This is a genomic window from Agromyces sp. GXS1127 (genome assembly GCF_050565425.1).
Taxonomy (GTDB): Bacteria; Actinomycetota; Actinomycetes; order Actinomycetales; family Microbacteriaceae; genus Agromyces.
On the sequence record NZ_JBOCIG010000002.1, the window covers coordinates 112404 to 170074 of the forward strand.

Genomic DNA, 57671 nt, shown 5'->3' on the forward strand with positions numbered 1-57671 from the left:
CGTCGCCGAGCAGCTCCGGCCGCACGCGTCGGGTGCGCTCGACCTGCTGCTCGTGCCGCCACTCGGCGACCCGGCCGTGGTGGCCGGAGAGCAGCACCGGCGGGACCTCGAGCCCGCGCCAGACGGCGGGCTTCGTGTAGCTCGGGTACTCGAGCAGCCCGTCCTCGTGCGATTCCTCGACGAGGCTCTCGGGGTTGCCGACCACGCCGGGCACGAGGCGCCCCGCGGCTTCGATCATCGCCATGACCGCGACCTCGCCGCCGTTCAGCACGTAGTCGCCGAGGCTGGTCAGTCGGACCCGCATGCGCGTCGCGTAGTGGTCGACGACGCGCTGGTCGATCCCCTCGTAGCGACCGCACGCGAAGACCAGGTGCTGCTCGGTCGCGAGCTCACGGGCGGTCGCCTGCGTGAACGGCTCCCCCGCCGGCGACGGCACGACGAGCAGCGCATCGGACTCGCCCTCGCCGACGATCGAGTCGAGCGCCTCGCCCCACGGCTCGGGCTTCATGACCATGCCGGCGCCGCCGCCGTAGGGCGTGTCGTCGACGGTGCGGTGCCGGTCGTGGGTGAAGTCGCGGAGGTCGTGGGTCGCGACCTCGATGAGGCCCGTCTGCCGCGCCTTGCCGAGCAGCGACAGGTCGAGCACGTCGAAGAACGACGGGAAGATCGTGACGATGTCGATGCGCATCGTCGGGGCCTATCCGGCGGGGGTCTCGTCGGATGCGGCGGCGGGGTCATCGCCGGCGGCCGCATCGGCGGCGGATGCCTCGGCCTCGCCGCGCTCGGCGGGGACCTCCGGCTCCTCCGGCAGTTCCTCGAACAGTCCCGGCGGCGGCGTGACGGTGAGCGTGCCGGCCTCGACGTCGACCTCGGGCACGAACGCCGCGACGAAGGGCACCATGACATCGCCGCGCTTCGTCGTGACGACGAGGAGGTCCTGCGCGGGGAGGTGGTCGACGTGCGCGACCTCGCCGATGCGCTCGCCGTCGCGGAGGACCGCGAGGCCGATGAGCTGGTGGTCGTACCAGGCGTCGGGCTCGGGTTCCTCGTCGACGGGCTGGTCGACCCAGAGGATCGCCTTCACGAGCCCCTCGGCGGCGGTCCGGTCGTCGATGCCCTCGAAGAAACCGACAGGCTGGCCGTTGTACCAGCGGAGCTCGCGGAAGACCAGTGTGCGGCCGTGCCAGGGCGAATCGGCTGGCACCTGCAGCGAGAACTCCGCGCCGGGCACGAAGCGCCGCTCGGGGTCGTCGGTGTACAGCTCGAGCTTCAGGGCGCCCTTCAGCCCGTGCGCCTTCGTCAGCCGGCCGACGCGGAGCTGCTGGGGGCGGGTCGCCGCGGCCACGTCAGTCGTCGGTGTCGACGACGTCGACCCGGACCCGGCGGCCGTCGGCGAGGGCGGCGACGATCGTGCGCAGCGCCTTCGCCGTGCGACCGGCCCGCCCGATGACGCGGCCGAGGTCCTCGGGGTGCACGTGCACCTCGAGGACCTCGCCGCGTGCGCTCGACGCGGAGACGACCTTCACCTCGTCGGGGTGATCGACGATCCCCTTGACGAGGTGCTCGAGCGCGGAGGTGAGCAAGGCCTACGCCTCGTCCGACGCGGTCTCGTCGGCGGCCTCGGCGGGCTCCTCGGCCTTGGCCGGCTTCTCGGCCTTGGGCTTCACGACCGACTTCTTGGTCGCGTCGACCTCGTACTCGGCCTTCGGCGCAGCGGTCTGGACGGTGTTCTTGGCGTTCTTGTCGCCCTTGAACGTGCCCCAGTCGCCGGTCAGCTTGAGGATGGCGAGGACCTGCTCGGTCGGCTGCGCGCCGACGCCGAGCCAGTACTGCGCGCGGTCCGAGTTCACCTCGATGAACGAGGGGTTCTCGGTCGGGTGGTACTTGCCGATCTCCTCGATCACGCGACCGTCGCGCTTGGTGCGCGAGTCGGCGACGACGATGCGGTAGTACGGGGCACGGATCTTGCCGAGCCGCTTGAGGCGGATCTTGACAGCCACGATTCTCCTGGATGTGTTGTGAGGTAGGCGAACTGACAGCCGTGAGCGTGGGGTGCACACTCGGCGGAAGCTCAATGGGTGCTCTGCGCGCCGGATAGAGGGTCGGGCGGTACAGAACTCGACTGACCATTCTTGCAGATTCCGCGCCGAAACGAGAATCCTCGCGGTCGTGCGGCGCGCTTCGCCGATCCGGCCGGCACGGCACGCCGCAACCGAGCGCGGGACGCCGGGGCCGGAGGGCTCGACCGTAGCATGGCGACATGGCCGGCATCCTCGATTCCCTCCAGCTCGTCGACGGGCCGACGATCCGGTCCCGCGTCCCGATCCGCGCCGCGATCGAGGCCGTGCAGCGGGTGCTCCGGTCCGGCCACGACCCCGACGCGGATCCGCCGCGCGGCGTCGTCGACGTGAGCCGCGGACAGCTCCTCCTCATGCCGTCCGAGCTCGGCGGATGGATCGGGCAGAAGCTCGCGACCGTCGCTCCGGCGAACCCCGCGCGCGGACTCGAGCGGATCCAGGCGATCTACGTCCTCGTCGACGCCAAGACGCTCACTCCGGTCGCGGTGCTCGACGGCACCGAGCTCACGAGCCTCCGTACCCCCGCCGTCTCGGCGGCCGCGCTCGACGTCGTCGCCGCAGCCGGCGCCGCATCGCTCGTCGTGTTCGGCACGGGCCCGCAGGGCGTGCGTCACGTGGAGGCGGTGCGCGCCATCCGCCCGATCGATCGGGTCCGGTTCGTCGGCCGCGATCCGGAGCGGGCCCGACGTGCGGTCGCGAGCGTCGCCCGGCCCGGGCTCGATGTCGCTGTGGGCAGCGCAGCGGATCTCGCCGACGCCGACGTCGTCGTCTGCGCGACGACCGCGCGCGAACCGCTCTTCGACGGTGCGCTCGTGCCCGATCACGCCGCCGTCGTCGCGGTCGGTTCGCACGAGCCCGCCGCCCGCGAGCTGCCGGGCGACCTCCTCGGCCGCGCGCACGTGATCGTCGAGTCGACGCGCGTCGCGCTCCGCGAAGCGGGCGACGTGATCCTCGCGATCGGCGTGGGCCACCTTTCGGCCGATGAGCTGATCCCGATGTCGAAGCTGTTCGACGGCTCCCCCGCGCCATCCGGTCGCCCCGTCGTCGTGAAGACCTGCGGCATGGGCTGGCAGGACCTGGCGGTGGCCCCCCTCGCCCTCACGGAAGGAGCATTCGGATGACTCGCTGGCGGACCGAGGACTGGCACACGGCGGGCGAGCCGTTCCGGATCGTGCTCGACGCGCCGACCGAGGGCGCGACCGTCGCCGAGCGTCGCGTCGAGGCGATGACGGGGCGCGCCGACGCGCTGCGCCGGTTCCTCTGCCTCGAGCCGCGCGGGCACGACGACATGTACGGCGGCTTCGTCACGCCGCCCGACGACGACGCCGCAGACTTCGGCGTGCTGTTCTGGCACAAGGACGGCTTCTCGACCGCGTGCGGGCACGGCACCATGGCGCTCGGCGCGTGGGCGGTGCGCACGGGGCGCGTGGCCGCGCCCGACGACGGGGAGGCGGTCGTGACGATCGACGTGCCGAGCGGTCGCGTGCAGGCGCGCGTGCAGCGGAGCGCCGGGCGCACCACCGGGGTCGTCTTCCGGAACGTCCCGTCGCGCATACTCGCGACCGGGCTTCCGCTCGAGACCAGTCGGGGCAGCGTCGAGGTCGACCTCGTCTTCGGCGGCGCGGTGTACGCGACGCTGCCCGCTGCCGCGCTCGGGCTCGAGGTGACGTCGGCGCACACGACCGATCTCATCCGCCTCGGTCGCGAGATCAAGTGGGCGCTGAACGACCACCCCGAGGCGCAGCTCGCCGACGACCGGCTGTCCGGCGTCTACGGGACCATCCTCGTCGACGACCTCGGGCGCACCGATGCGGGCCCCTGGCAGCGGAACGTGACCGTCTTCGCCGACGGCGAGGTCGATCGGAGCCCGTGCGGCTCGGGCACCGCGGCACGGGTCGCGCTGCTCGCGCACTCGGGCGAGCTCGCCGACGACGAGGTGCTCACCCACGACTCGATCATCGGCACGCGGTTCCGCGCTCGCGTCGCGGAGCGCACCGCCGACGGCGTCGTCCCGGAGATCACCGGTGAGGCGTACCGCGTCGGCGCGTGCGAGTTCGAGCTCGACCCCGACGATCCGCTGGCCGAGGGGTTCAGCCTGCGCTGACCGAGGTCGTCCTCGGCAGCCCGGCCGGCCGCGCCATCCGCCCACGCCGGGCACGGATCAGAAGACGAATCCCTCGGGGAACGGGTCGTCGGGATCGAGCACGTACTGGCCGAACCCCGTCACCCAGGCGCGCCCGCTGATGGTCGGCACGACCGCCGGCACGCCGCCGACGGCGGTCACGCGCAGGAGCCGCCCCGTGAACTCGCTGCCGATGAACGACTCGTTCACGAAGTCGGCCCCGAGGTCGAGTTCGCCGCGCGCGTGCAGCTCCGCCATGCGGGCGCAGGTCCCCGTGCCGCACGGCGACCGGTCGAACCAGCCCGGATGGATCGCCATCGCGTGCCGCGACCGCACGGCGTCGGAGCCCGGCGCGATGAACTCGACGTGGTGCACGTGGTCCGCACCCTCGAGTTCGGGGTGGCGCGGCGGCGCCTGCGTGTTGATCGCGTCCATGATCGCGAGTCCGGCGGCGAGGATCTCGTCCTGGCGAGCTCGATCGAACGGCAGGCCGAGCGCGTCGAGCTCGACGAGCGCGTAGAAATTGCCGCCGAACGCGATCGAGTACGGCACGGTCCCGTGGCCGGGCACCTCGATCGTGGCATCCAGCCGCTCGACGAAGCTCGGCACGTTCTCGAGCGTGACGCGCTTCGCGCGCCCGCCCTCGACCTCGACGCGGGCGACCACGAGCCCGGCCGGCACGTCGAGCCGGATCTCGGTCACGGGCTCGGTCACCTCGACCATGCCCGTCTCGACGAGGACCGTCGCGACGCCGATCGTGCCGTGCCCGCACATGGGCAGGAACCCGCTCGCCTCGATGAAGACGACGCCCCAGTCCGCGTCGTCGCGTGCGGGCGGCTGCAGCAGCGCGCCCGACATCGCAGCGTGCCCGCGCGGCTCGTTCATGAGGAAGCGGCGGAGCCCGTCGAGGTGCTCGATGGCGTGCAGGCGCCGGTCGTTCATGGTCGCCCCGGGGATCCGGCCGACCCCGCCCGTGACGACGCGGGTCGGCATGCCCTCGGTGTGGGAGTCGACCGCCGTGATCACCCGGCGCGCCCGCATCAGCGGGCCGCCAGGGCGGCGAGCGCGCGCTCGGTGTCGGCGGTGACCTGCGCGTGCTGCTCCGCGGAGAGCGGCCCGCGCGGCGGTCTCGTCGGTCCGCCGTAGGAGTTGCCGCAGAGGTCCATGGAGAGCTTGATCGCCTGCACGAACTCGGTGCGCGAATCCCAGCGGAACACGGCGACGAGCTGCTCGTACAGCGCCTTCGCCTCATGCCAGTCGCCTCGTGCGCACAGCTCGTAGAGCTCCACCGACTCCTTCGGGAAGGCGTTCGGGTAGCCCGCGAACCATCCGACCGCACCGTTGACCATGAGCTCGAACAGCACGTCGTCGGCGCCCGCGATGACGTCGATGTCGCAGCGCTCCCGGATCTCGTACACGCGCCGGACGTCGCCCGAGAACTCCTTGATCGCGACGACCTCGGGGATCTCGGCGAGCTTCGCGACGAGCGAGGGCACGAGGTCGACCTTGGTGTCGAAGGGGTTGTTGTAGGCCATGATCGGCAGGCCCGCCTTCGCGACCTCCTCGTAGTGCGCGATCACCTCGCCCTCGTTCGCGCGGTAGAGCGTCGGCGGCAGCAGCAGCACGCCGTCGGCGCCGTCCTCGCGGGCGAGCTCGGCCCACTTCCGCGCCTGGTGGCTGCCCACGCCGTGGGCGCCGGCGACGACGATCCCGCGGCCGTCGACGGCTTCGACGGCGACCTGGATGACCCGCCGCCGCTCCTCGTCGGTGAGCGACGAGTACTCGCCGAGCGATCCGTTCGGCCCGACGCCGCGGCATCCGTTGCGCATCAGGAAGTCGACGTGCTCGGCGAACCGGTCGTAGTCGACGGCGAGCCCGGCGGGCGCCGACTCGTCCTCGCGGAAGGCGAGCGTCGTCGCGACGATCACGCCGCCGAGGTCCATGGTGCCGGTCATGCGTCGTCCATCCTCTGGGGTTCGGTGCGAGTAATATGTCACATATTAGGAATACCGCTCAGCGTCGGCAAGCGTCGCCAGCTCGCCGATCCGCACCGGCGCGAGCACCGGCCGGCGGTCGAACCCGGCGGATGCCGCGGGCCCGCCCGCCTCGGCGACGATCGCCTCGACGGCCCGACCGCACGTGCGCCCCTGGCAGGGGCCTAGCCCGGCGCGCGTCGCGAGCCGCATCGCCCGAGACGGCACGTCGGCCCGCTCCACGATCGCCCGCCGGGTGACGGCCTCGCAGCGGCACACGATCGTGGCGTCGTCGAGCCACGCCGTCCACCCGGGCCGGATGCCGTGCGCCCGGTCCAGGCGCAGTGCGAACGCCCGCATGCGCCGCCTCGCGGCCAGCGGTCCGCCGAGCCGCGGGTCGTCGAGCGCGCCGCCCGCGGCCGCGAAGCCCGCGACGGCGCCCTCGGCGAGCGCGGCGTCGGCGCCGCCGATACCCGTGATCTCGCCCGCGGCGAACACGCCGGCGACGCTCGTGCGCTGCGCGTCGTCCACCGCGACGAACCGCCCGCCATGATCTCGGTCGATCGCGCATCCGAGCGCGAGCGCGGCCTCGAGCCGGGGCGTGAAGCCGTGACCGAGGGCGACGGCGTCGCATGCGACCTCGTGCTCGGTTCCCGGGATCGGGCGCCACTCGGCGTCGAGCCCGGCGATCACGACGCCCTCCACGCGCTCCTCGCCCAGCACGCGCACGACGGCGCTCCCGGTCCGGTACGGGATCCGGTGGCGGGCGAGCGCGCCGAGGTACCCGGCGAACTCCCCCGCCTTGCCCGCGAGCTCCCACGGCCGGGGCAGCCAGCCTCGCGCGAGCGCGGGCGTCCGGGATGCCTCGTGCACGCCGACCACGCGCGATCCGACGAGCGCGAGCGAGTGCGCGACCGGGAGCAGGAACGGCCCGGCGCCGCTCACGACCGTCCGCCGCCCGACTGCGACCCCGTCGCGCTTGGCGAGCGCCTGCGCGGCGCCGGCGGTCGTGACGCCCGGCAGCGTCCAGCCGGGGACCGGCAGTGCGAGGTCGTGCGCGCCGGTGGCGAGGACGACCGCGTCCGCGTGCACGTCGATCGGGGTCCGCCCGTCGCCGTCCGCCTCACCGACCACGACGCGCAGGTGAACCCCGTCGGCGGATGCCTCGGCCGACCACGCGCTCGCCCGGACGTGCACCTCGGCGTCGCCGTCGGCGAGCGCCCGACGCAGTCGCTCGAACCGGTGCCATCCGTGCTGGAGGCGGCGGTCGGTGAGCCGCTCGTGGTGCCGCCAGAACTGGCCGCCGAGCCGGTCGCCCTCGTCGAGCAGACTCACTCGGGCACCCGCCGCGAGGGCGCCCTGCGCGGCCGCGAGTCCCGCCGGACCGCCGCCGAGGATCGCGACGTGCGTCACGGGCGCAGCTCGCGCTCGACCCGGTCGCCGTCGGCGGCCTCGCGCCGGCAGGCGCGGACCCCCTCGACGCCGTTGACCGTGACGAGGCAGTCGTGGCAGACCCCGATGCCGCAGAACACGCCGCGGCCGCCGGTCTGCGCCGTGCGCCAGGCGATCCGGCCGGCGCCGATGAGCACGCCCGCGATGGTCTGGCCGTGCCGGCCCTCGACGGTGTCGCCGTCGACGGTGATGCGGATCATGCGGTCTCCCTGAGGCCCGCCCTGCCGGGGAGGAACGGGGTCGGATCGAGGTCGGTCGGTGCGCCGAGCACGGCGTGCGCGACGAGTTCCGCGGTCGCCGGCGCGAGGCCGATGCCCGCGCCCTCGTGGCCGGTCGCGTGCGCGAGCCCCGCGACCTCCGGATCGGGCCCGATCACGGGCAGGTGGTCGGGCGCGTAGGGACGGAACCCGACATAGCTGCGGAGGAGGAGGGTGTGCTCGAGGAAGGGGAACAGGCGGACGGCCTTGGCCGCGATCGCCGCCGCGGGTGCGACGCCGGGCCGCTCGTCGAATCCGACGCGCTCGCGGCTCGACCCGATGAGCACGGTCCCCCCGGGCGTCGACTCGACGACCGTCGAGGTCTGCAGGGCGGCGTCGCCCGAGCCCACCGCGCCGACGTAGTCGCTGTCGTACACCTTGTGGAACACGCGCTGCGGCATCGGAGCGGTGACGAGGATCACGCCGCGCCGCGGACGGATGTCGAGGCGGGCACCGAGCCGCGCAGCGACCTCGCCCGACCACGGACCGGCGCAGTTCACCACGATGTCGGCCTCGATCGCGCCCGCGGTCGTGCACACACCGCCGATGCGCCCGCCCGGTCGGCCGACCGCGCCCGTGACCTCGGCGACGACCAGTCGCGCACCATGGCGGATCGCCGTCGCGAGCAGCGCCTGCGTCGCGTTCGACGGCTGCACCTGCGCATCATCGGGATAGTGGATCGCGTGGGCGACCTCGCGGGACAGGAACGGTTCGGCGATCGCGAGTGCAGCGGCATCCATCGACTCGGCCCGGATGCCCGTGGCCCGCTGCGCGCCGGCGAATCGGTCGAGCGCGGCCTCGCCACCTCCGAAGGCGACGACGATCCCGCCCTTCGCCTCGAACTCGGTCGCGGGCTGCCCGTCGCGCCGGTCGGCGTCGAGTCGAGCGGCCAGGTCGCGCCATCTCGCATTGGACGCCATCGCGAGGTCGGCCTCGGGGCCGGGCGCCTTGTCGCTCACGAGGAGGTTGCCCTCGCAGCGGCTCGACGTCTCACCGGCGACGCCGACCCGATCGACGACGACCGCCTCGGCGCCCCGCTCGACGAGGGCGAGCGCGCACGCGGCGCCCACGATCCCCGCTCCGATGACCACCACCCGCACGCTGCGCCTCAGTCCTCGCGCTCGCCGCTCCAGATGCCGCCCACGTGACCGATGTGGCGGGACATCAGGTCGGCGGCCGCATCGCCGCGGCCGTCCACGAGCAGCCCGACGAGCTCGGCGTGCTCGAGCGCCGACTCGGTGAGCGCGCCCGATTCGGCGAGTTCGACGAGGCCGGTCAGACGCGTCTGCCGCCGCAGCTCTCCCACGACGTCGACGAGGAACCGGTTGCCCGCGATCTCGAGCAGGGTCAGGTGGAAGCGCGTGTCGGCTTCGAGGTAGTCCTGGAACCGGCCCTCCTCGCCCGCCCGCACGATCTCCGCGGCGAGGTCGAGCAGCTCGGTCGCCGCCGCCTCCGGGATCCGACCGGCGAGCTCCCGCATCGGCGGCACCTCGAGCAGTCGCCGCACCTCGCGGAGCTGGCGGAGCTCGTCGAGCGAGACCTCCGTGACCCGGAACCCACGGTTCCGCATCGGCTCGAGGAACCCGCGCCGCGCCAGGTCGAGCATCGCCTCGCGCACGGGCGTCGCGCTGACCCCGAACTCGGCCGCCGCCGTGGGGACCGTCAGCACCTCCCCGGGCTCCACCTCGCCGGCGACGATGCGCGAGGAGAGGGCGCGTTCGACCTGTTCGCGGAGACTCGCGACCTCGAGCAGCCGGCGTGCCTCAACCATGGCGAAGCCGGTGATATGTCATGCATCACACTCTAGCCGCCGGGGCCGGCGAACGGCAGGGGCGGATCGCGTGCGACGCGGTGCCGGGCCCGATCCCACCCGCCGTGAAAGGATGGCCCTGCGCCCTCGGGCGCGGGACGGGGGGTGCCGCATGGCGATCGAGTTCGCGCGATCCGAGCGATCGACGCTGGGAATCGAGTGGGAGCTCGCGATCGTCGACCGATCGACGGGCGAGCTGGCCTCGGTCGGCGACCGCGTGCTCGCCGAGCTCGACGGAACCGACGGCACGCCGCATCCGTTCATCACCTCCGAACTCCTGACCAACACGGTCGAGCTCGTCAGCGGCGTCCACACCGACGTCGCCGGTGCCGTCGCCGACCTCACCGGCCAGGTCGCCGAGGTGCGCGCGGTGCTCGACCGGCTCGGCGAGTACGAGCTCATGTGCAGCGGCTCGCACCCCTTCAGCCGGTGGTACGACCAGCGGCTCACCGACAAGCCCCGGTACCGCAAGCTCATCGAGCGCACGCGCTGGTGGGGCCGCAACATGATGATCTGGGGCATCCACGTGCACGTCGGCATCGAGGAGCGCGACAAGGCGCTCCCGATCCTCGACGGCCTGCTCGCGTTCGTCCCGCACCTGCAGGCACTGTCGGCGTCGAGCCCGTTCTGGGCGGGCGTCGAGACCGGCTACGCGTCGAACCGCGCGCTGATGTTCCAGCAGCTGCCGACGGCCGGGCTGCCGTACCAGCTGCCGGACTGGGGCGCCTACGAGCGATACGTCGACGACCTCGTCCGCACGGGCGTCATCGAGGACCACACCGAGGTGCGCTGGGACATCCGCCCCTCGCCGCGCTGGGGAACGGTCGAGGTGCGCGTCTGCGACGGCGTGTCGTCGGCCGACGAGATCGGCGCGATCGCCGCGCTCATCCAGTGCCTCGTCGAGTGGATGTCGACCCGGCTCGACGACGGCGAGACGCTGCCGGTCATGCAGCCCTGGTACGTGCGCGAGAACAAGTGGCGCGCTGCGCGCTACGGCATGCACGCCGAGATCATCACGGATGCCGCGGGCACCGAGCGTCCCGTCGCCGACGCGCTCCGCGACCTCCTGATCACCCTCGCCCCGGTCGCCGACCGCCTCGGCTGCGCCGTCGAGCTGCAGCGCATCCGTCGGACGATCGACGAGGGTGCCGGCTACCAGCGCCAGCTGAGGGTCGCCGAGGCGCACGGGGGCGACCTCACCGCGGTCGTCGCGCATCTCGCCCGGGAACTGCGCGAGGGCACCGTCCCGACGGTGGTCGAGTAGCGGCTCGGCCGCGTGCCGAGACCCGGCTACGCGGGGATGCGCCGGGTGCGGATGAGCTCGGCGAACCAGCGGGCGCTCGCCTTCGGCAGCCGCTCGAGCGTGTCGTAGTCGACGCGCACGATGCCGAAGCGCTTGGAGTAGCCGTAGCCCCACTCGAAGTTGTCCATGAGCGACCACACCTGGTAGCCGCGCAGGTCGACGCCGCGGGCCATCGCGCGATGCGCGGCCGTGAAGTGCCGCCGCAGGTAGTCGATGCGGTCGAGATCGCGCACCTCGGGGCCGTCGGGCCCCTCGGTCACGACGTCGTCGAAGGCCGCGCCGTTCTCGGTGATCATGAGCGGCACCTCGGGGTACGCGCCGTGCAGCGCGACGAGCAGGTCCTCGAGCCCGGACGGGTCGATGTTCCAGCCCATCGCGGTGTACGGCCCCGGCTGCTCGAGGAACTCGACGTGCTGCGACCCGGGCCAGGGCGTGCCGCCCATGTCCTTGTGCCCGTCGGCGTTGACGCGCGGCGAGACGCCGTCCCACATCCGGACGGTCACGGTCGAGTAGTAGTTCACGCCGAGCAGGTCGATCGGCTGGGCGATGAGCTCGGTGTCGCCGGGCTTCACGAACGACCAGTCCGTGACCTCCGCGGTGTCCTCGATGACGTCGGCGGGGTACCCGTCGCCGAAGAGCGGTCCGAGGAAGACCCGGTTGGCGAGCCCGTCGATGCGACGGGCCGCCTCGTGCCCGGTCTCGCCCGACGGCCGGATGACGTGCAGGTTGAGCGTGATCGAGAAGCCGGGGTCGTTGGTCACGACCTCTCGCAGGGCGGCGACGGCGAGGCCGTGCGCGAGGTTCAGGTGGTGCACGGCGGCGAGCGCCTTGGCGCCGTCCATGAGCCCGGGCGCGTGCGCCCCGGAGCCGTAGCCGAGGTACGCCGAGCACCACGGCTCGTTGAGCGTCGTCCAGACGGCGACACGGTCGCCGAGCCGCTCTCCCAGGATCCGCGCGTAGTCGGCGAACGCCTCGGCCGTGGCGCGATTCGCCCAGCCGCCCTCGTCCTCCAGCGCCTGCGGCAGGTCCCAGTGGTAGAGCGTCGCGATGGGGCGGATGCCTCGGGCGATGAGCCCGTCGACGAGGCGCTCGTAGAACGCCAGCCCGGCCTCGTACGCCGGCCCGCGTCCGGTCGGCTGGATCCGCGGCCACGCGATCGAGAACCGGTACGCCTCGAGCCCGAGCTCGGCCATGAGGTCGAGGTCGGCCTCCCACCGGTGGTAGTGGTCGCAGGCGACGTCGCCGGTGTCGCCGTTCCAGACCTTGCCCGGGGTGTGGCTGAACGTGTCCCAGATGGACGGCCCACGGCCGTCCTCGGTCGCCGCCCCCTCGATCTGGTACGACGCAGTGGCCGAGCCGAGCAGGAAGTCGGGTGCGAACTCGAGGTCCGAGTCGCGGTAGTCGGGGTCGCCGGTCGTCATCGTCGCTCCGTCCTCGTCCGCGGCCCGAGCCGCGCGTCCAACACTACGCCGGGGCTTCCCCGGCGTCAGGTCGATGCGGTCGTGTCAGCGACCGAGCATCTTCTGGAGCGCGGCCATCTCCTCCTCGGAGGGCGCGCCCTTGGCGCCCGCAGCGCCGCCGAGGCCGAAGCCCGAGCCCGCGGGCGCGTTCGAGGCCGCACCGGGCACCTGGCCCGAGGCGATCGCCGCGTTCTCCGCGGCGCGCTTGGCCGGGTTGCCCGAGCGCGAGCCGCCGCCCGACTTCTTCTTGCCCTTCGCGGCCTGTCGCTTTCCGCCGCCGTGCCCGCCCATGCCCGGGATCGGGCCCATGCCGGGGATCTGCGGCGTGCCGCCGCGCGCGACGGTCTTCATCATCTTCGCGGCCTGCTCGAAGCGCTGCACGAGCTGGTTCACGTCGGTGACCGTCATGCCCGAGCCCTTCGCGATGCGCAGGCGCCGCGAGCCGTTCAGGAGCTTGGTGTTCTTGCGCTCGGCCGGCGTCATCGACTGGATGATCGCCTCCGTGCGCACGATCTCGCGCTCGTCGAAGTTCTCGAGCTGCTGCTTCATGCCGCCCGCGCCCGGCAGCATGCCGAGCATCTTCTTGATCGAGCCCGCACCGCGGAGCTGCTGCATCTGCGCGAGGAAGTCCTCGAGCGTGAACTGCTCCGACGCGATCTTCTCGGCGACCTTCAGCGCCTCCTCCTCGTCGAAGGCCTGCTGGGCCTGCTCGATGAGGGTGAGGATGTCGCCGAGGTCGAGGATCCGGCTCGCCATGCGGTCGGGGTGGAACGGCTCGAAGTCGTCGAGCGTCTCGCCCGTCGAGGCGAAGATGATGGGCCGGCCCGTGACGGATGCCACGGAGAGGGCGGCGCCGCCGCGCGCGTCGCCGTCGAGCTTGGAGAGCACGACGCCCGTGAAGTCGACGCCCTCCTGGAAGGCCTTCGCGGTGGCGACCGCGTCCTGGCCGATCATGGCGTCGATGACGAAGAGCACCTCGTCGGGGTTGGTCGCCTTCCGGATGTTCGCGGCCTGCTTCATCATCTCGGCGTCGACGCCGAGCCGGCCGGCCGTGTCGATGATGACCACGTCGTGCTGGGCACGCTGCGCCTGCGCGAGCGCGTCCTTCGCGACGCGCACCGGGTCGCCGACCCCGTTGCCGGGCTCTGGAGCGAAGACCGTCACGCCGGCCTGCTCGCCGACGACCTGGAGCTGGTTCACGGCGTTCGGGCGCTGGAGGTCGGCCGCCACGAGCATGGGCGTGTGTCCGTCCTTCTTCAGCCACTTCGCGAGCTTGCCGGCGAGCGTCGTCTTGCCCGCACCCTGGAGGCCCGCGAGCATGATGACCGTCGGCGGGGTCTTGGCGAACTGCAGCCGGCGCTGCTGGCCGCCGAGGATGCCGACGAGCTCCTCGTTGACGATCTGCACGACCTGCTGCGCGGGGTTCAGCGCACGGTTGACCTCGTCGCCGAGCGCGCGCTCGCGCACCGTCGACGTGAACGTCTTGACGACGTCGAGCGAGACGTCGGCGTCGAGCAGGGCGCGCCGGATCTCGCGGACGGTGCCGTCGACGTCCGATGCGGAGAGCTTGCCCTTGGTGCGGAGGTTCTTGAACGTCTCGGTGAGACGGTCGGAGAGGGTGCCGAACGTAGCCATGATGCCCTCAAGTGTAGAGGGCGACGCCGCGGCATCCGCTCGGGGGCCGGCTCGAGGCCGGCGGGCTCAGCCCTCGAAGCGCACGTCGACGATCTCGCGCTCGAGGTCGATCGACGCGACGAGCCGCTCGTCGGTGTCCTCGGCCGCGAGGCCGTACTCGAACTCCGCGAACGCGTCGCCCGGCTCGTCGGCGTCGGGGCGGAGATCCACGCGGATGAGCGACATCGAGCGCAGCGCGTCGATCTGGCGGTCGCCGGAGTCGCGCCCGATCGCGGCCTCGACCTCCTCCGCCTGCTCGAGGTCGGGGTCGAGCACGGTCGCCAGGAACCGCATCACGGGCGACGCGCTCGAGTCGAGCTGCGTCACGAACGCCGACCTGAGCTCGTCGTCGACGAGCTCGAGCTCGCCGACGAGGGTCGCAGCGACGTCCAGCGCCGCGAGCGAGACCGCGTCGGCGTCGGCGTCGAGGACCACCTCGACGCGCTGGTCGCCGTACTCGACGTCCTCCGACCAGTAGTCGCCGACGAGTCCGAAGTAGTCGTGCTCCATGGACATGCGCACCCTCCCCTTCTCAGCCGACGAGCTGCTGCGCGAACACGTGCGGGGTGAAGCCCGTGAGGTCGCCGATGCCCTCGCCCTGCCCGATGAGCTTGATCGGCAGGCCGGTCTTCTCCTGCACCGCGATGACGAAGCCGCCCTTGGCGGATCCGTCGAGCTTGGTCAGCACGAGTCCGGTCACCCCGCCGTGCTGGATGAAGGCCTCGGCCTGCGCGAGCCCGTTCTGGCCGGTCGTCGCGTCGAGCACGAGCAGCACCTCGCTGATCGGCGCCTGCTTCTCGACGACGCGCCGGATCTTGCCGAGCTCGTCCATGAGCCCGCCCTTGGTGTGCAGTCGGCCGGCGGTGTCGATGATCACCATCTCGACGCCGGTGCGCTTGGCGTAGTCGACGGTCTGGAAGGCGACGGACGCCGGGTCCTGGCCCTCGCGTTCCGGTCGCACGACCTCCGCGCCCGCCCGCTGGGCCCACGTCGCGAGCTGGTCGACCGCGGCGGCTCGGAAGGTGTCGGCCGCGCCCACGACGACGCTCCTCCCGTAGTTGCGGAGGAACTTCGCGAACTTGCCGATCGTCGTCGTCTTGCCGACGCCGTTCACCCCGACGACGAGCACGACCGCGGGGCGCTCGGTGAGCTTCAGCGTGGGGTCGTATTTCGCGAGCCGCTCCTCGACGGTCTCGCGCAGCATCCGCTGCACGTCACGGGGGTCGGTCGTGCGGTACCGCTCGACCTGGGCCTTGATCGACTCGACGATCTCCTCGGTGACCGTCGGCCCGAAGTCGGCGCGGATGAGGGCCGACTCGAGGTCGTCCCACGTGTCCTCGTCGATCGTCCGCGCGCCGAACACGTTGCGGAGGGCCGACCCGAGCGACCACGATGCGCGTTCCACCATGCCTCCCAGCCTACGGGTGGCGGATGGCCCGGCTCGCCCCGTCCGCCCCACCGATGCGCGACGATCACCGTGCACGAGGATCCGGCCGATGCACGCCCTCCGAGGCCCATCGCCCGGATCATCATGCACGGGGACCCGGGCGCGGGATAGCGGGCGACCCCGGGGGTCGCAAGGCCTTGCCGCTCCGAGGTCGCCGCGAAAGCATCGCCTCGGACGGAAGGAGATCCCCATGCCCCTCGTCGGATTCCACGCATCGCACGAGCAGATCCCGCCGAGCGCCCTCCTGGGCGACGTCGTGCAGGCCGAGCAGGCCGGCTTCGAGGCCGCGATGTGCAGCGACCACTGGGCGCCCTGGAGCGTCCGCCAGGGGCAGTCGGGGTACGCGTGGTCGTGGCTCGCGGCCGCACTGCAGTCGACCTCGTTCTCGCTCGGCGTCGTGACCGCGCCCGGCCAGCGCTACCATCCCGCCGTCGCGGCGCAGAAGATCGCGACCCTCGGCGAGATGTACCCCGGCCGGTTCTGGGCGGCGATCGGCAGCGGCGAGGCGATCAACGAGCACATCACGGGCGAACCGTGGCCCGACAAGGACACGCGCGACCGTCGGCTCGCCGAGACCATCGACGTCATGCGCCGGCTGCTCGCCGGCGAGACCGTCACGCACGAGGGCACGATCAGCGTGCACGAGGCCCGGCTCTGGACGCGGCCCGATGAGGCGCCGCCGCTCATCGCGGCCGCGGTGAGCACGGAGACCGCCGCCGAGACCGCCGAGTGGGCGGACGGCGTGATCACCGTCGACCAGGACCGGAGCGCGCTCCGGGACTTCATGGACGCCTACCGCGGCGCCGGCGGGCGCGGTCCGATCTGCGTGCAGGTGCACCTCAGCTGGGCGCCGACCGACGACGAGGCCGTCGCGATCGCGCACGACCAGTGGCGGCAGAGCCTCGTGCCGGCGCACCTCGCCTGGGAGCTCGAGAGCCCGGAGGCGTTCGACGAGCGCACGGCCGACGCCGCGCGGTCGGAGGTGGCCGGGACGCTGCTCGCGTCGTCGGACACCTCGCGCCACCTCGATGCGCTGCTCGAGCTCGCCGAGCTCGGCGTCGACCGCATCTACCTGCACCACGTCGGGCAGGAGCAGCGCGGATTCATCGACGCATTCGGCGAGCACGTGCTCCCGGAGCTGTCGGCGGCGGGCGTCCCCGCGGGGGCGGGGAGCTGATCGGATGCGTGCGACCGCCCGCGGCGACCTGTGGTGGAAGACCGCCGTCGTCTACTGCCTCGACGTCGAGACCTACATGGACTGGAACGACGACGGGTCCGGCGACTTCGAGGGACTCGCGAACCGCCTCGACCACCTCGCCGAACTCGGGGTGACGTGCATCTGGCTCATGCCCTTCCAGCCCTCGCCCGACCAGGACGACGGCTACGACATCGTCGACTTCTTCGGCGTGGACCCGCGCCTGGGGTCGCTGGGCGACGTCGTCGCGTTCACGCGTGCGGCGCGGGATCGCGGCATCCGGGTCATCATGGACCTGGTGATGAACCACACCTCGGATCGGCACCCGTGGTTCCAGTCGGCCAAGCGCGGGCGCAACGCGCCGTTCCGTGACTTCTACGTCTGGCGCGACGAGATCCCGCCGAACCCGCCCGCCAGCGTCTTCCCAGGCGAGGAGGACGGCGTGTGGGAGTGGCACGAGCCGACCGGGCAGTACTACCTGCACACGTTCTACCGTCACCAGCCCGACCTCAACATCGCCAACCCCGAGGTGCGCGACGAGATCGCGAAGACCATCGGGTTCTGGCTGCAGCTCGGGTTCTCGGGCTTCCGCGTCGACGCCGTGCCGTTCCTCATCGAGCCGCCCGACGGCGAGGAGATCGGCGACCCGCACGAGCTCATGCGGGACCTCCGCCGCTACCTCCAGCGGCGCTCGAGCGAGGCCATCCTGCTCGGCGAGGTGAACCTCCCGTACGACCAGCAGCTCGAGTACTTCGGTCGCGTGGGCGACCCGGCCGAGCTCACCCTCCAGTTCGACTTCGAGGCGATGCAGCGGCTCTACCTGTCGCTCGCGCGGCAGGATGCCACGCCGCTGCGCGACACGCTCGCCCGGCGCCCGCAGCTCGAGCCCGAGAAGCAGTGGGCGAACTTCGTGCGGAACCACGACGAGCTGACGCTCGACAAGCTCTCCGACGCCGAGCGCGAGGAGGTCTTCGACGCGTTCGCGCCCGAGGACTGGATGCGCGTGTACGGACGCGGCATCGTGCGCCGGCTGCCGCCGATGATGGAGGGCGATCCGCGCCGCGTGCGCATGGCGTACAGCCTGCTGTTCTCGCTGCCCGGCACGCCCGTGCTGTTCTACGGCGAGGAGATCGGCATGGGCGAGAACGGCGAGCAGGAGAAGCGCCAGGCGGTGCGCACGCCCATGCAGTGGTCGGCCGAGAAGAACGGCGGGTTCTCGCGGGCCGCGGCGAGCCGGCTCTGCGCCTCGCCCCCCTCCGACGGCTACGCGCCGGAGCACGTCAACGTCGAGGCGCAGATGCACGACCCCGACTCGCTGCTCGCCACGATCCGAGGGCTCGTCGCGCGCTACCGGAGCTCGCCCGAGATCGGCTGGGGCCGGTTCGAGCTGCTCGACGTCGGCGAGCCGGCGGTGCTCGCGCACCGGATCACCGAGGACCACCTGCGGTTCGTCGCGCTGCACAACTTCGCACCGCGACCGGTGCGCGTGACGCTCGAACTCGGCGACGTCCCGGACGGCGCGGTGCTCTCGGACCTGTTCGCCGTCGACGCCGACGAGATCGACGAGCGCGGCCGCGTCGACGTCGAGCTCGACGCCTACGGGTACCGCTGGTTCCGCGTGCTCGCGCCGGGCGACCGACGACTGACCTGAGCGGATGGCGCGGGCGCGCCATCCGCTCAGGTCAGCTCGCCCGGGCCTCGAGCTCCTCGCGCACCCGCTGGCCGACGACCGCCGAGACGCCGTCCTGGCGCATGGACACGCCGTAGAGCGCGTCGGCGATCTCCATCGTGCGCTTCTGGTGCGTGATGACGATGAGCTGGCTCGCCTCGCGCAGGTCCTCGAACGTCGTGAGGAGCCGCCCGAGGTTCGCATCGTCCAACGCGGCCTCGACCTCGTCCATGATGTAGAACGGGCTCGGGCGCGCCTTGAAGATCGCCATGAGCAGCGCGACCGCCGCGAGCGAGCGCTCGCCGCCGGAGAGCAGTGAGAGCCGTTCGATCTTCTTGCCCGCGGGCTTGACGCTCACCTCGATGCCCGTCGTGAGCAGGTCGTCGGGGTTCGTCAGCGCGATGCGCCCCTCACCGCCCGGGAACAGCACCGGGAACACCTCGGCGAAGGCCGCCCGGGTGTCCTCGAACGCCGAGCGGAAGATCGACTCCATGCGACCGTCGATCTCCTCGATGATCGTGAGGAGGTCCTTGCGCGTGTTGGCGAGGTCGGTGAGCTGCTCGGTGAGGAACTGGTGGCGCTGCTCGAGCGCCGCGAACTCCTCGAGCGCGAGCGGGTTGACGCGTCCGAGCTGCGCGAGCTTGCGCTCGGCGCCCTGAAGCCGCTTCTGCTGCTCGGCGCGTACGAACGGCCGCGGTTCGGCGTCGGGGTCGGTCTCGTCGGGGATCGGCTGGTCGGGCCCGTACTCGGCGACGAGGACGTCCTCGCCGAGACCGAGCTCGCTCTCTGCACGTTCGACGAGCGAGCCGACGTGCAGCTTCTTCTCGTAGATGCGCAGCTCGAGCCCGTGCACGTCCTCGGTGACCGCCTGCAGGCGTTCGCGAACGGATGCCTCGGCGCGCCGGGCGGCCTGGACCTCCTCATTGCGGCTCGCGCGCTCGGCCTCGGCCGCGGCGAGGGCGACTCGCGCCTCGGCGACCGAGCGGCCGACGGCCGCGAGGACCGGGGGCAGGGCGTCGGCGACCCGGGATGCCGCCTCGAGCTGCGCACGGCGGATGACGGCGCGGCGCGCGGCCTCGTCGGCGGCACGGCGTTCGGCTTCGTGCTGGCGCTCCATCGCGGCGATGCGCGCCTCCTCCGCGCGGACGCGTTCGCGCGCGGTCTCGAGCCGGAGCCTCGCCTCGACCTCGCCCTCGCGTGCGCGTTCGAGGGCGGCGAGTGCGCCGTCGCGCCGGTCGCCCTCGAGCACCGGGCGGGGTTCGGCGCGCGCGGCCTCGAGCTCGCCCTTCGCCTGGGCCGCCGCCTGCTCGGCCTCGGCGATGCGCTCCTCCGCGGTGCGGAGCGCATCGGCCAGTCGATCGGTCTCGGCCGCGGCGGCCTCGGCCTGCACGCGCGCGCGGTTCAGGGCTTCGGTGCGCTGGGCGAGCTGGGCGTCGAACTCGCGGAGCGCCGTGAGCGCGAGCTTCGACTGCTCCTTCGCGTGCTCGGCGTTGCCGCGCTGCTCGTCGAGGTCGAAGCGGGCGCGCTCGATCGCGGAGCGGACCTCCTCGAGGCGGGCCTCGGCGCGGTCGCGCTCGGCGATGAGCTCGATCCGGCTCTGGGTGCGCCCCGAGCCGCCGTGGACGACATAGCGACCGACGACCGTGCCGTCGCGCGTGATCACGGTCGCGGGGCGGTCGAGCGCGGCGATCGCCGGTCCGGCGGCGCGAACCGCATCGAGGTCCTCGGCGACGAGCACCTCGCCGAGCAGGGCCAGGATGCCGGGCGGGGCGGCGACCACGTCGGCGGCGGGCGTCAGTCCGTCGACGGCGAGGGCCGGCGCGGCGCCGGTGCCGCCGACGCCCGGCTCGGCGATCGTGAGCGCGACGCGGCCGAGGTCGTCGTCGGTCGCGACCCCGACGGCCCTGAGCGCCGCATCGCGGTCGTCCACGAGCACCGACTCGGCGAGCGGTCCGAGCGCCGCGGCGATCGCGGCCTCGTAGCCGGGCTCGACGCGCAGGTGCTCGGCGAGCAGGCCTCGCACGCCGGAGGTGCCGGACGCGGCGAGCGCGGCCGAGCCGTCCTTCTGGTCGAGCGCCATGGACAGCGCGGCGACCCGGGCGCCGAGCGCGTCGCGCTCGCGTTCGCGTTCGTGCAGCGCCTCGCGGAGCTGCTCGATCTCACCCTCGGCCTCGAACACGGCCGCCTGGGCGAGCTCGTACGCCTCGTCGAGGTCGGTCGCCGAGGCGGGGTCGGCGTCGGATTCGGCCTCCACGCGCGCGAGCTCGGCCGCAGCGGTCTCCCGTCGGAGCTGGGCCGCGTCGAGGGCGTCCCGGTGCCGGAGCACCTCGCCGCGCACTGCCGCGAGCTTCGACGCCGCGGCATCCGCCCGGCCCGTCAGCTGCGAGGCCCGCAGGTCGTATTCGCTGACGCGCGACGCCTGCGCGGCGATCTCCTCGTCGACGGCGTCGAGCGCGGTCCGCGCGTCGCGGGTGGTGGCGTTCGCCGCGTCGAGGGCGGATGCCGCCTCGCCGACGCCTGCGCGGATACCGTCGAGCTCGCCCCGCGCGGCCTCGATGTCGGCGAGCGTGACGGTCGGCGCGGCATCCGTGCCCTCGTCGGCGGCGGAGAGCAGCGCGATGCGCTGCCGGGCGAGCGAATCGAGCGACCGCAGCCGCGCCTCGGACTGCTCGAGCGCGAAGCTCACGGCGCGGGCCCGGTCGACGTCGTCGCCGCCCTGGGCCTGCTCGAGCCGGTCGATGTGCGCCTGGTGACGTTCGAGCTCCTGCTGGAGCACGAGTCGCTCGGCGTGCCGCTCGTGCTCGGTCCGCCCTGCGGTCTCGAGCGCGCGCCGGAGCTCGACGACCTCGTCGGCCACGAGCCGGGCCTTCGCGTCGCGGACGACCGCGGCGATGCCGGCCGCTTCGCGCGCGACCTCGGCCTGCCGGCCGAGCGGCTTGAGCTGCCGCCGGAGCTCGGCGGCGAGGTCGGTGAGCCGCGTGAGGTTGGCCTGCATGGCGTCGAGCTTGCGGAGCGTCTTCTCCTTCCGGCGGCGGTGCTTGAGGATGCCCGCGGCCTCCTCGATGAACCCGCGGCGGTCCTCGGGGCTCGCGTGCAGCACCTGGTCGAGCTGGCCCTGGCCGACGATGACGTGCATCTCGCGGCCGAGGCCGGAGTCGCTGAGCAGCTCCTGCACGTCGAGCAGTCGGCACTGCTCGCCGTTGATGGCGTACTCGCTGCCGCCGTTCCGGAAGAGCGTGCGCGAGATGGTGACCTCGGTGTACTCGATCGGCAGCGCGCCGTCCGAGTTGTCGATCGTGAGGCTCACCTCGGCGCGCCCGAGCGGCCCGCGGGTCGAGGTGCCCGCGAAGATGACGTCCTCCATCTTGCCGCCCCGCAGGGTCTTCGCGCCCTGCTCCCCCATCACCCAGGCGAGCGCGTCGACGACGTTCGACTTGCCGGAGCCGTTGGGGCCGACGATGCACGTGACCCCGGGCTCGAAGGCGAAGGTGGTCGGCTGCGCGAAGGACTTGAAGCCCTTCATGGTGAGGCTCTTGAGGTGCATGTCCCCCCGGATTCCGCGGCGTGATGGTGCTGGTGCCTCGCACGAGCGTACCCGAGCGGATGCCGCGGGCCCGTGCGCACCCGCCGTGATCAGGCATCCCTCCTACCGGAGGCCGCCCGGCACGGCTAGGCTGGCGTGCTCCGCAGGCGCTCGCCGCGGGGCGGAGGGAGCACCGCCGTGGCCGTGGAGATCCGCCCGATCCGACTGCCCGCGACCGTCGAGGACGCCGATGCGGGCGAACTCGTCGACTACGCCGCGCTGATGGATCGGATCGAACTCGAACGGCTCGGCACCGCCGAGCTCGCTCGGACGCCGCGCGAGCTGCTCGTCGACCTCGCTCCCGATCGGCACCGTCGAAGCCTCGCGCTGGGTGCGTTCGACGGCGACGCGCTCGTGGGCGCCGCCGAACTCGAGTGGGAGCTCGACGACGAGGCGCGGACCGCCTACCTGCCGATGCTCGGCGTCGACCGCGGACGCCGGCGCGAGGCGATCGGCTCGAGCCTGCTCGCCGAGGCCGAACGCACCGCCGCGGCGGCCGGGCACCCGAGGCTCGTCGTCTCGGGCGAGCACGTGCTGGGCTCCGACGACGGCACCGGGCCGCGCCTCGCGGCACCCCAGGGCGATGCCACCATCCCCGCCGCGGATGCCGTTGCGCAGTTCGGCGCCGCGCACGGGTACGCGCTCGGGCAACTCGACCGGGTGAGCAGGCTCGACGTCGTGGGCCGCGCCGAGGAGTTGCGATCGCGGCTGGCCGCGCTCGGAGCATCTGCGCCCTACCGGATCGCCGCCTGGGTCGACCACGCACCCGACGGACTCGTCGACTCGTTCGCGTTCGCGCGCGAGCGGATGTCGGTGGATGCGCCGGCCGGGGCGATCTCCTTCGAGCTCGAGCACTGGGACGCCGACAGGATCCGGGACGACGAGCGTCGCTCCATCGAGCGCGGGCGGACGACGCTGATCGCCGCGGCCATCGCGCCCGATGAGACGGTGGCGGGCTTCACCGCGCTCTCGCTGCCCGACGGATCCCCCGCGGTCGAGCAGTGGGACACGATCGTGCTCGGCGCGCACCGGGGACACGGGCTCGGGATGCGCCTGAAGCTCGTCAACCTCGTTCGCCTCGCCGAGACCGCCCCGGAGCGCGAGCGCGTCTACACCTGGAACGCCGACGAGAATGAGCACATGCTCCGCATCAACATCGCCCTCGGGTTCCGCCCGTTCGCACTCGAGTCGGTCTGGCAGCGGTCGTGAGCGACTCCGCATCCGCGCGCGATCCCGCGTCGGCGGGCGATGCCGCGTCGGCGGGCGATTCCGCGTCGACGGGCGATGCCGGCGCACTGCGCCGGATCCTCTCGCCCGACCGCATCGGCATCCCCGAGTCGGCGGATCTCGAGGCCTACGCGGAATTCGCCCGCCGGATCCAGCTCGAGACGACCGGCACCGACGAGTTCAGCTACTCGGCGGCCGAGCTCGCGGTGCTCGGCGGCAACCCGTACCTCGAGCGACGACGCTTCGGGATCTTCGACGACGGCCGCCTGGTCGCCGCGGTCGCCGCCTGGTGGGAGCGCGAGGACGACGGGGGCGCGCCCATGATCACGATGCTCGGCGTCGACCCGGCGCACCGTCGCCGCGGCCTCGGCGGGCGCGTGCTCGATGCCATCGAGGCATCCGCACGCGATGCCGGGCGCCGGACGACGCTGCTCATCTCCGAGCACCGCACCGACGACGGCGTCGGCGAGCGCCTCCGCGCCGCGCGGAGGCGCCCGCCGATGCGCCGTCGGTGCGGTTCGCGCGCTCACGCGGGTACGAGCTCGGCCAGCTCCTCGTCGCGAGCAGCCTGCCCGTCGCGGACCGGGCTCCGCGCTTCCGCGAGCTCGCCGACCGGGCCGCGCGGCACGACGGCTACCGGCTCGAGCACTGGCGCGACCACACGCCCGCGGAACACCTGGAGGCGTTCGCCGCGGCCCGCTCGCAGATGGTGGCCGAAGCGCCGAGCGGCGCGGTCGACTTCCCCGACGAGCACTGGGACGCCGCGCGCATCCTCGACGAGGAGGCCCGCGCCGTCGAGGCCGGGCGCACGCACCTGACGGTCGCCGCGATCGCGCCGGACGGCGAGGTCGCGGGCTTCACGATCCTCACGCTCGCACCGGGCAAGCGCGGTGCCTACCAGGACGACACCCTCGTGCTCCGCCCCCACCGCGGCCATGGCCTGGGCATGCGCATGAAGCTCGCGAACCTCGTCGCGCTGGCCGAAGCCGCACCGCAGCGCACGGACGTGTACACGTGGAACGCCGACGAGAACGGCCCCATGCTCGCGATCAACCGTGAACTGGGCTTCCGTCCGCATTCGATCCAGGCAACGTGGCAGCGGGGGTGACTGCGGCCGGCGCATGCTGAGCCGCCGCGCCCGGCACCGCGGCTCGCCGGGATCCGACGCGCAGCCGCTGGCAGCGCGGGCAGCGGTGCGACGAGCGGTTCATGAACGCTTCGCGCACGATCGGCGTCCCGCATCGCGGACACGGGCGGCCGGTGCGTCCGTACGCGTTCAGCGAGTGCGCGAAGTACCCCGACGCGCCGTTGACGTTCACGTACTGCGCGTCGAAGCTCGTGCCTCCCTCGGCGAGCGCCTTCTGCAGCACCTCGCGCACGGCCGCGAGCAGCTCGCGGACGCGCCGGGGGCTGAGGCTCGACGCGGGCTGCTCGCCGTGCATTCGCACCGCCCACAGCGCCTCGTCGGCGTAGATGTTGCCGATCCCGGAGACCACGCCCTGGTCGAGCAGCACGCGCTTGACGCCCGCCGACCGTCGCCCCAGCGCCCCGACGAACGCGGCGTCGTCGAACGCGGGATCGAGCGGGTCGCGGGCGATGTGCGCGACCTGCGACGGGATGGAGCGCGCCCACGGCCCGGTGACGCCCGCCGAGTACCCGGCGGGCTCGCCGTCGGCCGTGGGCACCATGCGATCGATCGCCATCGATCCGAAGATACGCTGGTCGACGAAGTCGACGCGGAGCTCGCGGTGCACGGGGTGCTCGAGGTGCAGTCGGACCCGCGCGTGGCGGTCGTCGCCGGGATGGTCGGGCGTGCGGAGCAGCAACTGGCCGCTCATGCCGAGGTGGCCGACGAGGGCGGCACCGCCGGCGAGCGGCATCCACAGGAACTTGCCGCGCCGCACCGCCGCCTCGATGCGTTCGCCGGTGAGCAGCGTCTCGAAGTCGCCGGATCCGGCCTCGTGCCGCTTCAGCGACCGGGTGTCGAGCACCTCGACCGCGACGACGCGCGCGCCGGTGACGGCGGGCGCCAGTCCGGCGCGGACGACCTCGACCTCGGGCAGTTCGGGCACGTCAGCGTGGGTTCAGCGTGGTCCACGCTTCGAGCGCGGCGGCCATCTCGGCCTGCTTCTTGCTCGAGCCCTCGCCCGACGCGGACACGAGCCCGCCGACCGTGACGGTCGCCACGAAGTGCTTGTTGTGGTCGGGACCGCTCTCGCTCACCGAGTACGCCGGCGCGGGGGCGCCGCGCCGCGCGGCGATCTCCTGCAGGCTCGTCTTCGGGTCCATCGCGGCGCCGAAGCGCGCCGGGTCGCGCATGAGCGGCGTGATGAGCCGCAGCACGAGGTCGGTGGCGACCTCGCCGCCCCGTGAGAGGTAGGCCGCGCCGATGACGGCCTCGACGGTGTCGGCCAGGATCGACGGCTTGTCGGCGCCGCCCGTCATCGTCTCGCCGCGGCCGAGCCGGATGTACGGGCCGAGCCCGATGCTCCGGGCGACCTCGGCGAGGGCGACGCTCGACACGAGGCTCGCGCGGCGCTTGGCCAGCTCGCCCTCGTCGAGCTCGGGGTGGTCGGTGAAGAGCTTGACGGTCACCGCCTGCCCGAGGATCGAGTCGCCGAGGAACTCCAGGCGCTCGTTGGTCGGGATGCCGCCGTTCTCGTACGCGAACGACCGGTGCGTGAGGGCGAGGAGCAGGAGATCGGGGTCGAGCTCGACCCGCAGCGTGCGCTGCAGCCGGACGAGCTCATCCGCCCCGGTGTCCGTGCGCTCGACGCGCCTCACGACCGGTCGTTCGTCGTTCACGGCCGACTTAGACGTCGGCGACCTTGCGGCCCTTGTACTCGAGGAAGAGCGGCGTGCCCGCCGAGTCCTCGACCACGCGTGCGCGGTGCGGGAGGCTGTAGGTGACCTTGCCGTTCTCGACGGTCTTGACGAGCGTGGGGGCCTCGGCCTTCCACTGCGAACGGCGCGCGTGGGTGTTGGCGCGTGACTTCTTCCGCTTGGGAACAGCCATGACTCTCTCTCAATCTCTCTGCTGGTCGGCGTCGGATGCGTGATCCGCGCCCTCGTCTTCGGAAGCCGTGAACCCCGCGAGCGCGGCCCAACGCGGGTCGTGCTCGACGGGGGTGACGAGTTCCGGATGTTCGGCCAGACGCTGTCCGGTCTCGGGGTCGAGACCCGGGCAGTCAGGCCGGCACACCGGCTGGAAGGGCAGTGCCAGCACTACCGCATCTCGGATGAGCGGTTCAAGATCCACGTGGTCGTCTTGAACCTCATACTCGAAAGCTTCTCCGGAATGATACGCGAAAAGCTCCTGGAACTCGACTCGGACGGGCAGCGCGATGTCGATGAGGCATCGGCCGCACTCGCCCTCGGCGGTCGTGTCGACCTCCGCGGTCGCGAGGATGCCCTCGTGCACCGACTCGAGCCGCACGTCCACCGCGAGCTCCGAACCCTGCCGGATGGAGACGAGTCCCTCGCCGAACTGCTCGGGCGCGGGGACGTCGAGTTCCTGCTCGCGCATCTCGCCGGGACGGTTGACGAGGTCGCGCACGTTGATGCTGAAGGGGGAATGCTGGACGGCCACGAAGGACGATCCTACTCGCCGGGAGGTGCGGGTCGGCCGAGCGCGACCCGCGCCGAGGGCCGCAGCGACGCCGGCAGCAGCACGGCGCCGACACGACGAGCGGATGTCGCGTCCGCGCGCAGCGTCTCCGACACCGTCGCGAGGTCCGCGAGGAGCGCGTCCCGGCGATCCGGTCCGACGCCGGCGGCGTGCGCGTCGGCCGGCCCGGCCCCCCGCACGCGACCGTAGCGTTCGCGCTCGACGGCGTCCCGCAGCCGCTCGAGCGCCGCGAGCGGCGCGGTGCGCTCGCCCGGCCGCTCCGGGTCGGCCGCGAACGCCGGGCGGGCCGCGAGCTCGGCGGCGATCCCGCGGACCGTCCGCCGCGGATCGACGGCGAGGCCGAGGTCGACCGCGGTCGCGAGCAGCTCGCGCCACGCGGCATCCGCCGGCCGGTCGCCCGACCGCACCCGCCCGCGTCGCACGGTGCGCGCGCCCGCACGGAACATGGCGGGCAGGAGCAGGACGATCGCCACGGCGAGCCCGATGACGGCGAGCTGCGCGGCCTGGGCGCCCGCCGTCTGCACGCCGGCACCGCCGCCCAGCGCCCGGTCCGGATCGCCCTCGGGCCGCCCGGACGCACCCGGCGTGGCCGCCGGTCCCGTCGGGACGACGCCCGGGGTGTCCTGTCCGGCGTTCGGCCGCGAGTAGTCGGGGACGCTCCCCCGGCCCGGCGTCGGCTCGAAGGGCACCCAGCCGACGCCCTCGAAGTAGAGCTCGGGCCACGCGTGCAGGTCGTGCGAGTCCACCTCGATGACGACGTCGCCGTCCACCCGCCCGTCGCCCGGCGTGCCGGCGGTGTAGCCGATGGAGATGCGCGACGGGATGCCGACCTCTCGCGCCAGCACGGCCATGGTCGAGGCGAAGTGCACGCAGTAGCCCGCGCGCTGCTCGAGGAAGGCGGCGATCGCATCGAAGCCGGCGCCGTCGTAGCCCTCCGCGACCGGGGCGCTCTCGGAGTACTCGAAGTCCGACCCCCGGAGGTATGCCTGGATCGCCACGGCCGCGTCGTAGGGCGTCGCCGACGATGCGGTGATCGTCGCGGCCGTCTCGGCGATGACGGGCGGCAGGTCGTCGGGCAGGCGCCGCGTCGCCTCCGCCACGGCACGGTCGGGCACGGACGGCGCCGAGCGGAGCTGCGCCGCGTCGGGCTGCACGTCGAGGTGCGTGAGGCGGTACTGCTGCCCGACGGTCGTCGAGTCGACGCTGCGGACGTTGAGCGTGCCCTCGTCCCAGAACCAGGATCCGCTCACCCCGCTGACCTCGTTCGAGGGATACGGCACCGGCAGCCAGGCGGTCCGCACCTGGTCGACCTGCACGGCGATGGGCTTGGGCTCGACGAGCACGTCGGCGGCGAGTCCGTCGGGCCCGGGAAGGGTGCCGAGCGTGTTGTCGCCGTCGACCGCGCGGTCGGTCGCCGACCACACCCGGCCCTCGAGGCGCTCCACGGTCAGCAGCGTGAAGTACGGCCGCACGCCCTCGGGCGAGACGTACGAGAACGCCGGCACCGGGTCGGGTCGGCGGAGGTCGCGGCCCAGGTCGACGTACGGGCTCACGCCGCGCGCGAACAGCGTGGCCGGGCCGCCCGTGCCGACGAGGAAGCTCGTGCTGACGCTCGGCGTGGCCGCGGCGATGACGGATGCCGCGACGAGCCCGATCGCGGCGAGCCCGAGCGACGCGCCCATGGTCGACACGATCGGCGCCCGTCTCGGTGCGCTGACGACGGGGGCGTCGTCGCGGTCGTCCTCCTGGAGGAGCTCCGCGGCGCGTCGGACGCGCACGTCGACGCGGAGCAGGAGCAGGTAGGCGGCCGCCGTGAGCACGATCGCCGGCGCCTCGGCGCCGTCGGCCACGAACAGCCCGGGCACGAGCACGGGCACCAGCATCGGGATCGCGGCGAGCGCGGGCACCCGGACCGTCTGCACGAGCAGGTCGAGGAGCACCGCGATGAGGCCGACGCCGACCGCGATCGCGAAGACGAGGGCGGGCACGGGCACGGCCGGCACGGACTGCTGCTCGATGGTGCGGCGTGCGCCCTCGGCGAGCTCGCCGAACACGGCGAAGGTGTCGGGCGTGGGGATGACGAGCGCGATGCTCGTGGCACCGCCGAAGAGGAGCGTGAGCGCGACCAGCATCGCGACGAGCTGGAGGGGCGGCACGAGCGACGGCGGCGTCCGCAGCGCGCGCATCGCCGCCCCGCCGCCGATGACGGCGAGGCCGACGACGGCGCCCGCCCACCACCATCCGCTGCCCGCGATGAGCGGCCCGAGCGCGGTCGTCGCGACGAGCAGCAGCAGCAGGCTCGCACCCGACAGCGCCAGCGACTGGGCGCGGGTCAGCGGGTAGCGGTCAGGCCCCATGGCGCCCTCCGCCCCGTACGGCCTCCCGTGCGGACCGCCATGCCTCCTGCCATGCAGCGGGCAGGTCGGCGGGCCGGCGCACGCGGATCACGCGCCAGTCGGCCTCCTCGAGTCGCTCCACGATGCGCGCGGAGACGCTCTCGGCGGCGAAGGCGATCGCGGGCTCGACGGACGTGCGCAGCGCGACGAGGGTCTCCGCGGCATCGCCCGAGGGATCGACGAGCACGGCGATCGCCGGCATCCGCGTGTCGCGCCGTGCGGTGACGGCCGGGGCGGTCGGGTTGCGCCTCGGTTCGCGGGGCAGGGCGCGGCCCGTCTCCCGGCGCGGCGGCTCGAGTCGCGCGAGGTCCTCGAGGAGCGCCACGTCGCCGCCGGCGGCGCGGTATCCGCCGGCTTCGGGGGCGATGGGCGGGGCCGGGGCCGCGGGATCCTCGACGGGGTCCAGCCGCACGCGGAAGCCCCGCGACAGCAGGTGCACGGCGAGCGACGCGGCGAGCTCGACGCCGAGCTCGAACGCCGGGTCGAGGGCGTCGGCATCGTCGCGCGGGCCGCCCGTCGCGGGGTGCGATGCCCGGCCCCCGAGTGCGGTGTCGAGCAGGATGCGGAGCTCGGGGTCGCCCCGCTGCTCCTCCTCGCGGACCATCAGCTCGCCGCGGCGCGCGGTCGCCGCCCAGTGCACCCTGCGGAGCGGGTCGCCGTAGCGGTACTCGCGAGCGATGAGCTCGTCGCTGTTCGGTCGGGTGCGTCGCTGCAGCGCGTGGACCGTGCCGTCGACGCTCGCGAGGAGCCCGACCGCCGGCTCGAGCGTCGTCACGCGCGGCGTGACGACGAGCTCGCGTGCGCCGCCCGCGACCCGGTCGATACGGGCCAGTCCGAACGGGTCGGTGACCGAGATCCGGAGCGGGCCCACGTCGAACACGCCGCGGCGAGGCGTCCGCAGCCGGTACTCCAGGCCGACGGTGTCGTCGCCGGAGGGCATCATCCCCTCGGTGCGGCCGACGGCCGGCAGGATCGCCTCGGGCGGCGGACGCAGCGCGGGCGAGGCGAGGTCGCGCCAGTGGGCGCCGTCGAACGCGCGACGGCTCCGGTTGTGCACGCGCAGCCGGACCGTCGTCGCGTGGCCGGCGCCGACGACCGGGGGCTCGAAGGTGCGGTGGACGGCGAGCCGAGGCGGGCGCGCAGCGAGGAAACCGAGGGCCGCGAGCGGCATCGCGATGCCGACGGCGGCGAGCAGGAGGATGTCGCGGAGGTCGAACCAGAGGGCGACGCCGAAGAGGATGCCGCCCACGGCCATGAGCGCGATCCCTCGCGGGGTCAGGCGAGGACGCGCCTGGTGCCGCACGCGGCCGGCCCGCGACATCCCGATCACTCCCTCCGCGCGCTGCCGACGGGCACCGGCGTCTCGGCGACGATCCGGCGCACGATCTGGTCGATGAGCGGACCGCCGTCGTGGTCGTGCCCGCCGACGGCGCGGCTGGTCGGCACGAGGCGGTGGGCGAGCACGGGGACGGCGAGCGCATCGACGTCGTCGGGGAGCACGAAGTCGCGCCCGTGCATCGCGGCATGCGCCTTCGCGGCGCGGATGAGCTGGAGCGTCGCCCGGGGGCTCGCCCCGAGTCGCAGCTGGCGGTCCTCGCGCGTCGCGCGCGCGAGCTCGACGGCGTACTCCTTCACCGGCTCCGACGTGAAGACGCGCTGCACGGTCTGGATCATGGCCCGGAGCTCGGCGAGCGTGACGACGGGTTCGAGCGAGTCGAGGGGGCTCGCGGTCTCGCGCTGCGCGAGCATCGCCAGCTCGTCGGCCGTCGCCGGGTAGCCCATCGAGATGCGCGCCATGAACCGGTCGCGCTGCGCCTCGGGCAGCGGGTAGGTGCCCTCCATCTCGACGGGGTTCTGCGTCGCGACGACGGTGAACGGCTGCTCGAGGCGGTAGGTCGTGCCGTCGGCCGTGACCTGCCGCTCCTCCATGCACTCGAGGAGCGCAGACTGCGTCTTCGGGCTCGCCCGGTTGATCTCGTCGCCGATGACCAGGTTGGCGAACACCGGTCCCGGCTTGAACTCGAACCGGCGCGAGACCTGGTCGAAGACGGACACGCCCGTGACGTCGCTCGGCAGGAGGTCGGGCGTGAACTGGATGCGGTTGACCGTGCAGTCCACCGAGCGTGCGAGCGCCTTGGCGAGCATGGTCTTGCCGACGCCGGGGACGTCCTCGATGAGGAGGTGGCCCTCGGCGAGCAGGACGGTGAGCGCCGCGGTCACCGCCTCGCGCTTGCCGCTGATGACCGCTTCGACGTTGCGGACGATCGTCGCGGCGCGATCGCCGACCTCGTCGATGCCCATCGCGGTGGCGACGGCGCCCTCGGTCTCGCTCACGGCCGCATCGCCCCCTGCAGGTACTCGGCCACCGATCGCGGCACGTACGGCGCGACGTCGCCGCCCAGCGCCGACACCTGCCGCACGAGCGAGCTCGACACGTGCGCGTTCGCCGGATCGGGCAGGAGGAAGACCGTCTCGACGCCCGCGAGGTGCCGGTTCACGATCGCCATCGGCGTCTCGTAGCCCACGTCGACCTGCGAACGGATGCCCTTGACGAGCACCGACGCGCCGACGTCGGTGCAGTAGTCGACGAGGAGCCCCATGCTCCAGGAGGCCACGACGATGTCGCCCGGGATGTGCGCGTCGGCGATCGACTGCTCGATGAGCGCGACGCGCTGCGCGATCGGCAGCAGGGCGGACTTGTCGGGGTTGTGCACGACGACGACGTGCAGCTGGTCGTAGAGGCCGGCGGCCCGCTCGATCACGTCGAGGTGGCCGCGCGTGACGGGGTCGAATGATCCTGGGACGACGGCGATCCGCTGCATACGTGCCAGCGTAGTGCGCGATGGGGGCTGCGGGAGGGGTGCCCGAGAGTCTCAGCCCCTCCTCAGGTACTCGCTCGTCTCGTCGTCGAGGCGCCGCGTCACGGCGGCCGCGAGCGCGGGGTGCCCGGCGAGCTTCGGGTCGCCGGCCAGGAGCTCGGCCGCCGCGTCGCGGGCGTCGGCGATGAGGTCACCGTCCCGGGCGACGCGCAGCAGCTTCAGCGAGGACCGACCGCCGGACTGGACCGCGCCGAGCACGTCTCCCTCCTGGCGGAGCTCGAGGTCGACGCGGGCGAGCTCGAAGCCGTCGAGCGTCGCGGCGACCGCCTCGAGGCGCTCGCGCGCGACGCTGCCGGCCTCGGCGTGCGAGACGAGCAGGCAGAGCCCGGGCACGCTGCCCCGGCCCACGCGCCCGCGCAGCTGGTGCAGCTGGGACACCCCGAACCGGTCGGCGTCGACGACGACCATCGTGCTCGCGTTCGGCACGTCGACGCCGACCTCGATCACGGTCGTGGCGACGAGCACGTCGAGCTGCATCGCGGCGAAGGCGCGCATCGTCTCGTCCTTCTCGTCGGCCGACATTCGCCCGTGCAGCGGCGCGATCCGGGCCTCCGCGAGGGCGGGCAGCGCCCGCAGCTCGGCGAGCACCGAGGCGACGGAGGCCGCGGGGCCCGCGCCCTGGGCGGGCTCGCCCTCGGCGGGCTCCCCGTCGTCCTCCGCCACCTTCGGTTCGATGGCCGGACAGACGACGAACCCCTGCCTGCCCTGTGCGAGCTCCTCGGCCAGGCGCGCCCAGACGCGGGCGCGCCAGGTGGGCCGCTCGGCGAGCGGCACGAGGTGGGTCTCGATGCCGGCCCGGCCGGCCGGCAGCTGCCGGATGGTGCTCACGTCGAGGTCGCCGAACACCGTCATCGCCACCGTGCGCGGGATCGGCGTCGCGGTGAGCACGAGCACGTGCGGATGGCGGCCCTTGAGGCGCAGCGCCTCGCGCTGCTCGACGCCGAAGCGGTGCTGCTCGTCGACGACGACGAGGCCGAGGTCGGCGAAGGTCGTCATGTCGCCGAGCAGCGCATGCGTGCCGACGACGATGCGCGACTGGCCGGCGGCGACGCGGAGGGCGGCCCTCCGGCGTTCCGCCGCCGGCAGCTGCCCGGTCACGAGCGTCGGCATGAGCTCCGCCGAGAGCTCGGGGCCCAGCATCTTCGCGATCGAGCGCAGGTGCTGCGCGGCGAGCACCTCGGTCGGGGCCAGCAGCGCCGACTGGCCGCCGGACTCGGCGACGGCGAGCATGGCCCGCAGCGCGACGACCGTCTTGCCCGAGCCGACCTCGCCCTGCACCAGCCGGTTCATCGGCACCGGCGCGGCCAGGTCGGCGAGGATCTCGCCGCCGACCTCCCGCTGGTCCTCCGTCAGCTCGAACGGCAGCGACGCCTCGAAGCGCTCGAGGAGGCCGCCGGGTCGCGGCTCGCGCCGCACGGCCTCGTGGGCGCGCGCCGCGGCGCGGCGCTCGAGCAGCGCGGTCTGCAGCACGAACGCCTCGGTGAAGCGCAGCGTGCGTCGCGCGGCCTTCCAGTCCTCGTCGCGCTCGGGTCGGTGCACGCCCTCGAGCGCCTCCCGGTGCGAGCGGATGCCGCGTGCCCGGCGCACCGGCTCCGGGATCGGGTCGTCGACCGCGCCGAGCCCGTCGAGCACGACGCCGACCGCGGTCTGCAGCTGCCAGCTCGAGAGCGTGCCGGTCGCCGGGTAGATCGGGATGGGCGCCGTCGCCCAGCGCACGGCCGCGGCATCCGCCCCGCTCGCGACGGCCGCGTCGTCGTCGAAGAGCTGGTAGTCGGGGTGCGCGAGCTGGCGCGCGCCGCGGTAGTCGGAGACCTTGCCGGCGAACATGCCGCGCACGCCGGGCTTCAACTCGTTCGCGCGCCACTTCTGGTTGAAGAACGTCAGGGTGAGGATGCCGGTGCCGTCGGAGATCTTCGCCTCGAGGATCGAGCCGCGGCGCGACCGCATCGTGCGCTCGCGCACCTCGAGCACCTCGGCCACGATCGTGACGTTCTCGTCGAGCGGCAGCTCGGCGAGCGCAGTGAGCTCGCCGCGCGCGGCGTACCGTCGCGGGTAGTGGGCGAGCAGGTCGCCGACCGTCGTGTACCCGAAGGCGCGCTGGAGCGCCTGGGCCGTGCGGCCGCCGAGCGCGCCGGTGAGGCGGCTGTCGAGGGTCAGCACTCCCTCCGCCACGCGATCGGCCGTCATGCCTCGATCGTAGGCTCAGCCTCCGTCGGCGGCGGCGCGAGGGCCTCGATCTCGGCGCGCACGTACGGGTCGTCGGGTCGGGCGAGCGCGAGCTCGCGCTGGATCTCGAGCGCCTCCTCGGTACGGCCGAGCGTGCGGAGCGCCCGCCCGACGGACCAGCGGGCCACGTGCTGCTGCCCTGCGGTGCCGTACCGGTCGGCCGCGTCGACGGCCTTCTGGAAGTGGTAGAGCGCGGCCTGCGCGTCGCCGCCGTCGTGCTTGGTCCAGCCGAGGTTGTTGTGGAGGGCGACGCCCCAGCGCTTGAGCCGCGGGTCGCGCACGCCCTCGAGGATGTCGAAGCCCTCGGCCGCCCACTCCTCCTCGTGCCCGACGTCGTTCAGCGCGAGCATGTGGAGCGCGTCGAGCACGAGGAAGGTCGACCCGCCGAGCGCGCCCTCGCGGACGGCGCGGGTGAACTCGGGCACGGCCTCGTCGAGGCGTTCGCCGGCCGCGGCCATCCGCCCGCGCTCGAGCGCGATGCGTGCTCGGAGCTCGGCCGCCTCCTCCGCCGATGTCCGGGCGACGGAGGAGGCGTCCGCTCCCCCGTCGTCCGGGCCGTCGCCGGCGCCGGCGCCCTCGCCCTCGCCCTCGCCGGGTGCGGCCTCGGACACGGCGTCGGGCAGCGCCTCGGCCTCGAGCTCCGACTCGAGCTCGGCGAGCACGGCGAGCGCCTCCTCCTCGCGCCGCTGGATGCCCATGGCGCGCGCGAGCTGCGTGGCCATCACGGCGCGACCGTGCGGGGTGAGCGTCTCGTCGGCGGCCGCGGCCCGGAAGCGCTCCTCGCTCGCCGCGGGGTCGCCGAAGTCCCATATCCGGTCGATGGCCTGCTGCTCCTGGACCCGGTGGTGGGACGGATCGGCGTGCAGGGCGTCGGTCGAATCATCCACGTCACCATCATGGCAGCGCCGGAGGCCGGGCCGTTATGCTCCCGAGACATGACGCGCATCATCGCCGGCTTCGCCGGCTCGCTCACCCTCGCGGTGCCCCGTTCGGGCACGCGCCCGACGAGCGATCGCGTGCGCGAGGCGATCTTCTCCGCGCTCGAGGCGCGCGACGCCATCGCGGATGCCTCGGTGCTCGACCTCTACGCCGGCTCGGGGGCGCTCGGACTGGAGGCCGCGAGCCGCGGCGCGGCGGACGTCGTGCTGGTCGAGAAGGCGCGCCCCGCAGCGGAGGTCTGCCGGCGCAACGCGGCGGCCCTCGCGAAGGCCGGGCGCGGGTCCGCGCCACGGGTCGCGGTCGCCGCCCGGAGCGTGTCGTCGTACCTCGAGGGCGCGGCCGGCGGCGTCGACCTCGCCTTCATCGACCCGCCGTACGACCTCGGCGAGGCCGAGCTCGCTCGCGACCTGGCGTTGCTCGCCCCGCTCCTCGCCGCCGACGCGACCGTCGTCGTCGAGCGGAGCAGCCGATCGCCCGAGCCGCGGTGGCCCGACGGCATCCGGCCGGAGCGGCGCCGCGACTACGGCGAGACGACCCTGTGGTGGGCGACCGCGGCGGCGGACCCGGCTCAGCCCGCGCCGCCGTCCCAGCCCGAGTAGGGGTCCCACCCGCTCGTGTCGACGGGCTCGCCGTCGAGTGTGAGCCGACCGGCCTCGCCGCTGACCTCGCCGATCACCTCGAAGGGTGCGGGCGGGACGGTCCCGCGCGGGAACGTGGCGAGCATCCCGTGGTCCTCGCCCCCGGCCAGCGCCGTCATCGGGTCGTCGCCGAGCGCGCCCCGGTGGAAGTCGAGCCCGACGCCGCTCGCCTCGGCGAGGCGACGCGCGTCGCGCGCGAGCCCGTCGCTGACGTCGAGCATCGCGGTGGCCCCGGCCTGCGCGGCCAGGACGCCAGCCGAGACCGGCGGCGACGGGGCGAGCTGGGCGCCCACGAGGTCCGGATGCCGCGCCCTTACGGCATCGGCCAGGGCGGCATCCGGTTCGCCGTCGGCGTCGCGCGCCTCCGCGAAGAGCAGCTTGAGCCCGCGCGCGGCGTCGCCGCGCGCGCCCGCGTGGGCGAGCACGTCGCCGGGCCGCGCACCCGACCTGAGGACCGGCGCCCGCCCCTCGAGGTCGCCGAACGCGGTCACCGCGATGGTGAGGACGGCCGACGCCGAGAGGTCGCCGCCGACGACGCCCGCGCCGGGCGCGAGCGCGGCGAGCGCGTCGCGCAGGCCGTCGGCGATGCCCTCGAGCAGGGAGACGGGGGTCGTGGGCGGCGCCGCGATCGACACGACGAGGGCCGTCGGCCGCGCGCCCATCGCGGCGACGTCGGTCAGGTTCGTCGCGGCCGCCTTCCAGCCCAGGTCGTGCGGGCGCGACCACGCGAGGCGGAAGTCCGGGCCGTGGACCATGAGGTCGGTCGTGACGACGAAGCGCCCGTCCGGGGCCGCCACGACGGCGGCGTCGTCCCCCGCGCCGAGGAGCGCGGCGTCGCCCGGCTCGAGGCGCGGCAGGATCCGGGAGAGCGTCGCGGTCTCGCCGAGTTCGCCGATGGTGGGCGAGGACGCGCGTGCAGGCTGCTCCATGGCACCCACGGTAGCCTGATCGACGATGTCGACTCCCCCGTCAGGCCGCCTCCGGTCCCGCCGTGCGCGCCTCGCCGCCGCCACGCTGGTCACCGCCGCAGCCGTCCCGCTCCTCGCCGCCTGCAGCCAGCCCGTGCCGTTCGATCCGGCGCCGGACGCCGCCGACCCCGACTGCGCCTCGGTCGTCGTCCGCCTGCCCGACCAGGTGGCCGGTCTCGACGCACGCGAGACGACGGCCCAAGGCACCGGGGCATGGGGCTCGCCGGCCGCGGTGCTCCTCCGCTGCGGCGTCGAGCCGCCCGGGCCGACGACCCTCCGCTGCGTGAGCGTCGATGACGTCGACTGGATCATCGATGAGTCCGACGCCCCCACCTACCGGTTCACGACCTACGGACGCACGCCCGCGGTCGAGGTCGTCGTGGACAACGACGCCGTGGCAGGTTCGACGGCCATCGCCGACCTGTCGGGCGCGGTCGGGGCGATCCCCGCCGACGGCGGCTGCACCGATCTCGAGGACCTCGCCCCCGCTACCGAGGAGCCGGCCACCGCGGGCTGACGCCGACCCGGTCACCCCACCCGGACGCCCCGCGCGAGCCCGACGCGGATGAGCTCGTCGATCAGCTCGGGGTAGGTCACGCCCGACTCCTGCCAGCAGCGCGGGAACATCGAGATCGGCGTGAAGCCGGGCATGGTGTTCAGCTCGTTCACCACGAACCCGTCCTCCGTGAGGAAGAAGTCCACGCGCGCGAGCCCCTCGGCGCCGATCGCGTCGAAGGCGCGGATCGCGAGGTCGCGCATCTCCTCCAGGCGCCCGTCGCCGAGGTCGGCCGGGCACACGAGGTCGACGCCCGGCGCGTCGAGGTACTTCGCCGCGAAGTCGTAGAACCCGTCGCCCGTGAGCACGATCTCGCCCGCGACCGAGGCGCGCGGCCGCTCGCCCGGCGCACCGCCGAGCACGCCGATCTCGACCTCGCGCCCGATCACGGCGGACTCGACGAGCACGGTGTCGTCCTCGGCGAACGCGACCTCGAGTGCCCGGTCGAGGTCGCCGGCATCCGAGACCTTGCTCACACCCACGCTCGACCCGGCGCGAGCCGGCTTCACGAACTGGGGCAGGCCGAGGGATGCCGCGCCGGCGCGCACCGCGGCCGGGTTATCGGCCCACTGCCGCGCGGTCACGGTGCGCCACGGCGCCACCGGGATTCCCGCGGCCGCGAGCGCGGTCTTGGTGAAGTGCTTGTGCATGCCGAGCGCGCTCGCGAGCACGCCCGACCCGACGTACGGCAGGCCACCGAGTTCGATGAGGCCCTGGATCGTGCCGTCCTCGCCGAACGGGCCGTGCAGGATCGGGAACACGAGGTCGACGTCGCCGAGCGACGCCTCCTCGCCGCTCGCCGTCACGACGTGCAGCTCGCGGGAGGCCGCCGACTCGGGCCAGCGCACGCGCGTGCCGTTGTCGTGCACCTCCGGCAGGTGCTCGGGGTCCAGCGCGAACCGGTCGGGATCGTCGGCCTCGAGCACGAACGCGCCGTCGCGCGTGATCCCGACCGGGATCAGCTCGTAGCGGTCACGGTCGATCGCCCGGAGCACCCCCGCCGCCGTGGCGCAGCTGATCGAATGCTCGCTGGAGCGCCCGCCGAAGAGCAGAACCACCCTGAGCTTGTCCATCCATCGTCCTTTCGCCCTGGGGCTCGTCGTCGGTCGTGAGGTGCGGCGCGATGTCCTTGGGTGCGAGCGTTCCGGCGAGCACCTGCCGGACCTGCTCGACGATGGGCATCTCGACGCCCTTGGCGCGCGCCAGTTCGAGGATCGGACCGACGGACGCGAGCCCCTCGGTGGTCTGCTGCATCTGGTTGACGACCTCGGGCAGCTTGTAGCCCTGGCCGAGCAGGCGCCCGGCGGTGTTGTTGCGCGACAGCGGCGACTGGCAGGTCGCGATGAGGTCGCCGAGACCCGCGAGGCCCGACAGCGTGTCGGGGTGCGCCCCGTACGCGACCGCGAAGTCGGTCATCTCGACGAGGCCGCGGGTGATGATCGAGGCCTTCGTGTTCTCGCCGTAGCCGGCGCCGTCGACGATGCCGATGGCGACCGCGATGAGGTTCTTCAGGACCCCGCCGAACTCGGTGCCGATCACGTCGGTGTTCACGAACGAGTGGAAGTACCGGTTCCGTGAGACGGATGCCACGGCCTGCGCCGTCTCGAGGCTGGACGACGAGACCACGGCGGCCGTCGGCTGCTCCTTGGCGATCTCGAGCGCCAGGTTGGGGCCGGAGATGACGGCGATCTTCGACTCGGCGATGGGCAGCACCTCGGCGATGACCTCGCTCATACGGTGACCGGTCGACTTCTCGACGCCCTTCATGAGCGAGACGATGGTCGCCTCGGCGTGCAGGTGCGGTTCGGCGGCGATGAGGTTCTGGCGGAGCGTCTGGCTCGGCACGCTGATGTAGACCTGCTCGGCCCCGGCGAGCGCCAGGTCGAGCCGGCTCGTGGCGCGCAGCCCGATCGGCAGGTTGATACCCGGGAGGTAGTCGCTGTTGCGCTTGGCCTCCTGGATCTCGCGTGCGAGCTCGGGCCGGCGGGCCCACAGCATGACGTCGGCGCCGCCGTCGGCGAGGATCTTCGCGAAGGTCGTGCCCCAGCTGCCCGCGCCGAGCACGGCCACGCGCTTGCCCGGCGCGCGGCGTCCGGCCCTAGCCATCGAGGCGCCCCGTCTCCTTCTGCCCGTGCTTGGCCGGGTCCCAGCGCTCGGCCGGCGGCTGCTCGCCGCGGAGTTCGCCGACGAGGGCCGCGATCGCGTTCATCAGGTCGTTCGTGGCGGCGAGGAGGGTCGCCTGGTCGAGCGGCTTGCCCTCGTACGCCGACAGGTCGAGCGGCTCGCCGACGATCACGTCGACCGTCTTGCGCGGGAAGAAGCTCAGCTTCTTCCCGTACCGCGGCATGATCTGCTGCGTGCCCCAGTGCGCCGCGGGGATCACGGGGATGCCGCGCTCGAGCGCGATGCGCACCGCCCCGGTCTTGCCGCGCATGGGCCACAGGTCCGGGTCGCGCGTGAGCGAGCCCTCGGGATAGACGATGACCATCCGGCCCTTCTCGACGAGCTCCTCGGCGGCGCGGATGGCCGCGTGGCTGCTGCTGCCCGCGCGCTCGACGGGGATCTGGCCCGACGTGCGGAGGAACCATCCGAGCACGGGATTCGTGAACAGGGACGCCTTCGCCATGAACCTGGGGAGCCGGCCGAGGTGCCACGACGCGACACCCATGACGAGCGGATCGATCTCGCTGTAGTGGTTGGGCGAGAGGACGAAGGCGCCGGCCTGCGGCATCCGCTCCGGGTGGTGGAAGCGGTACTTCACCCCGAGGCTCCACAGCGGGAGGATCAGGGCGGCGAGCAGCCAGAAGAACGACGGACGGCGCTTCTCGGCGCCGGGTTTCACCGAGGGCACGACGGCGGGGTCTTGGTGGGGCACTGACCCATTATCCTTCGAGCGCGAAGTCCGCTCCGAGCAGCTCCAGCTTGGTGATGAAGTTCTCGTAGCCGCGCGCGATGATGCCGACGTTCGACACCGTCGAACGCCCCTCGGCGGTGAGCGCCGCGATGAGGTGGCTGAACCCGCCGCGCAGGTCGGGCACCTCGATGTCGGCGCCGTGCAGCTGCGACGGGCCCGAGATCACCGCGGAGTGCTTGAAGTTGCGCTGTCCGAACCGGCACGGGCGGCCGCCCAGGCACTCCTTGTGCACGTCGATCGACGCACCCATCTCGACGAGCGCGTCGACGAAGCCGAAGCGCTGCTCGTACACCGTCTCGTGCACGATCGAGACGCCCTTGGCCTTGGTCAGGGCCACGACGAGCGGCTGCTGCCAGTCGGTCATGAACCCGGGATGCACGTCGGTCTCGATGATCACGGGCTTCAGCTCACCGCCGGGGTGGTAGAAGCGGATGCCGTCGTCCTGGATCTCGAACGCACCGCCGACCTTGCGGAAGATGTTGAGGAAGGTGAGCATCTCGGGCTGGCGGGCGCCGCCGACGAAGATGTCGCCCTCGGTCGCCAGTGCGGCCGCGGCCCAGCTCGCCGCCTCGTTCCGGTCGAACAGCGCCCGGTGCGTGTAGCCCTGCAGCCGCTCGACGCCCTCGATGCGGATCACCCGGTCGGTGTCGACCGTGATGATGGCGCCCATCTTCTGGAGGATGTTGATGAGGTCCATGATCTCGGGCTCGATCGCCGCACCGGAGAGCTCGGTGATGCCCTCGGCGCGGACCGCGGTGAGCAGCACCTGCTCGGTCGCACCGACGCTCGGGTAGGGCAGCGCCACCTTGGCACCCTTGAGGCCGTTCGGCGCCGACATGCGGATGCCGCTCGGCAGCTTCTCGACGATCGCGCCGAAGTTGCGCAGCACCTCGAGGTGGTAGTCGATCGGGCGGTCGCCGATGCGGCAGCCGCCGAGGTCGGGGATGAACGCCTCGCCGAGGCGGTGCAGCAGCGGCCCGCAGAAGAGGATCGGGATGCGGCTCGAGCCCGCGTGCGCGTCGATGTCGGCCATGTGCGCCGACTCGACCGCGGAGGGGTCGAGCACCAGCTCGTCGGGTCCGGCGCCCTCGGTGACGGTGACCCCGTGCACCTCGAGCAGCCCGCGCACGATGCGCACGTCGCTGATGTTGGGGACGTCCTTCAGGACGCTCGGCGTGTCGCCGAGGATCGCCGCCACCATCGCCTTGGTGACGAGGTTCTTCGCGCCCTTCAGCTCGATCCGACCGCGGAGCGGCTTGCCACCGTTGATCGTGATGCGGTCGACCTCGAGGCCGACCGCCGTGCCGTGCTGCTTCGCGTCATCCACGAGTGTGTTCACTCAGTTCCCTGTCTCTGCCGGCTCCCGGATGGGGAGCGTCGTCGGCCGCCACCCCGCCCGAGTCGCCTCGAAGTCGGAGATGGCCTGCTCGTCCCGGAGGGTGAGCCCGATGTCGTCGAGCCCCTCGAGCAGCCTCCACCGAGTGTAGTCATCGATATCGAAGGCGACGGTGAGGCTCCCGATGCTCACCGTACGCTCAACCAGATCGACCGTCGCGGCTATTCCCGGCTGCGCCTCGATGGCCTCCCACAGGCGCTCGACATCCTCGTACGCGACCTGCGCGGCGAGCAGGCCCTGCTTGCCCGAGTTGCCGCGGAAGATGTCGCCGAAACGGCTCGACACGACGACCTTGAACCCGTAGTCGCGCAGCGCCCACACGGCGTGCTCGCGGCTCGAGCCGGTGCCGAAGTCGGGCCCCGCGATCAGGATCTCGGCCCCGGCGAAGGCCGGCTGGTTCAGCACGAACTCCGGGTCCTGCCGCCATGCCGAGAAGAGCGCGTCGTCGAAGCCGGTCTTGGTGACGCGCTTCAGGAACACCGCGGGGATGATCTGGTCGGTGTCGACGTTCGATCGGCGCAGCGGTGCGGCGACGCCGGTGACGGTGCTGAACTTCTCCATGGTCAGTTGCCGCCCTTCGCGCCGGCGCCGACCGGTTCGGCCGCGCCATCCTGTTCGAGGTCCCACGGGCTCGAGAGCGTGCCCCGGACGGCGGTCGCGGCCGCGACGAGCGGCGAGACCAGGTGGGTGCGGCCGCCCTTGCCCTGCCGGCCCTCGAAGTTCCGGTTCGACGTCGACGCGCAGCGCTCGCCGGGCGCGAGCTGGTCGGGGTTCATGCCGAGGCACATCGAGCAGCCCGCGAAGCGCCACTCGGCGCCGAACGCCTCGAACACCTTGTCGAGGCCCTCGGCCTCGGCCTCGAGCCGCACGCGCGCCGATCCCGGCACGACCATGACGCGCACGCCGTCGGCCTTCTTCCGGCCCTCGATGATCGACGCGAACGCGCGCAGGTCCTCGATGCGGGAGTTCGTGCACGAGCCCATGAACACCGCGTCGACGGGGATCTGCTTGAGCGGCGTGCCGGGCTCGAGGTCCATGTACTCGAGCGCGCGCTCGGCGGCGGCGCGCTCGTGCTGGTCGTCGATGGCGGCCGGGTCGGGCACCGTGTCGCTCAGGGAGACGCCCTGGCCGGGATTCGTGCCCCAGGTCACGAACGGCTCGAGCGCATCGGCGTCGATGAACACCTCGGCGTCGAAGACGGCACCGTCGTCGGTCGGCAGGGTCCGCCAGTACTCGACCGCCGCGTCCCAGTCCTCGCCCTGCGGCGCGTGCGCGCGGCCCTTGAGGTACTCGAACGTGGTCTCGTCGGGCGCGACCATGCCGGCGCGGGCACCCGCCTCGATCGACATGTTGCAGATGGTCATGCGGCCGTCCATCGACAGGGCGCGGATGGCACTGCCGCGGTACTCGAGCACGTAGCCCTGTCCGCCGCCGGTGCCGATCTTCGCGATCACGGCGAGGATGATGTCCTTCGCCGTGACGCCGGGGCGGAGCGTGCCCTCGACCGTGATCGCCATGGTCTTGAAGGGCTTCAGCGGCAGCGTCTGGGTGGCGAGCACGTGCTCGACCTCGCTCGTGCCGATGCCGAACGCCATCGCGCCGAAGGCGCCGTGCGTCGAGGTGTGGCTGTCGCCGCAGACGACGGTGATGCCGGGCTGCGTGAGCCCGAGCTGCGGGCCGACGACGTGGACGATGCCCTGCTCCGTGTCGCCGAGCGAGTGCAGGCGGATGCCGAACTCGGCGGCGTTGCGGCGGAGGGTCTCGATCTGCGTGCGGCTCGTGGGATCGGCGATGGGCTTGTCGATGTCGAGCGTCGGGGTGTTGTGGTCCTCGGTCGCGATCGTGAGGTCGGGCCGGCGCACGGGGCGACCGGCCATCCGGAGGCCGTCGAAGGCCTGGGGGCTCGTGACCTCGTGCACGAGGTGAAGGTCGATGTAGATGAGGTCGGGCGTGCCGTCCTCGCCCTTCTTGACCAGGTGGGCGTCCCAGACCTTCTCGGCCAGGGTGCGCGGACGCGACGTCGTCGGGGTGCTCTCGTTCATGCGGTACGTCTTCCTTCGGGAGGGTGATCGGGCCGTCGACGGACTCCGCGGCGGGGAAGGCCTCAGGAATGGGCCCCGCCGCGGCAGCGAAGGAGAAGTCGCCGAGCACGCATGCCCACAGGTTACACCGAGTCGGCGGGCGCCCGGTCCACGAGGAAGGCGACATCGCCCAGCAGGACGACCGCGTCGAGGGGCACCTCGGCGGGCACGCCGGGCTCGAGGTCGGTGGGTTCGGCGCCCTCCGGCCAGATCCGGACGCCGTTCGTCGAGTCGAGGTCGGTGACGACGAGTCGGCCATCGCGCGCCTCGAGGAGCGCGTGCGTCTTCGACATCGATCGGGTGTGATCGGGGACGGTCACGACGGTCGCGCGCTGCAGCCAGGCCGGCGGCTTCGGATCGCGCCCGGCCACGACGCGATCGAGCACGGGGAACTCGATCCCGTCGGCGCTGCGGAGGCGCCACGGGCCGGTCGCGGACGAGGCGGGCGCCGCCGGTGCGGGCGGTGCGATCGCCGACGACGAGGTCGACGGCGACGCCGACGGGGCGACCGACGACGGCGACGCGATCGGCAGGGCGGACGGCGGACGGATGCCGGGCGGCGGGCGGAACGCCGGAAGCGCGCGCTCGGCTCGCACCGTGCCCTCGGCCGAGTCGGGCCGGCCGTGCTCGGGCGCGCCGGGCACGAGCCCCGGCGGGGGCACGATGAAGTCCGGCTCGCTCACGCCCACCACCTTAACCCGCGCGGCGCGCGTGACCCGGCGTCATCGACGGCGTCGCCGACGTCACGGTGCACGGGCGAGGCTCGCGCCTCACCGACGACGGCGGAGCCGGTACCGGGCCACGAGCCGACGCACCCGGCCGGCGGCCGCCGCGACCGCCGCGGCCGCGGCATCCGCTTCGGTCCACCGTCGCTCGACGGACGCCGAGCCGACCTCGTCGCCGCCGAACACGTCGCGGTCGACCGTCGCGGCCAGCATCGACAGCGGCGCGCGACCCGCGACGCGGACGTCGCCGAGGCCCTGCTCGTCGAGCTGCCGCTCGAGCGCCCGCGCGGTCTGCAGGCGCGACGCGCGCTCGGGCGGCTCGAAGCCGAGCTCGGCGTAGCGGTCGACGAGTTCCTCCCACGCGCCGGCGGCCCGCCGGTCGCCGGTGCCGCGCCGGCGGCGGATGGCGCGGCGCCGGCGCTTCGCGATCGCGACGACGAGCATGGGCAGCAGCAGGAGCACCGCCGGGATGCCGATCGAGGCGATCACGACCCACGCCCAGGTGGGCAGCTGGAACGGGCGATCGCGGTCCTCGTCGTCGGTGTCGTCGATCTCGGTCGTGGTCAGCAGCTCGTCCTCGGCCTGCTCGGCGCGCGGGGGCTGCCGCACCTGCGGCTGCGGCTCGGACTTCGGCTTCGGCGTCTGCTCCTGGGGCACGTCGACGTTGTCCGGGGTCGGCTGGAACGCGATCCAGCCGACGCCCTCGAAGGGCACCTCCACCCACGCCGTCACGTCCTCGCCGAGCACCTCGACCGTGCCGGCGCCCTCGGCGACCTCAGGCGCGTAGCCCATGACGACGCGCGACGGGTAGCCGAGGTGGCGGGCCATCAGGGCCATCGCCGCGGCGTACTGCTCCTCGTCGCCGACCATCCGGCTCCGCGTGAAGAGCTCGATCAGGCGGTCGGCGCCGTGGCCGGCCCGCGACGCGACGGCGTCGCTCGCGAGGCCGTGGCTGAGGAATCCGTTCGTCTTCAATGCGCGTTCGACGGCGCGCAGCTGCTCGATCGGGCTCGCGGCCTCGCCCGCGTACTCCTCGGCCTTGGCGGCGACCACGTCGGGCAGGTTCTCGACGACGGGCAGTTCGAGCCGGGCGACCGGGACCTCGAGGAGTTCGGAGTCCTCGGGCTGCACCTGCACGCGCGCCTCGAGGCGGTAGCGCGTGCCCTCGGCGGCGCCGCTCGTGAGCACCGCGGTGCCCGCTGCGGGGTTGTAGCGGAGGTCGCCCGCCCGCTCGACCGAGCCGCGGTCGAGGAGGTCGAGCTCGGACCCGTAGCCGACCGTCGGGAGCCACACGTCGGAGTACGCCCCGACCTCGACCTCGATCGACCGGGAGCCGCCGAGGTCGGCGAGCTCGGGAGCGGGAAGGGTCGAGCCGACGATCGAGTACCCGCCGTCGGCGGCGGCGTCCTCGGGTCCGGCGACGTTCCAGAGGCGTCCGCTGTAGGAGTCCATCGCCGCGAGCCGCAGCGTGTCGCCGGGCTCGAGCCCGGCGACGAGGAACACGGGCGACTCGGCGAGGTCCTTGGTGTACTCGCGGTACCCGGCGAGCGGGCTCGGGAACTCGAGCGGGTCGAACGGCGGCACGACCTGGTCGCGCAGCACGAAGCGATCGGGTGCGACGGGTGCGACCGCGAGGCCGGCCACGGCGCCGACGGTGACGGCGCCGGCGACCACGATCGCCGAGCCCGTGACCTTGCGGCGCCGCAGGCGCGCTGCGCCGTCGCCGCCGGCCTCGACGCTCGCGCCGCGGCGCCAGGCGATCCAGGTCAGCGCGATCGCCGCGAACGCGACGCCGCGGGCCGCGGCGAGGAACGCCTGGTCGGTGCCGAGCAGGATGCCGGAGAGGAACAGCAATACCGGCCCGACGACGACGACCGCCGCGCGGAGCGGCGTGCGCCGGCCGGGGAGCCAGCGCAGCACGAGCAGGCCGCCGACGAGCGAGACGACCGCGGCGGCCGCGTACGGCACGGCGGCGACGTAGTCGGGCGCCTCGACGGGCGCCGCGATGGTCAGGATGTCGGCCCAGCCGTACACGGCGCCGACGGCGAGCCCGGCGAGTGAGGTCAGGGTCGGCAGCACGACGAGGAACGCCTCGCCGGGCATCACGAAGGGCGTGCCGACGAGGAAGTAGAGAACGATGCCGAGCAGCACCGTCACGAGCACGTTGAGGCGCAGCAGCGTGCCGAGCACCGCGGCGAGCGTGCCGACGACGATGCCGGCGAGCGCGGCCGCGAGGAAGTCGAGGCCGCCGAAGCTCGTCTCGTACCCGGCGATCGCGAGCAGTGACAGCGCCGAGAGCACGCCGAGGTCGACGAGGGCGCTGCGCGGGATCCGGTTCACGGGCGGACCCTCCTCACGAGGCGCGACAGCTCGTCGAGCGAGCCCACGGTGACGATCGTCGACTCCCCCACGCGCCGGATGCGCGACGCGGCGCCCACCTCCGTGCGGAACACGATGACCTGCGTGTCCGAGCCGAACACGGTCTCGGCGGCGCGGAACTCGGCGAGCGGCGCGCGCGAGCCGCCGACGACGATGAGCACGCTCGGCGCGGGGATCCGGCGGCCGGCCTCGCGGACCAGGTCGCGCACTGGCGCGGCGGGCTGCTCGAGCGGTTCGATCCGGCAGGTGTCGTCGAGCAGTGCGGTCGGCGTCGCCGTGCCGAGCCGCAGGCGGTCGGTGGCGACCGCGAGCCGCGTGGCATCGCGGATCACCTGCACGCCGAGCGAGGCGAGCACCGAGACCGCGAGCTCGAACTCCTCCTCGGAGGCGTAGTGCTCGGCGCTCGTCGGCTGGACGAGCAGCAGCTGCGATCGCCGGGTCTCCTCGTACTGGCGCACCATGAGCTGGCCGGTGCGCGCCGACGTCCGCCAGTGCACGTTGCGCAGCGCATCGCCCGGCTCGTACGCGCGCAGCGCGTGGAACGAGATGTCGTTGGCGGTGATGGTCTTCGTGATCTCGCCCTCGAGGTCGCGCACGAGGCCCGCCGCCGAGGGCTTCAGTCGAGCCGTGACGGGGTGCACGAACAGCTCGACGGGGTCGGTCCAGCGCACCTCCCGTCGCAGCAGCCCGAGCTGGTCGCCGCGGACGGATGCCGCGGGGCCGGCCACGATCACCGCGCGGCGCTGCGTCGGCACCGCGAAGAGCTCCTCGTGCTCGCCGCCGGCGGAGATCGCGGGGATGACGAACTCGGCGAGGCCGTTGCCGACGGGCAGCTCGAGCTGCGAGGGCACGGATGCCGCGTCGCCGGCGTTCTGCACGACGAGCCGGCCGAGTGCGCGCTCCCCCGCGACCACTCGGTGCGGCTGGAGCTCGATCTCGACGCGGTACGCCATCCGCCCGAAGGCGAAGGGGATCGCGACGAGGAGCGCGGCGAGCAGCGTCGCCCCGACGAACGCGAGCTCGATCCAGCCGAGCGGCCACGCGAGCGCGAGCGCGACGAGGCTCGCGGCGAGCACGAGCCATCCGACCGGGGAGATCACCCCGGTGACGGGCGCGGTGAACGCGGCCACGGCCCGACCGGCGCGACGCAGGCCGTTCGAGAGCGAGCGAGCGGATGCCGCGAGCGAACGTCCGGCGGACCGGAACGCGATGCGGGACTGCGACGGCGTGCGGGGCGCCGAACGCGGCGGCCGCGCGGGTGCGTCGGGCGCCGGCGCCGCCGGCTCGGGCGGCGTCGACGCGGGCGCGTCGATGCCGCCCGTCATGCCGCGCGGTACGCCGGGGGCGCGATCTCGACGAGCACCTTGCGCACGATCTCCTCGGCCGTCGCACCCGCGAACTCGGCCTCGGGGTCGACGATGATGCGGTGCGCGAGCACCGGCACGGCGAGCTCGCGGACGTCGTCGGGCGTGACGTAGGTGCGGCCGCGCGAGATCGCCCAGGTCTTCGCCGCGCGCGCGAGCGCGAGCGCGCCGCGCATGCTGACGCCGAGCGCCGAGTCCCGGTGGTCGCGGGTCGCGGAGACGATCTGGTTGAGGTACGAGAGCACCGCGGCATCCACGTGCACCTCGGCGGCGAGCCGTGCCATGGTCGTCACCGAGCTCGAGGCGATGATCGGCGACACCTTCGACGCGCGCGCACGGTTCGCCGAGTCGAGCAGCAGCGTCACGGCCGTGTCGTGGTCGGGGTAGCCGAGCGAGGTCTTGATGAGGAAGCGGTCGAGCTGCGCCTCGGGCAGCGAGTAGGTGCCGGCCTGCTCGACCGGGTTCTGCGTCGCGATGACCATGAACGGGCTGCCGACCTCGTAGCCGACGCCGTCGACCGTGACCCGCCCCTCCTCCATGACCTCGAGGAGCGCCGACTGCGTCTTCGGGCTGGCGCGGTTGATCTCGTCGGCGAGCACGATCGACGCGAAGATCGGGCCGCGGTGGAACTCGAACTGGCCCTTGCCCTGGTCGTAGATCGTCACGCCCGTGACATCCGACGGCAGCAGGTCGGGCGTGAACTGGATGCGCGAGTGGGTGCCGTCGAGCGTGTTCGCGAGCGCCTTCGCGAGCACGGTCTTGCCGGTGCCCGGGAAGTCCTCGAGCAGTACGTGCCCCTCCGAGAGCATCGCCGTCACGACGAGCTCGATGATGTCGCGCTTGCCGAGGATCGCGCGGTCGACGTTGTCGACGAGCTTCGAGAAGGCGTCCTGGAACCAGCTGGCCTGGTCTTGGGTCACGGTCATGTTCGTTCCTTCGAGTCGTACGTTCAAGGCGGGGTCGCGCCCGTCACCACGTGTTGTAGCCGATGTTGTTCCACTGGGTCCCGCTGATCGCGCCGAGCGTTCGCGAGGTGCCGCCGCTGACGTTCTCGAAGCGGACGGCGATGGTCTCGCCCCCCGCGCGGATGCCGAGGTGGTTCAGGAGCTCGAGCCGCCCGTTCGCCGCGACGTCGTAGGTGCCCTTCCAGTTGCTCCACGAGCCGTTGACGGTCACGTACACCTGGTAGCGGCCGGGGTCCATGTCGGTCCAGGTGATGCGCACGTTGGCGCAGCCGCCGCCGCCGCTGTCGCACGCGCGGCTCGGGCCCTTGCCGATCGACCCGGCGGGCTGCGGGGGCGGCGGGTTCTGCACGGAGAAGCTGTCGGACGACGCGGTGCCCGGGTTTTCGCTGCCCAGGTTCACGGCGCGCACCGACACGGTGTGCGACCCGGCCCCGACGCCCGTGAAGCGGTGGCTCGTGTTCTGTCCCGAGTTCACCCACGACCCGTTGTCGATCCGGACGTCGTAGCGGACCGCACCGCCGCCCGTGTTCGAGGGCGCGTTCCAGCTCACGTCGACGCTCGTCGTGGCGTACCCGTTGACCTGAGCTTTGACGCCGGTCGGCGCGCCCGGCGTGCCGTACGGCGTGCGCGACGCGGACTGCGCCGACCACTCGCTCCAGCCGATGACGTTCTTCGCCCGGACCTGGAAGGTATAGGCCGTGCCGTTGGTGAGCCCGGTGAACTCCTGGTTCACGCCCGCGGCGCCGGCCCCGAAGCTCCTCGTCTGGCCGTTGTACCGGACCTCGTAGTCGGTGATCGGCGAGTTGTTGTTCGCCGGGGCCGTCCAGCGGATGGTGACGGACCGGTCGCCCGAGTTCTGGATCGTCGGCGCCGCCGGACGGTCGGGCGCGTCGCGCACGACGACGGTGACGCGACCCTGCACCTCACGCGCGGGGTCCTTCGTGCCGTCCTGGATGCGGTAGATGACGCTCAGGGTGCCCGTGAAGGCCGCGCCGGCGTTCACCGTGACGTCCGAGGCCGTGTGCGACACCGACGCGCCGGCGCCGACGTCGGCCTGGTCGATCTGCGCGTCGATCACCGTGAGCTCCGCGTCGGGCGCGAACGGGTTGAAGTCGTTCGCGAGCACGTCGACGGTCGCGGTGCCGCCGCGCACCATCTCGACCGGCCCGTCGTCGTTCGCCTTCGGCAGCGCCCTGGTCGAGGAGACCACCTTCACGTCGACGTACCCCGGCACCGTGAACTCGTTGAACACCACGTCGAACGAGATCCGCGCCTCGGTGCCCGGCTGCACGCCGAGGGGCGAGGAGAGCCGGAGGATCGAGCCCTCGACGATGCTCGCCTCGATGTCGGCGTTCGCGCCCTGCAGGTTGCGGTACTCGACGCGCTCGATGTTGTCGGGGTTCGGCTGGTCGGTCGATGAACGCAGGTCGACGTCGAGCGGCGCCTCGCCGGCCTCGATCGTCTCGCTCCGCGGCGTGAACGTCGGCGGGGTGTCGTTGAAGTCGGGGTCGCCGACCGTGATCGGGATGGTCAGGATGGCGGTGCGCCCGACGGGATCGTCGGCGCCCTCGCCGTCCGTCACCTCGAACGTCAGCGACGCCGCGCCGCGGTAGTCGGCGGCCGGCACGTACTGCACCGCCGTGCCGCTGACGAACGCGGGTTCGCCCGCGTTGGTCGACGACGCGGAGAGGATGAGGGCGGGGTTGCCCGACGGCACGACCACGAGGTCGTCGACGTTCCAGCTGATGCTGCCGTTCATCGGCACGATGATCTCGCCGAGGTCCTTGAGGTAGGGCGCGGGGAACTTCGCCTTCTCCTCGGCGAGCAGTTCCTCGGGCGTCTTCGGCCGCTGCGTCTCCTCGACGGTCTCGTCGCCGGACGGCACGGGCGGCACGATCACGAACGCCATCGCCGAGAGGTCGTCGAGGTCGTTCGTGAGGCGGTACGCGACCGCGTAGCGCTCTCGGCCGGGCATCACATCGATCGTGCCGTCGGCGGCGACCTGGGCCCGTCCGGCGTTCGGCCCCTCGAGCGTCACGACGAGGTCGTCGACGAGCCCGCCCGGGTTCGTGGCATCCGCCAGCGGGTCGACCGTGACGACCTCGCCGTCGACGACCTCCTCCGGTTCGATCACCTGGTCCTCGGCCGTGGGCGGGTCGATCACGGCGTCCTGGGTCACGGCGATCTGCAGGAAGGCCGTGTCGGCGCCGCCGTGGCCGTTCGAGATCTCGTATCGGATCGTGTACGCGGCCTCCTGCTCGGGCGCGGTCACGACGATGCGGCGGCGGTCGCGGATCTCGGCCTCGATGTCGTCGTCGACCTCGGGCAGGTCGGCGACGTGCAGCTGGTAGCCGCTCGGGTCGGAGTCGTTGAGGAGCACCTCGACCGACGCGGTGCGGCCGGGCTTCATCTCGATGGCGTCGTCGACCGCCTTCGGCGGCAACTGCACCTCGGGCCGCGGGATGACGCCGATGCGGATGGTTCCCTCGGCGGTCGCGCCGAGGGTGTCGCGCACCTCGTACCCGAACTCGTCGGTGCCCGCCGACCCGTCGAACGCCTCGTAGGTGAACGACGTGCTGGTGCGTTCAACGACTCGGCCGAACTCCGGTGCGACGGTGATGCCCGTGAGGGTGACGGAGTCGCCGTCGGGGTCGAGCTGGTCGAGCGGCACGTCGACCTTGACGGCCGACCCGGCGAAGGTGCGCGAGGTGAGCGGCGTGGGCAGCGGCGCCCGGTTCTCGCCCGCGTCGCGACCCACGACCGTGAATCGCACGGTCGCGCGCGCGGTCTGCTCGGAGTCGTCGGCGACCGTGTAGACCGCGCTGTACACGCCGGGCCTCTCGGGCGCCTGGAAGCGGACGGTGTCGCCGTCGGTGAACGCGAGGCCATCGGGCGCGTCGACCTCGATGAGCTCCGGCAGCAGGTGCATCGTCGCGGCATCCGGGTGGGTGTCGTTCTCGAGCACGTCGACCGTGACGATGTCGCCCGCGCGGACGATGGCGCCGTCGTCGACCGCGACCGGCGGCTGGTGCTTGACGAGCGGCGGCACGGGCACGATCGTCACGCTCGCGGTCGACGGGTTCACGCCGTCGGACACGGTGTACGCGACCTGCAGCTGCTCGTCGAGGGCCTGCGATGCGGTGACGCGCAGGACGGTGTTGGTGAGGATCTCGACCGAGACGAGCCCGTCGGCGGCGGAGTCGTCGATCGACTGCACGGCGAGCACGCGCCCGGACGGCGAGACGTCGTTCGCGAGCACGGGCACCGTGAGCGGCTCGGCGGCCCTGAGGTACGCGGTGTCCTTGACCGCGATGGGCGGCAGCGCCTCGGCGGGCGCCTCGACCACCTGGACGCGCACGAGGCCCTTGCTCGTCGCGGCGCCCGCCCCGAGGGTGTAGAGGAAGACGTACTCCCCCGGCTCGGTGCTCGAGAACGCGATCGTGCCGCGCTCGACGTTCGGCGTGATGACCGCGATCTCGGGCGCCTCCTCGATGCCGAGGAGCTCCAACCCCGCGCCGGACGGCGAGAGGTCGTTGGCGAGCGGTTCGATGAGCGTCGTCTCGCCGGCGAAGACCCGCGCGAAGTCGGGCGTGCCGATCGGGTTCAGCGTGCCGGTCGGCTTCACCTCGACGGTGAGCGTGCCCGCAGCCGTCGTCTGCCCGTCGGAGACCGTGTACTGCACCTCCTTCGTGCCGAGCTCGGCCGAACGGTGCTCGAAGGTGATCGTGCCGTCGGGGCTCGAGCGCACGGCGTCGCCGCCCGTCGGCGAGGCGTTCACGAGGTACAGGTCGTCGCCGTCGGGGTCGTTCCAGTCGGCGAGCAGGTTGTACGAGAGCTGCTGGCCCTGCTCGACGCTGATCGCCGCCTGTCGGAGCGCCGCGGGAGCGGTGTTCTCGCTCGCCGGCACGATGCGCACGTTAACGGATGCCTCGGCCACGCCGCCGCGGCCGTCGTCGACGCCGTACCGGAACGACACGCTGCCGGCCGCTCCGGCCGCCGGCGTGAACTGGAGGGCGCGCCCGCCGTCGATGAGCTCGAGCCGACCGGCCGCCTCCGAGACCTCGGTGGTGCTCGCGACGGTGAGCACGTCACCGTCGGGATCGGTGTCGTTCTCGAGCACCTCGAGGATGGTCGTGCGCTCGGGCCGCACACCGTAGTCGTCGTCGCGCGCCACCGGCGGACGGTTCACGTCGGTGCGCTCGGCGAGCGTGTCCTCGAAGGTCTGCTGGGCCGATTTCTCGTCGCCTTCGAGCTCGTCGCTCTCCTCGGGCGGCGTGACCTCCTCCCAGTTGTCGACGAGCCGCAGGTCGGAGTCGACGAGCCACGCGTTGCCGTTGGCGAGGTCGTTCAGCACGATCACGTCGCGGTTCACGCGGAACTCGAGGCGGGAGCCCGCGGTGGGCTGGTCGATCGCGGTCGACTGCGGCTCGGCGTCGTCGCACGCGAGCAGGTACCGCCCGACGGCCCCGCCCCACGCGCCGTGCGCGCACTCGCCGAGGCGGACAGGCGCCGCGACCTCGCCCGCGTCCGCCGCCGCGACCTCGCCGCCGTTCGGGACGGTTCGCACCGCGCCGCCGCCGATCGGCACCTCGAGGAGGCCCGTCGCGGTCGCGAGCACCACGTTCTCGTGCTCGGGCCCGGACTGCTGGAGGCGCAGGGCCGGCTCGGGCAGGTCGATCTGGCGCCCGTCGACGACCACGCGGTCGGCCTCCTCGTCGAAGACGACGGCCTGCTCGCCGACCGCCGCGAGCTGGTGCTCGCCGACGACGGGCAGCTCGGCGATGGTCGGCTCGGCCGCATCGCGTGCCAGTGAGACGAGCTCGCCGTCGCCCGGCGCGGTGGCGAGGATGGTGCCCTCACTCGTGACGGCCACGTGCGCGCCGGCCCCGAGGTCGACGATCGGATCGGTGCCCCGGTAGTCGAACGCGAGGTCGCCGTCGGCGGTGACCCGCCAGAGCTCGCCCTCGGGCGAGAGGATCGCGAGCACGTCACCGCCGTACGCGACCTCGGAGGCCGGGGGCACGTCGATACGCTGCACGAGCGTCGTGAACGACGGATCGATCCGCTCGATGGTCCCGACGCTCGGGTCGAAGAGGAAGGCGTCCTCGCCGTCCTGGAACACGTCGATCTCGTTCGACGCGGTCGCGACGGCCGCGTCGAGCTCCTCGATCTGGCGGTTCAGGCGGCCGGCGAGCAGCTCCTCGGCGTTCGTGACCCACACCTCGCGCGCGCGCAGGTCGGGGTCGGTCACCGGGAAGCCCTCGTGCGCCACGGCGAGGCCGACGGGAACGCCCGCGAGCACGGCGAGCGCGGCGGCCGAGGCGACGTTCCGGCGCGACCGCGCCCATGACCTCAACGTGACCACAGAATTCGTCTCCCCCGGGTGCGTTCCGTCGGTAGGGCGTCGGATTTCACCGCCGGAGAGACCGGCGGGTCGGGCATACGCTAACACGGGCGTTCGGGGCCCTCGAAATGGGGAGGACTCCCCACGACGTCATGATCCGGAGGGGATCCCCCGCCACGATCGGCCGCGAATCGGAGAACCGGCTCCGCCGTGGACGCCCGTCCTCAGCCGTCGCCGCGCGCGGCCGGATCGTCGCCGGCGAGCAGGACGAGGTCGTCGACGCTCACGAGCCGCGTCGCCACCGCGTACTCGACGAGCCTGGCCCGACGGTTCACGGCCAGCTTGCCGCGGCCGCCGCGCAGCCCGTCGACGCCGATCTTGTCGAGCTTCTCGCACACGTTGTCGAGCTTGCGGTTGAACGTCGTCATGCTCCAGCCGAGGCGTGCCGCGGCCTCCGCGGAGGACGGCACGGTCGCCCGCCCGGCGCTCGGCTGCGAGAGCACGTGCTCGGCGAGCGCGACGATGAGCAGTCGCTGGCTCGTCGTGAGCGTGACCGGCAGGATCGTCGTGCCGCCGTCGGCGGGCGCCGCGGTGAGCGAGGTGTTGTAGAAGTCCTCCTCGGCGTGCACCGTGAAGTCGTACGTCGTCGCCCCGGCGCTGAACATGACGTGCACCGTCTTGAACACCAACGGCAGCTTGGCGCCCGGCGCCACCCAGGACTGCACGCTGCCCGTGGCATCCGACACCGTCGCGGACAGCAGTTGGCCGACGTTCGAGAGCCACCAGAGGCCGAACTCGCTCGAGAGGGTGAGGAAGGTGCGGTGCAGGTAGGGGTTGTCGTCGATCGTGAGGTCGGACTCGCGCCCGATGGTGAAGGTGCTCCCCGCCTCGACGGTGTACCACTCGCCGCAGTACTCCACGCGCAGCGGCCTCACGACGTGCACCCGGTCACCGCTTCGGACGTCTTGCTGCCGCGCTGGACCTGCACCTCGATGCAGACCGTCTGCCCCGCGGCGACCCCGTCGACGACGATCTCGGGCCCGTCGGCGACGGCCGTCGAGCCCGAACCGTCGGCGCGCTGCCAGCGGTAGCGGTCGCCGTCCTCGGCGCCGTCGTGGCGCACGGTGAAGACCGCGCGGCCGCCCGCCACCGTGCCCGGCTCCACCACGGGTGCGGGCACGCTCGCGGCGACCACCGCGTCCTCGGGCACTGCGTGCCCGTCGTCCGGGTCGGCCTCGGGGCCGCCGAGCGTGCCGCCGAGCAGGAGCGCCGCACTGACCGCCACGATGACCACGATGCCGGCGACGGCGGCGACGATCCCGCCGAGCGCTCGGCGGCCGCGCGCGGGGGTGGCGTCGGGTGTCTCGGCGGCGGTCGACGCCGGGACGTCCGCTCCCGCCGTCCGCCGGGCCGGGGCGATGACCGTGGCCCCTTCGACGGGATCGCCCGCCGACGCGCCGCTGCGTGCCGGCCGGATCACGGTGCCGTCGTCCACCGATGCGGAACCGAAGCCGGTCGACGGCTGGGCGTCGACCTCGCGGACGCCCCGCGCCTGCGTGGCATCCGCGGCCCCGACGGACGGGGGGACGATCCGACCCGGGGCAGCGGGCGCGGCGGCGGCCGGCGGCGGCACGGCGGCTGCGGCGACCGCCGGTGCGGCCCACCGATCCGGCCCGGGGATGCCGGCCTCGACGACCCGCACGGACCTCGCCCGCGTCGCGGGCTTGTCGTCCGCAGCAGGGGACGACGACGGCTCCTCGCGGCCGCCCGGCCCGCCGAGGTTCGGGACCTCGATGCCGGTCACCGAGTACCCGAGCTCCAGCTCGATGCGCTGCAGCGCGCGGCCGAGCTCGACCGCACTCTGGTAGCGGTCCTCGCGGTGCACGGCCATGCCGGTGGCGAGCACCGTCTCGAGGCTCGCGGGCACGTCGTCGCGGCCGATCGGCGTGATCCGGCCGCGCTCGATGCGGCCGATCAGGTCGAGCGGACCGTTCGAGCGGCCGGGCACCTCGAACGGCGTCCGTCCGGCCAGCAGCGTGTGCACGGTCGCGGCGAGCGCGAAGACGTCGCTGCGCGTGTCGGGGCGCGGATCGTCCTCGAACATCTCGGGGGGCGACCACGGCACGCTCATGCCGACCGCGGCGCGATCGGACCCCGTGCCGGAGCCCGTGGCCGCGGCATCCCCGGTGAAGCTCATCGTGTGGACCGGCAGGTCGCCCTCGAGGTCGGAGGAGATGCCGAAGTCGCTGAGCGCGGGCCATCCGTAGTCGTTCGTGAGGACGTTGGCGGGCTTGATGTCGCGGTGCAGGATGCCGGCCGCGTGCGCGGTCGCGACCGCACCCGAGAGGCGGATGCCGGTGCGCAGCGCGTCCTCGACCGACAGCGGCTGCCGCTTGTAACGCTCGGACAGGCTCGGCCCCGAGCAGTACTCCATGACGAAGTAGGGTCGTCCGTCGCCCGACACGTCGGCGTGGAAGATCGTGACGATGAACGGATGCGCCGACAGACGCGCCATGAGGTTCGCCTCGGCGACGAACTGGGCCCGCGTCGACGCGTCGATGTCGTCGGCGAGGAGCACCTTGACCGCGACCTTGCGCCGCGGCAGTCGCTGCTCGTAGAGGTACACGTCGGCGAAGCCGCCCGACCCGAGCAGGCCGAGGTGCGTGTAGCCGGGAAGCTCCGGCGGGGCGGCGGGCGGGCGTCGCATCAGCGCACCACCACCTGGATGCTCCAGCCGCCGCCGAGGTCGATGACGGTGTCGGGCAGCACGGGCGTCGCCTCGGACGGGCGCAGCCGCATCGGCGGCTGCCCCGGCGCGACGACCTGCGTGCCGTTGCGCGAATCGAGGTCGGTGACGACGGCGGTGCCGCCCTCGACGGCGACGCGGAGGTGGGTGCGCGAGATGTCGGGGTCGCCGGCGCCGATCACGACGGGGCGCGGGATGCGGGTTCCGCTCACCCGCCCGATCGACGGAGCGCGGCCGAGCACGAGTTCGCCGACGATGGGCTCGATGGACCCGTCGG

General features: G+C 73.2%; 49 protein-coding genes and 1 pseudogene (2 of these 50 cut by a window edge). 10 read left to right on the forward strand and 40 right to left on the reverse strand.

What is annotated here, in order from left to right; translation table 11 throughout:
- The 4 genes in view from trmD to rpsP are tightly spaced (at most 9 nt apart) and all read right to left on the reverse strand, a layout consistent with a single transcriptional unit that may run on beyond the window.
- Positions 1 to 688 carry the 5' portion of a tRNA (guanosine(37)-N1)-methyltransferase TrmD gene (trmD, locus tag ACQ393_RS03530; RefSeq protein ID WP_430645446.1) on the reverse strand. It extends 29 nt beyond the left edge of the window, so 688 of the gene's 717 nt are visible here — the first part of the coding sequence; its start codon is at positions 686 to 688; its stop codon lies beyond the left edge, outside the window.
- A gap of 9 nt (positions 689 to 697) precedes the next feature.
- Complete coding sequence (rimM, locus tag ACQ393_RS03535; protein ID WP_430645447.1) at positions 698 to 1345, reverse strand: ribosome maturation factor RimM; 648 nt, start codon at positions 1343 to 1345, stop codon at positions 698 to 700.
- Position 1346: 1 nt separating this feature from the next.
- Positions 1347 to 1583 (reverse strand): RNA-binding protein, encoded by a 237-nt coding sequence (locus tag ACQ393_RS03540; RefSeq protein WP_129235695.1) that lies wholly within the window; start codon positions 1581 to 1583, stop codon positions 1347 to 1349.
- Positions 1584 to 1586: 3 nt separating this feature from the next.
- Entirely contained in the window at positions 1587 to 2000 is a 414-nt protein-coding gene (rpsP, locus tag ACQ393_RS03545) for a 30S ribosomal protein S16 (RefSeq protein ID WP_430645448.1), read from the reverse strand.
- A 260-nt stretch (positions 2001 to 2260) separates the two neighbouring features.
- On the opposite strand from rpsP, the gene ACQ393_RS03550 reads away from it, so the two are divergent.
- Together ACQ393_RS03550 and ACQ393_RS03555 are read left to right on the forward strand one after the other, a co-directional pair.
- A complete protein-coding gene (locus ACQ393_RS03550; RefSeq protein WP_430645449.1) occupies positions 2261 to 3199 on the forward strand; it encodes an ornithine cyclodeaminase family protein in 939 nt (312 codons plus the stop codon).
- On the forward strand, positions 3196 to 4182 hold the full coding sequence (locus ACQ393_RS03555) for a proline racemase family protein (protein WP_430645450.1): 987 nt from the start codon (positions 3196 to 3198) through the stop codon (positions 4180 to 4182). The genes ACQ393_RS03550 and ACQ393_RS03555 overlap by 4 nt, the downstream gene beginning before the upstream one ends.
- 57 nt (positions 4183 to 4239) lie before the next feature.
- On the opposite strand, the gene ACQ393_RS03560 is transcribed toward ACQ393_RS03555, so the two are convergent.
- From ACQ393_RS03560 to ACQ393_RS03585, 6 genes are read right to left on the reverse strand one after another with little or no spacing between them, the layout of a single operon-like run.
- On the reverse strand, positions 4240 to 5241 hold the full coding sequence (locus ACQ393_RS03560) for a proline racemase family protein (RefSeq protein ID WP_430645451.1): 1002 nt from the start codon (positions 5239 to 5241) through the stop codon (positions 4240 to 4242).
- Positions 5241 to 6155 (reverse strand): dihydrodipicolinate synthase family protein, encoded by a 915-nt coding sequence (locus ACQ393_RS03565; protein ID WP_430645452.1) that lies wholly within the window; start codon positions 6153 to 6155, stop codon positions 5241 to 5243. Before ACQ393_RS03565 ends, ACQ393_RS03560 begins: the two co-directional genes overlap by 1 nt.
- 45 nt (positions 6156 to 6200) lie before the next feature.
- Positions 6201 to 7586: an FAD-dependent oxidoreductase gene (locus tag ACQ393_RS03570; protein ID WP_430645453.1), complete on the reverse strand. Its 1386-nt coding sequence runs from the start codon at positions 7584 to 7586 to the stop codon at positions 6201 to 6203.
- Entirely contained in the window at positions 7583 to 7825 is a 243-nt protein-coding gene (locus ACQ393_RS03575; protein ID WP_430645454.1) for a (2Fe-2S)-binding protein, read from the reverse strand. Before ACQ393_RS03575 ends, ACQ393_RS03570 begins: the two co-directional genes overlap by 4 nt.
- Positions 7822 to 8973: an NAD(P)/FAD-dependent oxidoreductase gene (locus tag ACQ393_RS03580; protein ID WP_430645455.1), complete on the reverse strand. Its 1152-nt coding sequence runs from the start codon at positions 8971 to 8973 to the stop codon at positions 7822 to 7824. Before ACQ393_RS03580 ends, ACQ393_RS03575 begins: the two co-directional genes overlap by 4 nt.
- A 17-nt stretch (positions 8974 to 8990) precedes the next feature.
- Entirely contained in the window at positions 8991 to 9653 is a 663-nt protein-coding gene (locus ACQ393_RS03585) for a GntR family transcriptional regulator (RefSeq protein WP_430645456.1), read from the reverse strand.
- Between the two features lie 151 nt (positions 9654 to 9804).
- On the opposite strand from ACQ393_RS03585, the gene ACQ393_RS03590 reads away from it, so the two are divergent.
- Positions 9805 to 10956 carry a glutamate--cysteine ligase gene (locus tag ACQ393_RS03590; protein ID WP_430645457.1) on the forward strand — a complete coding sequence of 384 codons (1152 nt, stop codon included), beginning with the start codon at positions 9805 to 9807 and terminating at the stop codon, positions 10954 to 10956.
- Between the two features lie 26 nt (positions 10957 to 10982).
- Here the strand turns inward: ACQ393_RS03590 and ACQ393_RS03595 are convergent, their stop codons facing one another.
- From ACQ393_RS03595 to ftsY, 4 genes are all read right to left on the reverse strand, one after another.
- A complete protein-coding gene (locus tag ACQ393_RS03595) occupies positions 10983 to 12416 on the reverse strand; it encodes a GH1 family beta-glucosidase (protein ID WP_430645458.1) in 1434 nt (477 codons plus the stop codon).
- An 84-nt stretch (positions 12417 to 12500) separates the two neighbouring features.
- Complete coding sequence (gene ffh, locus ACQ393_RS03600; protein ID WP_430645459.1) at positions 12501 to 14090, reverse strand: signal recognition particle protein; 1590 nt, start codon at positions 14088 to 14090, stop codon at positions 12501 to 12503.
- Between the two features lie 66 nt (positions 14091 to 14156).
- Positions 14157 to 14645 (reverse strand): hypothetical protein, encoded by a 489-nt coding sequence (locus tag ACQ393_RS03605; protein ID WP_430645460.1) that lies wholly within the window; start codon positions 14643 to 14645, stop codon positions 14157 to 14159.
- Between the two features lie 16 nt (positions 14646 to 14661).
- Positions 14662 to 15537: a signal recognition particle-docking protein FtsY gene (ftsY, locus tag ACQ393_RS03610; RefSeq protein ID WP_430645461.1), complete on the reverse strand. Its 876-nt coding sequence runs from the start codon at positions 15535 to 15537 to the stop codon at positions 14662 to 14664.
- Between the two features lie 229 nt (positions 15538 to 15766).
- On the opposite strand from ftsY, the gene ACQ393_RS03615 reads away from it, so the two are divergent.
- Together ACQ393_RS03615 and ACQ393_RS03620 are read left to right on the forward strand one after the other, a co-directional pair.
- On the forward strand, positions 15767 to 16753 hold the full coding sequence (locus ACQ393_RS03615; protein ID WP_430645462.1) for a TIGR03885 family FMN-dependent LLM class oxidoreductase: 987 nt from the start codon (positions 15767 to 15769) through the stop codon (positions 16751 to 16753).
- A gap of 4 nt (positions 16754 to 16757) precedes the next feature.
- Positions 16758 to 18422 carry an alpha-amylase family protein gene (locus tag ACQ393_RS03620; protein WP_430645463.1) on the forward strand — a complete coding sequence of 555 codons (1665 nt, stop codon included), beginning with the start codon at positions 16758 to 16760 and terminating at the stop codon, positions 18420 to 18422.
- Positions 18423 to 18453: 31 nt separating this feature from the next.
- On the opposite strand, the gene smc is transcribed toward ACQ393_RS03620, so the two are convergent.
- On the reverse strand, positions 18454 to 21984 hold the full coding sequence (gene smc / locus ACQ393_RS03625; RefSeq protein ID WP_430645464.1) for a chromosome segregation protein SMC: 3531 nt from the start codon (positions 21982 to 21984) through the stop codon (positions 18454 to 18456).
- A gap of 177 nt (positions 21985 to 22161) precedes the next feature.
- On the opposite strand from smc, the gene ACQ393_RS03630 reads away from it, so the two are divergent.
- From ACQ393_RS03630 to ACQ393_RS03640, 3 genes and pseudogenes are all read left to right on the forward strand, one after another.
- Positions 22162 to 23232 carry a GNAT family N-acetyltransferase gene (locus ACQ393_RS03630; RefSeq protein ID WP_430645465.1) on the forward strand — a complete coding sequence of 357 codons (1071 nt, stop codon included), beginning with the start codon at positions 22162 to 22164 and terminating at the stop codon, positions 23230 to 23232.
- 224 nt (positions 23233 to 23456) lie between these two features.
- Positions 23457 to 23681, forward strand: a pseudogene (locus tag ACQ393_RS03635) (GNAT family N-acetyltransferase); the annotation flags it as partial.
- Between the two features lie 80 nt (positions 23682 to 23761).
- Positions 23762 to 24358, forward strand: coding sequence for an N-acetyltransferase family protein (locus ACQ393_RS03640; RefSeq protein ID WP_430645825.1), 597 nt, complete (start codon positions 23762 to 23764; stop codon positions 24356 to 24358).
- Here ACQ393_RS03640 and mutM read toward each other — a convergent pair.
- From mutM to ACQ393_RS03690, 10 genes are all read right to left on the reverse strand, one after another.
- Entirely contained in the window at positions 24300 to 25322 is a 1023-nt protein-coding gene (gene mutM / locus ACQ393_RS03645; RefSeq protein WP_430645466.1) for a bifunctional DNA-formamidopyrimidine glycosylase/DNA-(apurinic or apyrimidinic site) lyase, read from the reverse strand. The two genes, ACQ393_RS03640 and mutM, sit on opposite strands and share 59 nt — an antisense overlap.
- 1 nt (position 25323) lies before the next feature.
- Positions 25324 to 25986, reverse strand: a complete 663-nt coding sequence (gene rnc / locus ACQ393_RS03650; protein ID WP_430645803.1) for a ribonuclease III — start codon at positions 25984 to 25986, stop codon at positions 25324 to 25326.
- A 76-nt stretch (positions 25987 to 26062) separates the two neighbouring features.
- The gene (rpmF, locus tag ACQ393_RS03655) at positions 26063 to 26266 is read right to left on the reverse strand and encodes a 50S ribosomal protein L32 (protein WP_092669520.1); all 204 of its coding nucleotides are present in this window, start codon (positions 26264 to 26266) and stop codon (positions 26063 to 26065) included.
- Between the two features lie 9 nt (positions 26267 to 26275).
- Positions 26276 to 26839 (reverse strand): YceD family protein, encoded by a 564-nt coding sequence (locus ACQ393_RS03660; RefSeq protein ID WP_430645467.1) that lies wholly within the window; start codon positions 26837 to 26839, stop codon positions 26276 to 26278.
- Positions 26840 to 26850: 11 nt separating this feature from the next.
- Positions 26851 to 29235: a transglutaminaseTgpA domain-containing protein gene (locus ACQ393_RS03665; protein WP_430645468.1), complete on the reverse strand. Its 2385-nt coding sequence runs from the start codon at positions 29233 to 29235 to the stop codon at positions 26851 to 26853.
- Positions 29225 to 30595, reverse strand: a complete 1371-nt coding sequence (locus ACQ393_RS03670) for a DUF58 domain-containing protein (RefSeq protein ID WP_430645469.1) — start codon at positions 30593 to 30595, stop codon at positions 29225 to 29227. The genes ACQ393_RS03665 and ACQ393_RS03670 overlap by 11 nt, the downstream gene beginning before the upstream one ends.
- 5 nt (positions 30596 to 30600) lie before the next feature.
- A complete protein-coding gene (locus tag ACQ393_RS03675) occupies positions 30601 to 31575 on the reverse strand; it encodes an AAA family ATPase (RefSeq protein ID WP_430645804.1) in 975 nt (324 codons plus the stop codon).
- 29 nt (positions 31576 to 31604) lie between these two features.
- Positions 31605 to 32096 carry a pantetheine-phosphate adenylyltransferase gene (coaD, locus tag ACQ393_RS03680; RefSeq protein WP_400999166.1) on the reverse strand — a complete coding sequence of 164 codons (492 nt, stop codon included), beginning with the start codon at positions 32094 to 32096 and terminating at the stop codon, positions 31605 to 31607.
- A gap of 51 nt (positions 32097 to 32147) precedes the next feature.
- Complete coding sequence (locus ACQ393_RS03685; protein WP_430645470.1) at positions 32148 to 34340, reverse strand: ATP-dependent DNA helicase RecG; 2193 nt, start codon at positions 34338 to 34340, stop codon at positions 32148 to 32150.
- Positions 34337 to 35266 carry a hypothetical protein gene (locus ACQ393_RS03690; RefSeq protein WP_430645471.1) on the reverse strand — a complete coding sequence of 310 codons (930 nt, stop codon included), beginning with the start codon at positions 35264 to 35266 and terminating at the stop codon, positions 34337 to 34339. Before ACQ393_RS03690 ends, ACQ393_RS03685 begins: the two co-directional genes overlap by 4 nt.
- A gap of 48 nt (positions 35267 to 35314) precedes the next feature.
- Between ACQ393_RS03690 and ACQ393_RS03695 the strand changes: the two genes are divergently transcribed.
- Positions 35315 to 35917: an RsmD family RNA methyltransferase gene (locus ACQ393_RS03695; RefSeq protein ID WP_430645472.1), complete on the forward strand. Its 603-nt coding sequence runs from the start codon at positions 35315 to 35317 to the stop codon at positions 35915 to 35917.
- Here ACQ393_RS03695 and thiL read toward each other — a convergent pair.
- On the reverse strand, positions 35887 to 36885 hold the full coding sequence (thiL, locus tag ACQ393_RS03700; RefSeq protein WP_430645473.1) for a thiamine-phosphate kinase: 999 nt from the start codon (positions 36883 to 36885) through the stop codon (positions 35887 to 35889). The genes ACQ393_RS03695 and thiL overlap by 31 nt on opposite strands.
- Before the next feature lie 25 nt (positions 36886 to 36910).
- On the opposite strand from thiL, the gene ACQ393_RS03705 reads away from it, so the two are divergent.
- Positions 36911 to 37441 carry a DUF3515 family protein gene (locus tag ACQ393_RS03705; protein ID WP_430645474.1) on the forward strand — a complete coding sequence of 177 codons (531 nt, stop codon included), beginning with the start codon at positions 36911 to 36913 and terminating at the stop codon, positions 37439 to 37441.
- Positions 37442 to 37452: 11 nt separating this feature from the next.
- Here ACQ393_RS03705 and ACQ393_RS03710 read toward each other — a convergent pair whose 3' ends face one another.
- From ACQ393_RS03710 to ACQ393_RS03775, 14 genes are all read right to left on the reverse strand, one after another.
- Complete coding sequence (locus tag ACQ393_RS03710) at positions 37453 to 38553, reverse strand: D-alanine--D-alanine ligase family protein (RefSeq protein ID WP_430645475.1); 1101 nt, start codon at positions 38551 to 38553, stop codon at positions 37453 to 37455.
- On the reverse strand, positions 38453 to 39586 hold the full coding sequence (locus ACQ393_RS03715) for an NAD(P)H-dependent glycerol-3-phosphate dehydrogenase (protein WP_430645476.1): 1134 nt from the start codon (positions 39584 to 39586) through the stop codon (positions 38453 to 38455). Before ACQ393_RS03715 ends, ACQ393_RS03710 begins: the two co-directional genes overlap by 101 nt.
- Complete coding sequence (locus tag ACQ393_RS03720) at positions 39579 to 40355, reverse strand: lysophospholipid acyltransferase family protein (protein WP_430645477.1); 777 nt, start codon at positions 40353 to 40355, stop codon at positions 39579 to 39581. Before ACQ393_RS03720 ends, ACQ393_RS03715 begins: the two co-directional genes overlap by 8 nt.
- Positions 40356 to 40362: 7 nt before the next feature.
- Positions 40363 to 41733, reverse strand: a complete 1371-nt coding sequence (gene murA / locus ACQ393_RS03725; protein ID WP_430645478.1) for a UDP-N-acetylglucosamine 1-carboxyvinyltransferase — start codon at positions 41731 to 41733, stop codon at positions 40363 to 40365.
- Positions 41734 to 42351, reverse strand: coding sequence for a 3-isopropylmalate dehydratase small subunit (gene leuD / locus ACQ393_RS03730; RefSeq protein WP_430645479.1), 618 nt, complete (start codon positions 42349 to 42351; stop codon positions 41734 to 41736).
- 2 nt (positions 42352 to 42353) lie between these two features.
- Positions 42354 to 43832 (reverse strand): 3-isopropylmalate dehydratase large subunit, encoded by a 1479-nt coding sequence (gene leuC, locus ACQ393_RS03735; RefSeq protein WP_430645480.1) that lies wholly within the window; start codon positions 43830 to 43832, stop codon positions 42354 to 42356.
- Between the two features lie 122 nt (positions 43833 to 43954).
- Complete coding sequence (locus tag ACQ393_RS03740; RefSeq protein WP_430645481.1) at positions 43955 to 44554, reverse strand: FHA domain-containing protein; 600 nt, start codon at positions 44552 to 44554, stop codon at positions 43955 to 43957.
- An 87-nt stretch (positions 44555 to 44641) separates the two neighbouring features.
- Complete coding sequence (locus ACQ393_RS03745) at positions 44642 to 46936, reverse strand: transglutaminase-like domain-containing protein (RefSeq protein WP_430645482.1); 2295 nt, start codon at positions 46934 to 46936, stop codon at positions 44642 to 44644.
- Positions 46933 to 48300 (reverse strand): DUF58 domain-containing protein, encoded by a 1368-nt coding sequence (locus ACQ393_RS03750; protein WP_430645483.1) that lies wholly within the window; start codon positions 48298 to 48300, stop codon positions 46933 to 46935. The genes ACQ393_RS03745 and ACQ393_RS03750 overlap by 4 nt, the downstream gene beginning before the upstream one ends.
- Positions 48297 to 49265 carry an AAA family ATPase gene (locus tag ACQ393_RS03755; RefSeq protein ID WP_430645484.1) on the reverse strand — a complete coding sequence of 323 codons (969 nt, stop codon included), beginning with the start codon at positions 49263 to 49265 and terminating at the stop codon, positions 48297 to 48299. Before ACQ393_RS03755 ends, ACQ393_RS03750 begins: the two co-directional genes overlap by 4 nt.
- Before the next feature lie 43 nt (positions 49266 to 49308).
- Positions 49309 to 54669, reverse strand: a complete 5361-nt coding sequence (locus tag ACQ393_RS03760; protein WP_430645485.1) for an Ig-like domain-containing protein — start codon at positions 54667 to 54669, stop codon at positions 49309 to 49311.
- A gap of 203 nt (positions 54670 to 54872) precedes the next feature.
- Positions 54873 to 55583, reverse strand: a complete 711-nt coding sequence (locus ACQ393_RS03765; RefSeq protein WP_430645805.1) for a hypothetical protein — start codon at positions 55581 to 55583, stop codon at positions 54873 to 54875.
- Entirely contained in the window at positions 55580 to 57355 is a 1776-nt protein-coding gene (locus tag ACQ393_RS03770) for a protein kinase domain-containing protein (RefSeq protein ID WP_430645486.1), read from the reverse strand. Before ACQ393_RS03770 ends, ACQ393_RS03765 begins: the two co-directional genes overlap by 4 nt.
- Positions 57355 to 57671: the 3' portion of an FHA domain-containing protein gene (locus ACQ393_RS03775; protein ID WP_430645487.1), read on the reverse strand. The gene runs 1003 nt beyond the window's last position; the window shows 317 of its 1320 coding nt (coding positions 1004-1320); its start codon lies off the right edge, out of view; it ends in the stop codon at positions 57355 to 57357. The genes ACQ393_RS03770 and ACQ393_RS03775 overlap by 1 nt, the downstream gene beginning before the upstream one ends.

Bases quoted from the DNA above. Each gene is read 5' to 3' on its own strand.
- ffh (WP_430645459.1), bottom strand. From the start codon at position 14,090: ATGGCTACGTTCGGCACCCTCTCCGACCGTCTCACCGAGACGTTCAAG.
- ACQ393_RS03585 (WP_430645456.1), bottom strand. From the start codon at position 9,653: ATGGTTGAGGCACGCCGGCTGCTCGAGGTCGCGAGTCTCCGCGAACAG.
- ACQ393_RS03595 (WP_430645458.1), bottom strand. From the start codon at position 12,416: ATGACGACCGGCGACCCCGACTACCGCGACTCGGACCTCGAGTTCGCA.
- ACQ393_RS03750 (WP_430645483.1), bottom strand. From the start codon at position 48,300: ATGACGGGCGGCATCGACGCGCCCGCGTCGACGCCGCCCGAGCCGGCG.
- ACQ393_RS03755 (WP_430645484.1), bottom strand. From the start codon at position 49,265: ATGACCGTGACCCAAGACCAGGCCAGCTGGTTCCAGGACGCCTTCTCG.
- ACQ393_RS03710 (WP_430645475.1), bottom strand. From the start codon at position 38,553: ATGGACAAGCTCAGGGTGGTTCTGCTCTTCGGCGGGCGCTCCAGCGAG.
- leuC (WP_430645480.1), bottom strand. From the start codon at position 43,832: ATGAACGAGAGCACCCCGACGACGTCGCGTCCGCGCACCCTGGCCGAG.
- ACQ393_RS03770 (WP_430645486.1), bottom strand. From the start codon at position 57,355: ATGCGACGCCCGCCCGCCGCCCCGCCGGAGCTTCCCGGCTACACGCAC.
- leuD (WP_430645479.1), bottom strand. From the start codon at position 42,351: ATGGAGAAGTTCAGCACCGTCACCGGCGTCGCCGCACCGCTGCGCCGA.
- ACQ393_RS03715 (WP_430645476.1), bottom strand. From the start codon at position 39,586: ATGGCTAGGGCCGGACGCCGCGCGCCGGGCAAGCGCGTGGCCGTGCTC.
- ACQ393_RS03685 (WP_430645470.1), bottom strand. From the start codon at position 34,340: ATGACGGCCGATCGCGTGGCGGAGGGAGTGCTGACCCTCGACAGCCGC.
- ACQ393_RS03590 (WP_430645457.1), top strand. From the start codon at position 9,805: ATGGCGATCGAGTTCGCGCGATCCGAGCGATCGACGCTGGGAATCGAG.
- ACQ393_RS03695 (WP_430645472.1), top strand. From the start codon at position 35,315: ATGACGCGCATCATCGCCGGCTTCGCCGGCTCGCTCACCCTCGCGGTG.
- ACQ393_RS03550 (WP_430645449.1), top strand. From the start codon at position 2,261: ATGGCCGGCATCCTCGATTCCCTCCAGCTCGTCGACGGGCCGACGATC.
- ACQ393_RS03675 (WP_430645804.1), bottom strand. From the start codon at position 31,575: ATGGGCATCGACGAGGTCGGCGATCGCGCCGCGACGATCGTCCGCAAC.
- ACQ393_RS03670 (WP_430645469.1), bottom strand. From the start codon at position 30,595: ATGTCGCGGGCCGGCCGCGTGCGGCACCAGGCGCGTCCTCGCCTGACC.
- ACQ393_RS03560 (WP_430645451.1), bottom strand. From the start codon at position 5,241: ATGCGGGCGCGCCGGGTGATCACGGCGGTCGACTCCCACACCGAGGGC.
- ACQ393_RS03705 (WP_430645474.1), top strand. From the start codon at position 36,911: ATGTCGACTCCCCCGTCAGGCCGCCTCCGGTCCCGCCGTGCGCGCCTC.
- ACQ393_RS03665 (WP_430645468.1), bottom strand. From the start codon at position 29,235: ATGGGGCCTGACCGCTACCCGCTGACCCGCGCCCAGTCGCTGGCGCTG.
- rpmF (WP_092669520.1), bottom strand. From the start codon at position 26,266: ATGGCTGTTCCCAAGCGGAAGAAGTCACGCGCCAACACCCACGCGCGC.
- ACQ393_RS03565 (WP_430645452.1), bottom strand. From the start codon at position 6,155: ATGACCGGCACCATGGACCTCGGCGGCGTGATCGTCGCGACGACGCTC.
- thiL (WP_430645473.1), bottom strand. From the start codon at position 36,885: ATGGAGCAGCCTGCACGCGCGTCCTCGCCCACCATCGGCGAACTCGGC.
- ACQ393_RS03620 (WP_430645463.1), top strand. From the start codon at position 16,758: ATGCGTGCGACCGCCCGCGGCGACCTGTGGTGGAAGACCGCCGTCGTC.
- ACQ393_RS03615 (WP_430645462.1), top strand. From the start codon at position 15,767: ATGCCCCTCGTCGGATTCCACGCATCGCACGAGCAGATCCCGCCGAGC.
- coaD (WP_400999166.1), bottom strand. From the start codon at position 32,096: ATGCAGCGGATCGCCGTCGTCCCAGGATCATTCGACCCCGTCACGCGC.
- ftsY (WP_430645461.1), bottom strand. From the start codon at position 15,537: ATGGTGGAACGCGCATCGTGGTCGCTCGGGTCGGCCCTCCGCAACGTG.
- ACQ393_RS03605 (WP_430645460.1), bottom strand. From the start codon at position 14,645: ATGTCCATGGAGCACGACTACTTCGGACTCGTCGGCGACTACTGGTCG.
- ACQ393_RS03555 (WP_430645450.1), top strand. From the start codon at position 3,196: ATGACTCGCTGGCGGACCGAGGACTGGCACACGGCGGGCGAGCCGTTC.
- ACQ393_RS03575 (WP_430645454.1), bottom strand. From the start codon at position 7,825: ATGATCCGCATCACCGTCGACGGCGACACCGTCGAGGGCCGGCACGGC.
- smc (WP_430645464.1), bottom strand. From the start codon at position 21,984: ATGCACCTCAAGAGCCTCACCATGAAGGGCTTCAAGTCCTTCGCGCAG.